Source organism: Citrobacter sp. Cpo015 (genome assembly GCF_030333035.1).
GTDB lineage: Bacteria > Pseudomonadota > Gammaproteobacteria > Enterobacterales > Enterobacteriaceae > Citrobacter > Citrobacter portucalensis.
This window is the reverse complement of sequence record NZ_JAOWGS010000037.1, coordinates 898,716-955,420: the sequence shown is the minus strand read 5'-3', so window position 1 is coordinate 955,420 and position 56,705 is coordinate 898,716. Positions and strand designations below refer to the sequence as shown.

Annotated in this window: 58 protein-coding genes and 1 tRNA gene (2 of these 59 cut by a window edge); 28 read left to right on the top strand and 31 right to left on the bottom strand. The window is 50.7% G+C overall.

What is annotated here, in order from left to right:
• On the bottom strand, window positions 1–18 hold the start of the coding sequence (locus OGY67_RS20300) for a con-10 family general stress protein (protein WP_003036022.1). 156 nt of this gene lie to the left of the window's left edge; the window shows 18 of its 174 coding nt (coding positions 1–18); its start codon is at window positions 16–18; the stop codon falls past the left edge of the window.
• A gap of 386 nt (window positions 19–404) precedes the next feature.
• On the opposite strand from OGY67_RS20300, the gene wrbA reads away from it, so the two are divergent.
• Window positions 405–1,001: an NAD(P)H:quinone oxidoreductase gene (gene wrbA, locus OGY67_RS20295; protein ID WP_003832057.1), complete on the top strand. Its 597-nt coding sequence runs from the start codon at window positions 405–407 to the stop codon at window positions 999–1,001.
• Between the two features lie 20 nt (window positions 1,002–1,021).
• On the top strand, window positions 1,022–1,249 hold the full coding sequence (locus OGY67_RS20290; RefSeq protein ID WP_003036015.1) for a YccJ family protein: 228 nt from the start codon (window positions 1,022–1,024) through the stop codon (window positions 1,247–1,249).
• Window positions 1,250–1,286: 37 nt separating this feature from the next.
• Here OGY67_RS20290 and agp read toward each other — a convergent pair whose 3' ends face one another.
• The 8 genes from agp to OGY67_RS20250 all read right to left on the bottom strand — a co-directional run bounded on the left by agp (window position 1,287) and on the right by OGY67_RS20250 (window position 8,165).
• On the bottom strand, window positions 1,287–2,528 hold the full coding sequence (agp, locus tag OGY67_RS20285) for a bifunctional glucose-1-phosphatase/inositol phosphatase (protein WP_125363223.1): 1,242 nt from the start codon (window positions 2,526–2,528) through the stop codon (window positions 1,287–1,289).
• An 87-nt stretch (window positions 2,529–2,615) separates the two neighbouring features.
• A complete protein-coding gene (locus OGY67_RS20280; protein WP_071444950.1) occupies window positions 2,616–3,323 on the bottom strand; it encodes an ArsR/SmtB family transcription factor in 708 nt (235 codons plus the stop codon).
• Between the two features lie 69 nt (window positions 3,324–3,392).
• The gene (locus tag OGY67_RS20275; protein WP_191238641.1) at window positions 3,393–4,148 is read right to left on the bottom strand and encodes a sulfite exporter TauE/SafE family protein; all 756 of its coding nucleotides are present in this window, start codon (window positions 4,146–4,148) and stop codon (window positions 3,393–3,395) included.
• 134 nt (window positions 4,149–4,282) lie between these two features.
• Window positions 4,283–4,789, bottom strand: a complete 507-nt coding sequence (locus tag OGY67_RS20270; RefSeq protein ID WP_048214488.1) for a protein disulfide oxidoreductase — start codon at window positions 4,787–4,789, stop codon at window positions 4,283–4,285.
• Window positions 4,779–5,402, bottom strand: a complete 624-nt coding sequence (locus OGY67_RS20265; RefSeq protein WP_008784317.1) for a DsbA family protein — start codon at window positions 5,400–5,402, stop codon at window positions 4,779–4,781. The genes OGY67_RS20270 and OGY67_RS20265 overlap by 11 nt, the downstream gene beginning before the upstream one ends.
• Window positions 5,399–7,279 carry a cytochrome c biogenesis protein CcdA gene (locus OGY67_RS20260; RefSeq protein WP_284105716.1) on the bottom strand — a complete coding sequence of 627 codons (1,881 nt, stop codon included), beginning with the start codon at window positions 7,277–7,279 and terminating at the stop codon, window positions 5,399–5,401. Before OGY67_RS20260 ends, OGY67_RS20265 begins: the two co-directional genes overlap by 4 nt.
• 48 nt (window positions 7,280–7,327) lie before the next feature.
• Window positions 7,328–7,690, bottom strand: a complete 363-nt coding sequence (locus OGY67_RS20255; protein WP_008784315.1) for a hypothetical protein — start codon at window positions 7,688–7,690, stop codon at window positions 7,328–7,330.
• Window positions 7,691–7,760: 70 nt separating this feature from the next.
• A complete protein-coding gene (locus OGY67_RS20250; RefSeq protein ID WP_079934909.1) occupies window positions 7,761–8,165 on the bottom strand; it encodes a VOC family protein in 405 nt (134 codons plus the stop codon).
• 396 nt (window positions 8,166–8,561) lie between these two features.
• Here OGY67_RS20250 and dsbA point away from each other — a divergent pair, with 396 nt between their 5' ends.
• The 4 genes from dsbA (at window position 8,562) to OGY67_RS20230 (ending at window position 11,412) form a co-directional block, all read left to right on the top strand.
• On the top strand, window positions 8,562–9,185 hold the full coding sequence (gene dsbA / locus OGY67_RS20245; protein WP_048216334.1) for a thiol:disulfide interchange protein DsbA: 624 nt from the start codon (window positions 8,562–8,564) through the stop codon (window positions 9,183–9,185).
• A 205-nt stretch (window positions 9,186–9,390) separates the two neighbouring features.
• The gene (gene cbpA, locus OGY67_RS20240) at window positions 9,391–10,311 is read left to right on the top strand and encodes a curved DNA-binding protein (protein ID WP_286574437.1); all 921 of its coding nucleotides are present in this window, start codon (window positions 9,391–9,393) and stop codon (window positions 10,309–10,311) included.
• Window positions 10,311–10,604 carry a chaperone modulator CbpM gene (gene cbpM / locus OGY67_RS20235; RefSeq protein ID WP_003832033.1) on the top strand — a complete coding sequence of 98 codons (294 nt, stop codon included), beginning with the start codon at window positions 10,311–10,313 and terminating at the stop codon, window positions 10,602–10,604. Before cbpA ends, cbpM begins: the two co-directional genes overlap by 1 nt.
• Before the next feature lie 121 nt (window positions 10,605–10,725).
• On the top strand, window positions 10,726–11,412 hold the full coding sequence (locus tag OGY67_RS20230) for a Crp/Fnr family transcriptional regulator (RefSeq protein WP_003832031.1): 687 nt from the start codon (window positions 10,726–10,728) through the stop codon (window positions 11,410–11,412).
• A 47-nt stretch (window positions 11,413–11,459) separates the two neighbouring features.
• On the opposite strand, the gene OGY67_RS20225 is transcribed toward OGY67_RS20230, so the two are convergent.
• The 4 genes from OGY67_RS20225 to OGY67_RS20210 form a co-directional block, all read right to left on the bottom strand.
• A complete protein-coding gene (locus OGY67_RS20225) occupies window positions 11,460–12,296 on the bottom strand; it encodes a nucleoside-specific channel-forming Tsx family protein (RefSeq protein ID WP_286574436.1) in 837 nt (278 codons plus the stop codon).
• Window positions 12,297–12,392: 96 nt separating this feature from the next.
• Window positions 12,393–13,547: an MFS transporter TsgA gene (gene tsgA / locus OGY67_RS20220; protein ID WP_032942923.1), complete on the bottom strand. Its 1,155-nt coding sequence runs from the start codon at window positions 13,545–13,547 to the stop codon at window positions 12,393–12,395.
• A gap of 38 nt (window positions 13,548–13,585) precedes the next feature.
• Entirely contained in the window at window positions 13,586–14,293 is a 708-nt protein-coding gene (gene deoD, locus OGY67_RS20215) for a purine-nucleoside phosphorylase (protein WP_071444954.1), read from the bottom strand.
• A 163-nt stretch (window positions 14,294–14,456) separates the two neighbouring features.
• Window positions 14,457–14,816 carry a YcgJ family protein gene (locus OGY67_RS20210; protein WP_153687011.1) on the bottom strand — a complete coding sequence of 120 codons (360 nt, stop codon included), beginning with the start codon at window positions 14,814–14,816 and terminating at the stop codon, window positions 14,457–14,459.
• A gap of 212 nt (window positions 14,817–15,028) precedes the next feature.
• Here OGY67_RS20210 and OGY67_RS20205 point away from each other — a divergent pair, with 212 nt between their 5' ends.
• The 3 genes from OGY67_RS20205 to OGY67_RS20195 are packed head-to-tail and all read left to right on the top strand — an operon-like array spanning window position 15,029 to window position 17,755.
• Window positions 15,029–15,391 (top strand): GtrA family protein, encoded by a 363-nt coding sequence (locus OGY67_RS20205; RefSeq protein WP_048214495.1) that lies wholly within the window; start codon window positions 15,029–15,031, stop codon window positions 15,389–15,391.
• Complete coding sequence (locus OGY67_RS20200; RefSeq protein ID WP_234692931.1) at window positions 15,388–16,311, top strand: glycosyltransferase family 2 protein; 924 nt, start codon at window positions 15,388–15,390, stop codon at window positions 16,309–16,311. Before OGY67_RS20205 ends, OGY67_RS20200 begins: the two co-directional genes overlap by 4 nt.
• 1 nt (window position 16,312) lies before the next feature.
• The gene (locus OGY67_RS20195; RefSeq protein ID WP_234692930.1) at window positions 16,313–17,755 is read left to right on the top strand and encodes a glucosyltransferase domain-containing protein; all 1,443 of its coding nucleotides are present in this window, start codon (window positions 16,313–16,315) and stop codon (window positions 17,753–17,755) included.
• Window positions 17,756–18,016: 261 nt separating this feature from the next.
• Here OGY67_RS20195 and OGY67_RS20190 read toward each other — a convergent pair.
• Window positions 18,017–18,104, bottom strand: a tRNA-Ser gene (locus OGY67_RS20190).
• Window positions 18,105–18,246: 142 nt separating this feature from the next.
• Window positions 18,247–19,875, bottom strand: coding sequence for an ABC transporter substrate-binding protein (locus OGY67_RS20185; protein WP_032942916.1), 1,629 nt, complete (start codon window positions 19,873–19,875; stop codon window positions 18,247–18,249).
• 270 nt (window positions 19,876–20,145) lie between these two features.
• Here OGY67_RS20185 and yccA point away from each other — a divergent pair, with 270 nt between their 5' ends.
• Window positions 20,146–20,805 carry an FtsH protease modulator YccA gene (gene yccA, locus OGY67_RS20180; protein WP_008784297.1) on the top strand — a complete coding sequence of 220 codons (660 nt, stop codon included), beginning with the start codon at window positions 20,146–20,148 and terminating at the stop codon, window positions 20,803–20,805.
• A gap of 88 nt (window positions 20,806–20,893) precedes the next feature.
• Window positions 20,894–21,223: a sulfurtransferase TusE gene (gene tusE / locus OGY67_RS20175; RefSeq protein ID WP_008784296.1), complete on the top strand. Its 330-nt coding sequence runs from the start codon at window positions 20,894–20,896 to the stop codon at window positions 21,221–21,223.
• On the opposite strand, the gene yccX is transcribed toward tusE, so the two are convergent.
• Genes yccX through OGY67_RS20160 form a run of 3 tightly spaced genes read right to left on the bottom strand, consistent with a single transcriptional unit; the run spans window position 21,220 to window position 22,901 of the window.
• Window positions 21,220–21,501, bottom strand: a complete 282-nt coding sequence (gene yccX, locus OGY67_RS20170) for an acylphosphatase (RefSeq protein ID WP_020996508.1) — start codon at window positions 21,499–21,501, stop codon at window positions 21,220–21,222. The two genes, tusE and yccX, sit on opposite strands and share 4 nt — an antisense overlap.
• Before the next feature lie 46 nt (window positions 21,502–21,547).
• Window positions 21,548–22,336, bottom strand: coding sequence for a helix-turn-helix transcriptional regulator (locus OGY67_RS20165; RefSeq protein ID WP_103284992.1), 789 nt, complete (start codon window positions 22,334–22,336; stop codon window positions 21,548–21,550).
• Window positions 22,337–22,349: 13 nt separating this feature from the next.
• Window positions 22,350–22,901 (bottom strand): YbhB/YbcL family Raf kinase inhibitor-like protein, encoded by a 552-nt coding sequence (locus tag OGY67_RS20160; protein WP_048227014.1) that lies wholly within the window; start codon window positions 22,899–22,901, stop codon window positions 22,350–22,352.
• Window positions 22,902–23,115: 214 nt separating this feature from the next.
• Here OGY67_RS20160 and rlmI point away from each other — a divergent pair, with 214 nt between their 5' ends.
• Entirely contained in the window at window positions 23,116–24,327 is a 1,212-nt protein-coding gene (gene rlmI, locus OGY67_RS20155) for a 23S rRNA (cytosine(1962)-C(5))-methyltransferase RlmI (protein ID WP_048227015.1), read from the top strand.
• A gap of 57 nt (window positions 24,328–24,384) precedes the next feature.
• Window positions 24,385–24,702, top strand: coding sequence for a heat shock protein HspQ (gene hspQ, locus OGY67_RS20150; RefSeq protein ID WP_003035905.1), 318 nt, complete (start codon window positions 24,385–24,387; stop codon window positions 24,700–24,702).
• Between the two features lie 67 nt (window positions 24,703–24,769).
• On the opposite strand, the gene OGY67_RS20145 is transcribed toward hspQ, so the two are convergent.
• A complete protein-coding gene (locus OGY67_RS20145) occupies window positions 24,770–25,183 on the bottom strand; it encodes a CoA-binding protein (RefSeq protein ID WP_153753380.1) in 414 nt (137 codons plus the stop codon).
• 172 nt (window positions 25,184–25,355) lie between these two features.
• Between OGY67_RS20145 and csgI the strand changes: the two genes are divergently transcribed.
• Both csgI and mgsA read left to right on the top strand, forming a co-directional pair.
• Entirely contained in the window at window positions 25,356–26,018 is a 663-nt protein-coding gene (csgI, locus tag OGY67_RS20140; RefSeq protein WP_016149882.1) for a curli synthesis inhibitor, read from the top strand.
• A gap of 93 nt (window positions 26,019–26,111) precedes the next feature.
• On the top strand, window positions 26,112–26,570 hold the full coding sequence (gene mgsA, locus OGY67_RS20135) for a methylglyoxal synthase (protein WP_003035897.1): 459 nt from the start codon (window positions 26,112–26,114) through the stop codon (window positions 26,568–26,570).
• Window positions 26,571–26,602: 32 nt separating this feature from the next.
• Here the strand turns inward: mgsA and helD are convergent, their stop codons facing one another.
• A complete protein-coding gene (gene helD / locus OGY67_RS20130) occupies window positions 26,603–28,657 on the bottom strand; it encodes a DNA helicase IV (protein ID WP_286574435.1) in 2,055 nt (684 codons plus the stop codon).
• Between the two features lie 125 nt (window positions 28,658–28,782).
• Between helD and OGY67_RS20125 the strand changes: the two genes are divergently transcribed.
• Together OGY67_RS20125 and yccS are read left to right on the top strand one after the other, a co-directional pair.
• A complete protein-coding gene (locus OGY67_RS20125; protein WP_003831998.1) occupies window positions 28,783–29,229 on the top strand; it encodes a YccF domain-containing protein in 447 nt (148 codons plus the stop codon).
• 18 nt (window positions 29,230–29,247) lie between these two features.
• A complete protein-coding gene (gene yccS, locus OGY67_RS20120; protein WP_032944368.1) occupies window positions 29,248–31,401 on the top strand; it encodes a YccS family putative transporter in 2,154 nt (717 codons plus the stop codon).
• Here the strand turns inward: yccS and OGY67_RS20115 are convergent.
• On the bottom strand, window positions 31,379–31,993 hold the full coding sequence (locus OGY67_RS20115) for a TfoX/Sxy family DNA transformation protein (RefSeq protein WP_003831996.1): 615 nt from the start codon (window positions 31,991–31,993) through the stop codon (window positions 31,379–31,381). The two genes, yccS and OGY67_RS20115, sit on opposite strands and share 23 nt — an antisense overlap.
• A gap of 217 nt (window positions 31,994–32,210) precedes the next feature.
• Between OGY67_RS20115 and sulA the strand changes: the two genes are divergently transcribed.
• Both sulA and ompA read left to right on the top strand, forming a co-directional pair.
• On the top strand, window positions 32,211–32,720 hold the full coding sequence (gene sulA, locus OGY67_RS20110; RefSeq protein WP_008784287.1) for an SOS-induced cell division inhibitor SulA: 510 nt from the start codon (window positions 32,211–32,213) through the stop codon (window positions 32,718–32,720).
• Between the two features lie 357 nt (window positions 32,721–33,077).
• Window positions 33,078–34,136 carry a porin OmpA gene (ompA, locus tag OGY67_RS20105; RefSeq protein ID WP_137377301.1) on the top strand — a complete coding sequence of 353 codons (1,059 nt, stop codon included), beginning with the start codon at window positions 33,078–33,080 and terminating at the stop codon, window positions 34,134–34,136.
• Window positions 34,137–34,224: 88 nt separating this feature from the next.
• On the opposite strand, the gene matP is transcribed toward ompA, so the two are convergent.
• Window positions 34,225–34,677, bottom strand: coding sequence for a macrodomain Ter protein MatP (gene matP, locus OGY67_RS20100; protein WP_032942905.1), 453 nt, complete (start codon window positions 34,675–34,677; stop codon window positions 34,225–34,227).
• 185 nt (window positions 34,678–34,862) lie between these two features.
• Here matP and OGY67_RS20095 point away from each other — a divergent pair, with 185 nt between their 5' ends.
• Both OGY67_RS20095 and fabA read left to right on the top strand, forming a co-directional pair.
• Entirely contained in the window at window positions 34,863–36,623 is a 1,761-nt protein-coding gene (locus OGY67_RS20095) for an AAA family ATPase (protein WP_137377300.1), read from the top strand.
• Between the two features lie 68 nt (window positions 36,624–36,691).
• Window positions 36,692–37,210: a bifunctional 3-hydroxydecanoyl-ACP dehydratase/trans-2-decenoyl-ACP isomerase gene (gene fabA, locus OGY67_RS20090; RefSeq protein ID WP_003035875.1), complete on the top strand. Its 519-nt coding sequence runs from the start codon at window positions 36,692–36,694 to the stop codon at window positions 37,208–37,210.
• Window positions 37,211–37,318: 108 nt separating this feature from the next.
• Here fabA and rmf read toward each other — a convergent pair whose 3' ends face one another.
• The 6 genes from rmf to rlmKL form a co-directional block, all read right to left on the bottom strand.
• Window positions 37,319–37,486 carry a ribosome modulation factor gene (gene rmf, locus OGY67_RS20085; protein WP_003035871.1) on the bottom strand — a complete coding sequence of 56 codons (168 nt, stop codon included), beginning with the start codon at window positions 37,484–37,486 and terminating at the stop codon, window positions 37,319–37,321.
• A 256-nt stretch (window positions 37,487–37,742) separates the two neighbouring features.
• The gene (gene pqiC, locus OGY67_RS20080) at window positions 37,743–38,306 is read right to left on the bottom strand and encodes a membrane integrity-associated transporter subunit PqiC (RefSeq protein ID WP_003035868.1); all 564 of its coding nucleotides are present in this window, start codon (window positions 38,304–38,306) and stop codon (window positions 37,743–37,745) included.
• Window positions 38,303–39,943 carry an intermembrane transport protein PqiB gene (gene pqiB / locus OGY67_RS20075; protein ID WP_048235695.1) on the bottom strand — a complete coding sequence of 547 codons (1,641 nt, stop codon included), beginning with the start codon at window positions 39,941–39,943 and terminating at the stop codon, window positions 38,303–38,305. Before pqiB ends, pqiC begins: the two co-directional genes overlap by 4 nt.
• 4 nt (window positions 39,944–39,947) lie before the next feature.
• Complete coding sequence (pqiA, locus tag OGY67_RS20070; RefSeq protein WP_234692927.1) at window positions 39,948–41,201, bottom strand: membrane integrity-associated transporter subunit PqiA; 1,254 nt, start codon at window positions 41,199–41,201, stop codon at window positions 39,948–39,950.
• A 15-nt stretch (window positions 41,202–41,216) separates the two neighbouring features.
• Window positions 41,217–43,124: an ABC transporter ATP-binding protein gene (locus OGY67_RS20065; protein WP_008784281.1), complete on the bottom strand. Its 1,908-nt coding sequence runs from the start codon at window positions 43,122–43,124 to the stop codon at window positions 41,217–41,219.
• Window positions 43,125–43,136: 12 nt separating this feature from the next.
• A complete protein-coding gene (rlmKL, locus tag OGY67_RS20060) occupies window positions 43,137–45,245 on the bottom strand; it encodes a bifunctional 23S rRNA (guanine(2069)-N(7))-methyltransferase RlmK/23S rRNA (guanine(2445)-N(2))-methyltransferase RlmL (protein WP_003831977.1) in 2,109 nt (702 codons plus the stop codon).
• Between the two features lie 98 nt (window positions 45,246–45,343).
• Between rlmKL and OGY67_RS20055 the strand changes: the two genes are divergently transcribed.
• Complete coding sequence (locus OGY67_RS20055) at window positions 45,344–46,450, top strand: YcbX family protein (RefSeq protein WP_239606314.1); 1,107 nt, start codon at window positions 45,344–45,346, stop codon at window positions 46,448–46,450.
• On the opposite strand, the gene zapC is transcribed toward OGY67_RS20055, so the two are convergent.
• Window positions 46,447–46,989 (bottom strand): cell division protein ZapC, encoded by a 543-nt coding sequence (gene zapC, locus OGY67_RS20050; protein WP_286574434.1) that lies wholly within the window; start codon window positions 46,987–46,989, stop codon window positions 46,447–46,449. The two genes, OGY67_RS20055 and zapC, sit on opposite strands and share 4 nt — an antisense overlap.
• Window positions 46,990–47,154: 165 nt before the next feature.
• Complete coding sequence (gene pyrD, locus OGY67_RS20045; protein ID WP_003831973.1) at window positions 47,155–48,165, bottom strand: quinone-dependent dihydroorotate dehydrogenase; 1,011 nt, start codon at window positions 48,163–48,165, stop codon at window positions 47,155–47,157.
• A 243-nt stretch (window positions 48,166–48,408) separates the two neighbouring features.
• Here pyrD and ssuE point away from each other — a divergent pair, with 243 nt between their 5' ends.
• Genes ssuE through ssuB form a run of 5 tightly spaced genes read left to right on the top strand, consistent with a single transcriptional unit; the run spans window position 48,409 to window position 52,659 of the window.
• A complete protein-coding gene (ssuE, locus tag OGY67_RS20040) occupies window positions 48,409–48,984 on the top strand; it encodes an NADPH-dependent FMN reductase (protein ID WP_221922572.1) in 576 nt (191 codons plus the stop codon).
• On the top strand, window positions 48,977–49,951 hold the full coding sequence (locus tag OGY67_RS20035; protein ID WP_234692923.1) for a sulfonate ABC transporter substrate-binding protein: 975 nt from the start codon (window positions 48,977–48,979) through the stop codon (window positions 49,949–49,951). Before ssuE ends, OGY67_RS20035 begins: the two co-directional genes overlap by 8 nt.
• The gene (gene ssuD / locus OGY67_RS20030) at window positions 49,948–51,093 is read left to right on the top strand and encodes an FMNH2-dependent alkanesulfonate monooxygenase (RefSeq protein ID WP_048214511.1); all 1,146 of its coding nucleotides are present in this window, start codon (window positions 49,948–49,950) and stop codon (window positions 51,091–51,093) included. Before OGY67_RS20035 ends, ssuD begins: the two co-directional genes overlap by 4 nt.
• A 10-nt stretch (window positions 51,094–51,103) precedes the next feature.
• Window positions 51,104–51,895, top strand: a complete 792-nt coding sequence (gene ssuC / locus OGY67_RS20025; protein ID WP_234692922.1) for an aliphatic sulfonate ABC transporter permease SsuC — start codon at window positions 51,104–51,106, stop codon at window positions 51,893–51,895.
• A complete protein-coding gene (gene ssuB / locus OGY67_RS20020; protein WP_234692921.1) occupies window positions 51,892–52,659 on the top strand; it encodes an aliphatic sulfonates ABC transporter ATP-binding protein in 768 nt (255 codons plus the stop codon). Before ssuC ends, ssuB begins: the two co-directional genes overlap by 4 nt.
• 96 nt (window positions 52,660–52,755) lie before the next feature.
• Here the strand turns inward: ssuB and pepN are convergent, their stop codons facing one another.
• On the bottom strand, window positions 52,756–55,368 hold the full coding sequence (gene pepN / locus OGY67_RS20015; RefSeq protein WP_286574433.1) for an aminopeptidase N: 2,613 nt from the start codon (window positions 55,366–55,368) through the stop codon (window positions 52,756–52,758).
• Window positions 55,369–55,634: 266 nt separating this feature from the next.
• On the opposite strand from pepN, the gene pncB reads away from it, so the two are divergent.
• Window positions 55,635–56,705 carry the 5' portion of a nicotinate phosphoribosyltransferase gene (gene pncB / locus OGY67_RS20010; RefSeq protein ID WP_020996513.1) on the top strand. 132 nt of this gene lie beyond the right edge of the window, so 1,071 of the gene's 1,203 nt are visible here — the first part of the coding sequence; the start codon lies at window positions 55,635–55,637; the stop codon falls past the right edge of the window.

The following is a 56,705-nucleotide window of genomic DNA, read 5'->3' as shown; positions in this document are numbered from 1 at the left end:
GCCCCGATGGTTTGCCATTACTGACCTCCGTCATTGATTAGACATCATATTGCATAGGTACTGAGGAGTGATACCTCACGCAGCGTTACGGGCGAGGCCCTGAAAATAACTGCGTGGGAATAAGCATAGTGAAGTGTGGCCAGGGCAGACGCTAACTGTAATATCCTGCAACAGGATCAGGAGTGACAAATAAATAATCACCATAAGAAATCAATAAGTCTTTCTTATGACTACCGAATTCTATCCGGTTAAATATGTATCATTTTGCTACAAAGAAGGTTGTTATAAAAATTGTTATAAATCAAAGAAGTGATTGTGAAATTTGCACTCCTGACAGTACGTCATATCTTTAAAGGTAGGTAGCGAATCGCTACGGACACGGTTAACTCGAGGAGTAGTGTAAAATGGCAAAAGTTCTGGTGCTTTATTATTCCATGTACGGACACATTGAAACTATGGCCCACGCAGTCGCAGAAGGCGCAAATAAGGTAGATGGCGCGGAAGTGATTATTAAGCGTGTACCAGAGACCATGCAGCCCGAGATTTTCCTTAAGGCTGGCGGCAAAACACAAAATGCACCAGTCGCAACCCCACAAGAACTGGCTGATTACGACGCCATCATTTTTGGTACTCCCACGCGCTTTGGCAATATGTCCGGTCAGATGCGTACCTTCCTCGACCAGACTGGCGGGCTGTGGGCCTCTGGCGGCCTGTACGGCAAACTCGCCAGCGTATTCAGCTCAACGGGAACCGGCGGCGGTCAGGAACAAACCATTACATCAACCTGGACTACGCTTGCCCACCATGGGATGGTGATTGTACCTATCGGTTACGCGGCGCAAGAGCTGTTTGATGTCTCTCAAGTTCGCGGCGGTACCCCTTACGGTGCAACCACCATTGCCGGAGGCGACGGCTCCCGCCAGCCAAGTCAGGAAGAGTTATCTATCGCCCGCTATCAGGGTGAATATGTCGCAGGTCTGGCAGTAAAACTCAACGGCTAATCTTCAACAGGAGGATTCGAATGCCAACTCAAGAAGCGAAAGCCCATCGCGTCGGCGAATGGGCAAGTCTGCGCAATACATCGCCGGAAATAGCCGAAGCCATTTTTGAAGTCGCACATTATGACGAGAAACTGGCGGAAAAAATTTGGGAAGAAGGTAGCGATGAGGTACTCATCAAAGCCTTTGAAAAAACAGACAAAGATTCGCTCTTTTGGGGTGAACAGACTATCGAACGCAAAAACGTCTAGCGCGCTGACTCCCCCGCGAACACGGGGGAGTTTTCTTTTACTTAGCCGCCTCATTCAGCACGCTATCGAACTTATCTATCGGGCAAAAACCATCCGCATCTATCGGACATCCTTTCAGCTCCAGCGTTACGCGCTGCGCCGGGGATTTCAGCGTCAGAACGTCTGCATTACGCAACTGCTGCGAGCTCTGATACACATACTCGATTTTCATCAGATCACGATTTGCATTGCTGTCATGCCAGCGCTGGAAGACAATCTTCCCGCCAATCGGCGTACGCTCGTTCTGATCGTGAAGCTGGTACGGTTTAAAATCCAGCGCGGTGAGCAGCGAAGCGATATTTGAATCATGCCCCACCAGCACGGTTATTTTCGGTGCTTTCGCACGTTCAGTAACCAGCGCATTATCAATATATTTCACCAGTGGTTTGGCGACGTTCTGCGCCACTTCCGGGGAGGTGAACAGGCTATCCTGATAGCCGTTTTTCAGCTTCGACAGAACCTTCCACTGCTGATCGGATTTAATCTCGCCCCAGGCAACTTTTTCCATCGGGAAGCCTTCGTAATATTGCAGCGTGAAGGCATCAACCAGCGAATTCCCCACCTTCAGCGGCCCCGAAACGCCTGGCTCCTGCCGGTACTTCGCGCTAAACGTATCTTTGGCATCGGTCAGGGAACACTGCTGTTTTTCTTTGCAGGACGGAGAGTCTTTGTAGTCGGTCATTTGCTCAAGCAACTGATAGCTATCGTTGAGCTGCATTTTGCTGCGCTCTTTCTCCATGGCCTGAACGGCCTGCTGGCTGAAGGCGGCGGAATCATCGGTGATCACCGGGTTAAAGGTGGGATCCATGGTGCCCATTTTTTCCTGATGATGGACCGGAACATCGCAACCAGGGAAAGCACCGGTAACAAAGAACTGCGCCGTGGCGACCGTACGCTGCAGGCTGTTAGCATAGGTATAGACCGTGTTCGGTGCCGGGCATTCGCCCGATTTCACCATCCCCTGCTCTGCCAGCCACTCTCGCATGTAGTGGCCCATATAGATTTCCAGCACACCGCCTTTAGTAGTGAGTTGTCCGCCGGGGACATCCCATTCTGGCCATTGTTTGGGGGTGGACTGCTCAAGAACGCTGCCATTATTGGCTAAAGGTGCGCGTAAGTTATGCCGACTCATCATCAATACTTGCTGAAGCTGATAGCCTTCCGGCGCGGTCTGCGCCTGCGCGGCGGTTGACAATAAGACAGCCCCTGCCACGGCTGTGGCGATTAACGATTTATTCATCCCTACGACCTCTTGTTGTTATCAATCACAACAGAGTGTGACAGAAATATGACATATTTCCGGGAACGCTTTCGCAAAACAGACCATCTAGCGTGTCGTTTTAACACCAAACTCGGTTTCGAGTTTACGAATGCCAAGAGGTGTGAAGATGACATGACGGCTGCCCTGTTCGGTTTTTATCCATCGCTGTTCACTGAACCAGCGCAGCAGCGTTGCGCCAAGCACACCACCAGGATGATAACGTCGTTCGCTCCAGTCCAGACAACCACAGGTTAACTTCCGCCGGGATGAGCCAGCCGCCAGGACAATCCCCATCTGCGCCAGCTTTTCCTGGCCAAGAGGAGTCAGCGTTTCACCATCCGGCGTTAACCACTGACGGGAAACCAGCGTATCGAACAACCTCACTGCGACCTCTCCGGCGAGATGGTCGTAGCAGGTGCGGGCATGCCGCAAACCTGGCGGTGTAGTGATTCTGCGGGGCGTTGATGTCGCCCACGCAACGCCCATCAGGCGTTCCAGCAGTTCAGCGATATCGGAACCTGCAAGGCGAAAATAACGATGTCTGCCCTGCGCCAACGCGACAACAAAACGTTGTTCGCACAGACGCGCCAGATGCGCGCTGGCGGTCGACGCGGATATATCCGCCACCGCGCTGAGCTCAGTTGCAGTCCAGGCGCAGCCATCCATTAGGGCGCACAACATACGTGAGCGCGATTTATCGGCCATCACTGCCGCAGTGAGTGCCATTTTCGACTCCAGATCGCCCTCTTCTTCATGTAACATCACGGATGCCATAACGACCTCATTGGCCCTGAATCTCTGAATTAACGATGCCATGAAAGTCGCGCAAAGTCACCGCACCGGTCACACAGCACGCAGCATCATCTCTGTACCCAACCCGACCAGACAAAACAGAAAACAGCGTTTAAACACGAGCGGAGAAATAACCCTTCGCACACGGGTACCTATCCATTGGCCAATCAGCGCAGGAACAATGGCCAAAGCCGACAAACTTAACGATTGTATGGGCAGCGCGTTGTGCCACCACAGACCCAGCGCCAATGCCAGGGTCGAAAAGGTAAAAGAGATCCCGAGCGCCTGCACCAGTTCATCTTTCTCAAAGCCGAGGGACTGGATCCAGGGCACGGCGGGCATCACAAACACCCCGGTTCCGCCGGTCAATAAGCCGGTCACAAATCCAATAACGAGGGAGTACGGTTTTTCACGCTGCGGGGCCACCGCGATTTTCTTTCCCGCCAGCGTCCAGATAGCGTAGGCCACCAGCGCTACGCCGAGTGCAAACTGAGTTCGGGTGGTGTCACCACCGGTAATCCAGGCGCTGGCAAGCAGTGTCGCCACCACTACTGCCAGCAGCATTGGCCACAGCCGTTTGAGTAATTGGCGTGTATTTCCACCACCGCCAAACTGGAACAAATTGCTTATCAGCGAAGGCAATAACAGCATGGCCGCCGCGGCAACTGGCGAAATAAGCGATCCGAGGATCCCCATAGCCACGGTAGGTAACCCCATACCCGTAACGCCTTTCACCATCCCGGCGAGGACAAATGTGGCGGCAATCATCACCACCAGGGCGGGTCCAAACGCTAAAGAACTCGTCATGTTGCACTTTCCTGGAAAAGAGAAGATGACTGATTCTGGACGTTAATCACTGTGTTTGCTTCGTCAGGCAACGAAATATGCCTTCCTGGGGAGGGCGACGCCATAAAAAATGCCGGGTTTCCCCGGCACATTTATCAGAACGTTTTCGCCCACCACAACCGAAGTTTCATGCCCCAGTAGCTGGTCCAGCCGCTGGTGGTTGATACTACCCGACCTTGTGACATCACCACCAGCGTGGGCGTGACGCTGATTGCCCAACTGCGGGAAATGGCCCCGTTCGCATCATTGATGACCGGAAAGTCCACGCCTTTACGCGACAGCCAGCGAGATACCTCAGCTTCATTTCCGGAACGTAACGCAATGGTCATCACATTTTCCCCTTCCGAACGCAGCCTGGCGACTTCCGGCGTCGTGAAGCGGCATACGCCGCACCAGCTCGCCCAGAAATAAAGCAACACCGGCTCGTCTTTGCTGAGCGCCGCCAGCGTGACGGTTTCACCATCCAGTGTTTGTAAAGGCGTGCTGTCAAAGGAGGCAGGGAGCTGCGGCGCGCGCCAGGCATCCATCAGCAGCATTGCCCCCGCCAACAGCGCCAGTAAGATCAGCCCTTCGCGCAACCAGCGGCGCAGTTTACTGAGCATTGGCCGCCGCCAGTTTTTCTTTTACCACTTCCTCAAGGGTTTCCCACGGTACCGCGCCGGGAATAAGTTCATCACCAATAATCGTTGCGGGGGTTCCCTGCACCCCCACCAGTCGCGCCAGTTGCAGGTTAGTGCTCAGCGTTTCAGCACTTTGGGCGTCCAGCGTCACCGGACTGGCCCCCGCTTTTTCCTGCGCCTGTTTGATACTGACGTCGGTATGATAGCCCTTCTTCTGCATCAATTTTTCATGTAATGCCAGGGACTGTTGCGGATGCTCATGCCATGTCGTCAGCACGGTCCGCGCCGCCAGTTCCGAACTTTCACCTTTAAACGGCAGCGGTTTAATCACCACCGCCACGTCAGGATATTTCTGCACAATTTTTTCCAGCATTGGATCCAACTGCTTGCAGTATGGGCAGTTGTAATCGGTGAAGTTTATCAGGGTCAGTTTCGCCTGCTTCGCGCCAATCCGCGGGCTGTTAGGATCGTTAAACAAGGCTTCCTGAATTAATGCTTCAATTTGCTTTTCCTGTTCCGGGGTAAACGGCGCAGGCTCTTTCGCGATACTGACGGCAGAAAACAGGGTTAACAGCAGAACAATCATCATTTTCATGGGGTTACTCCTTTGGCATCATTCAACGTTTGCAATACCGCATCGCGGGTTAACAACGTGGGTAACGCCTGGCCATCCGGCAGACCGGGGCCATAAATTTGGTTATACGGCACAGCAACCTGGCCGCGTTTTTTTAGAAATTCGGTAATAGCTTCAGAAGGGAGTGTCCAGTCGCCGCGCAGCGCCACCACATCCGGCTGTTGCAATGCGGCCTGTACGTCTTCTTTATGCAACACGTTGTATTTGTTTACCTTACAGGTGATGCACCAGTCGGCTGTGACGTCAATGAACACGCGCTTATGTTGCGCCAGCGCATCCTCAATCGCCTGCTCGCTTAGCGGTTGCCAGTTCACGCTTTCTTTAGCGCTACTTTGTCCGCTAAACCCTAAGTGTGGGAGCAGCAACGTCGCAAGCCAGATAGCCGAACCCAGCATCATCACGCCAAGCAGACGTCGCAAAATATTCATCCACCGCCCTGGCCGCGGCAAACGCAGCGCCAGACCGGGACGCAGGGCCACCAGCAGCCACGGTAAGCTCATCCCCAGCCCAAGTGCGATAAACAATCCCCACAACGTCGGCAGCGAAGCGGTCAATGCTACCGCCACCGCCGTTCCCAGAAACGGGGCACTGCACGGCGTGGCAAGCAGTGTCGCAAATGCACCTTGCCAGAAATGTCCCGACAGTCCGTTGCCGCCGTGAGTCGCCAGCGTGGTGGTCATCGCAGAAGGGAGTCGGAATTCAAACCACCCGAACAGGCTGGCGCTGAACGTCAGCATCACTAGCACCATGACACCAATGAACCACGGATTCTGAAACTGGATCCCCCAGCCAAGGGCCTGATTGGTTAAACGCAGCACCGTCATCAATAGCGCCAGAGCCATAAACGAGACCAGTATTCCGGCTACCGATGCGAGGAACTGACGACGGATCTGGCGACGACTTTTTTCCTCGACCAGCAAAATAGAGCCCAGCTTCATGCCCAGAACCGGTAACACACAAGGCATCAGATTGAGGATCAAACCACCCAGCAGTGCCATGAGCACCACTTGCCACAGTGGGAGTGAGGCGTTCTCAACAACCGGGGCTTCGCCAATCGCAAGACGACTCTCCTGGGCAACACCGTTATCGGCCAGCACCAGCGTGACTGACTTACCACGCAGATCCGGCGCGCCTTCTCCCCAACCGTCATGTACAGGTACCGTAGCGCGTAACGTCTCCCCCGCAACATGAATTTGCGGCATGCCAAAATCCGCATCATCAACAGCATCCAGATACAGCCCTGGTTCAGTCCAGCCTCCCGCACGGCGAGCCTCGACGACTAACTCTCCCGCCCGTGCGCCAGCGCTCAGAGCATCGGTCAGGCCGCTGGCAAGTGGGATCTGTCCCATCGCCTGAGCATAGTCATGTGCAAAAGTCGGGTCCTGGGCTGTGGGCGTCACGGAAAAAGGAAAATCCGTCAACAGGCAAACGTTGCTACAGGTGGATAGCGTCAAAACGCCGCTAAGCGTGGCGGGCGCTCTACCGCGCACCACCATCGGGAACGTCACCTTATCGTGATACCCTTGGGTAGTGATATTGGCGACCTCAAAACGAGCAGGGGTCGGCCAGAACCAGTCGACCGCGGGCATTTCCCCTTTCCAGGCGATAGCAGGCGCAACGCCCCCCTCGCCTGGAGAACGCCAGTAGGTTTTCCAGCCGTCCTCCAGTTTGACATCCAGCAGCAGACGGGTTTCACCGCCAGCGGACGTATCAGCGCGTAACCGCACGCTGGCGTGATCGTTATCGGGTGAACGCAGCCAGCCGGGTTCAGCCGCCCAGGATACGGGCAGCCATAGCAATAACAGACAGAGCAGTGCCTGCCTGAAAACAGTCATCATAGTTTTTCTCCGTGAATAATTATCTAACAGTCAGCAACGGCTGTTCTGTCATTCACGGAAGACGCAAAATCGGAGATGCACCCGGAGAGTGGGCGGCGAGATGGCTCGCGGTGGGAAAAAAGGTAGACGAAACGCCCGCACTGGCGCCAGCAACGACAGCAGCAGGCACAGCACCAGAATAGCACCTTCAAACAGTACTGGTGGCGCAGCCAGTAATGATTTCGCACTCAGTTCACAAGGGGTAACGGGTGAGGCCTCATCGGTCTGCACTTGTGCGCTGGCGACAACGCTTGTAACGGCGGTGTCCATCTGCAACGCGTGCAGGCCCGCCATGCGTTGTGCGGTGCAAACCATCACCACAACACATGCCAGACAGAGGAACCACCATCCCATCCGTTGACGTTTCGCCATTATACCCTCACTCATTGATGCGAGTTATCTTAACCACTCGCCAGGTTTTGGCAACCTTTACGCTGTAAAGTTATGTCCTGCCATCTGCTGGATATACCGCGATTTCAATCAGATTGAGATCGGGATCCCTGACATACACCGAGCGAATAGGTCCTGTCGCTCCGGTACGTGCAACGGGCCCTTCAATAATCTCGACCCCGTGGGTTTGAAACGTCTCCATCACCTCTTCCAGCGTACGCGTGGTGATAAAACATAAATCCAGCGCCCCCGGCGTTGGCGCGTAGGCTTTGGGTTCAAACTCTTTTCCCCGAATGTGGAGATTGATTTTCTGATTGCCAAAGACGAAGGCTTTCCGACCTTGCGCGAAGGTTTCCAGCCTCATGCCTAAAAGCTCGACATAGAAACGAACGCAAGCCTCTTCATGATTGGTGGTTAGTACCAGGTGATCCAGGTGGTCAATCATAGCGATATCCATTTGGGTTGCTCATCTCTGACACTTACCCTATACATTCACGCGCGACAAGAAAAAGAAAATCTACGGAGTTATTTGCAGAACTTAACGCAACAACCTGTAATTTACGCTTTAAAAACGAAATGATAATTAATCATATTCCCGTCTTTATTTATTACACTATAACATTGCTAAAAACACCCATGAAAATATCACCCAAGTTATCATTCACTATTTACGAAGAATGCCGAAAGATATTTCCATGTCAGCACACAGATAATGCCCACCACGTACTGATGCGTAAATGAAAGTAAGGGTCAGCGCATTTCCAGAGAATTTCCTTATTATATTCAGACGCAATGAATAACGTATTCATTAGCAGATAATTTGTTTATTAAATGTTATTTAGAGTATATGGAAATGAAAAAATATTTATTACCCCTAATTGGGTTACTTTTTACAGTTAGCGCTCAGGCAGCATCATTTACCGACGGCAAAGAGTATATCTCACTGGAAAAACCTGTCGCTTCCGCTCCAGCCGCACTGAAGTTTTTCTCATTCTATTGCCCTTCCTGTTATCAGTACGATGAAGTTTTTGAAATCACTGATAACGTGAAAAAAGTATTGCCTGCAGATGTCAAACTCACCGAATACCACGTCGACTTTTTAGGTCCGCTGGGGCAAGACATGACCCACGCCTGGTCCGTAGCCATGCTGTTGAACGTACAAGATAAAGTTAAGCCGTTGCTTTTTGATGCCGTTCAGAAAAAACAAACCGTTAAAACAGCGGAGGATATTCGTAACGTATTTATCAGCGCGGGCGTCAGCGCCAGTGATTATGATGCGGCATGGAATAGCTTTGCCGTGAAATCACTGACCGCTAAGCAGCAAGAAATGGCGAAGGCAGTTGATTTAACCGGTGTGCCCGCCATTTTTATCAACGGAAAATATATGATCAATCCAAAAGGACTGAAGTCAGATGACCTTAATGCCTTCGTGCAAAACTATGCTGATACGGTCCGCTTCCTGATAAGCAAATCCTGATGTTTAGCTAATCTCATTTTTCGCACCACACAACAGATGACGTAACCTCAACTGCGCTGTTGGTGGTGCAATGCCTGCATCGTTTATCGCAATATCCTCCCTTCCCGGTTGGCATACGCCGTTATCAGGATTACCCTAAATGTAGCGGTGATACCTGTTGTAAGGGTTCACCTTCTGCAAGTGTTGATTTACACGAGAGAACGCTATGGAATTAAAGGATTATTACGCCATTATGGGCGTGAAACCGACAGACGATCTCAAGACAATCAAGACCGCCTATCGTCGACTCGCCCGTAAATATCATCCAGATGTCAGCAAAGAGACTGACGCGGAGGCCCGGTTTAAAGAGGTTGCAGAAGCCTGGGAAGTATTGAGTGATGAGCAGCGACGCGCCGAGTACGACCAGCTGTGGCAGCACCGCAACGACCCACAGTTCAGCCGTCAATTCCAGCAAGGAGAGAATCAAAGCTACAGCGCCGAAGATTTCGACGATATCTTCTCCTCCATTTTTGGCCAGCGTGCGCACCAGTCGCGCCAGCGTCCTGCCAGCCGCGGGCACGATATCGAAATTGAAGTTGCCGTATTCCTCGAAGAAACGCTTACTGAACATAGCCGCACTTTCAGTTACAACCTGCCAGTCTATAATGCGTTTGGCATGGTAGAACGAGAAATTCCTAAAACGCTGAATGTGAAAATTCCGGCTGGCGTCGGTAACGGTCAGCGTATCCGTCTGAAAGGCCAGGGCACCCCCGGCGAAAACGGTGGGCCGAACGGTGATTTGTGGCTGGTGATTCATATTGCACCGCATCCGCTGTTCGATATCGTTAATCAGGATCTGGAAGTTGTCGTTCCCCTCGCGCCGTGGGAAGCTGCGCTGGGTGCGAAAGTAACCGTTCCGACGCTGAAAGATAGCATCCTGCTGACCATTCCTGCGGGCAGCCAGGCCGGCCAGCGACTCCGCATTAAAGGCAAGGGTCTGGTAAGTAAAAAACATACCGGCGATTTGTATGCGGTGATCAAAATAGTCATGCCACCGAAACCTGACGACGCAAGTGCCGCCCTGTGGCAACAGCTGGCGGATGCACAAAAGACCTTTGATCCGCGCAAAGAGTGGGGGAAAGCATAATGGCTAACGTTACCGTCACTTTTACCATTACCGAATTTTGTCTGTACACCGGTGTGTCAGAAGAAGAACTGCATGAGATTGTCGGCTTAGGGGTGATAGAACCCCATGAAGACGAGACGTTTGACGATCATGCGCTGACAGTCATGCGTCGCGCGGTGCGCCTGCGTCAGGAGCTGGAACTTGACTGGCCAGGGATTGCCGTTGCGCTGACGTTGCTGGAGGAGAACGCTCAGTTACGCCAGGAAAACCGCCTGCTGCGCCAGCGCCTGTCTCGCTTTATCAGCCATCCGTAGTGTGTCAGGACCAGCATGGTGCTGGTCCTTTTATTATCCGCCCCGCGCTCTTAATGACATTGCCCAGCAGATGGCATACAGTCCGAGATAAGAATTATCTTAAACAATAAGACGTTGAGTCATGCAGCTTAAACCCCTCACGAAAGGTCGTTTTCACAACATCTGGCAGCAGGATGATGCCTTGATTGAGAAGATATTTCAGGAACTGCTCTCTGAAACGCAGATTATCCAGGAAGATGAGTATCTATACCGCCAGGGACAGGTTGTCGATCGACTGATCATGGTGCAATCCGGAAGAATTTCGCTGCGTTACAGCGCGGAGAATGGTCGCCGATTCCAGTTGGGCGCCATGGAATGCGACGAGCAGCTGTTTGGTGAAATGGAGTTTTTTACCGGGTATCGCTGCCAGCTTGATATCGTCGCGGAAGAACCACTGACCGTAGCGGTGTGCAGCTGTGACCGTCTGGAAGAAGCGCTAAATCAGCACCCCAGACTGGCGATATTTTTTGCCAGTGCAATGGCGATTGATTATCAGGATATGCTGGAAATCTTCCTGCACCGGATGCTCTACCCTATCGTACATAACGTGGCGTATGACCTGTATCGCCAGCATCAGAACAAGCAGCCGATGGATGGTTTCCATAAAAAATACCAGGAAGCTGAGCGATTCGGTACTACCGACCGGGTCTATCGGCGGGCGGTTAAAGCGCTGACGGATGCCGGGCTGGTAACGCGAACGAAGCAAGGACTGGAAATTAAGGATCTGGATGGGCTGCGTAAATTTCTCGGCAATGACATCATTGACTGACACACCAACGCTCGTTAACAGAACATTGGTGTGTCATTTCGGCGCAATCAGAACTTATAGGTGAGGCTGAAATAGTGACCGAGCCCGGTGGTACGCCCTGCTCCGCCGTGGTTTTCCATCAATGCCATGTTACGGAAATACTTCAGGCCATAACCGACTGCATAATGCTCTGAATGCCAGTAGATACCGTTATACCATTCAATCGCGTTATTGCTGTATAACGGTTGATTAGCAATCTTATTCGCGGCGAACTGGTAGTCAAAGTACCCCTGATAGTTCAGATAACTGCCGTTGGCAAAGGTATAGAATGGCGTCGACCAGTTAGTCGAGAACATATAGCCATCCCACTTTCCTTCGTTATCCGCACCGTAGTTTTCACGAACATAGTGCGCATAGATGTTCATTCCCACCAGACCAAACCACGGGACCTTCACATCTGTACCCAGGCCAACGTAATGTTCAAATAATTCCCGGTCGCCAATGTTATTTACCGTTGCAATATAGAATTCGTTAAACGGCCCAACGGATAAATCTTTATTAAAAATGGCGTCCAGGGAAAAACGCGGAGATATCTTGGCAAAGAAGTTATCACCACCATGACGATCGTCCTGCTTGCGATCCAAAATATCAAAGAAATCCACATAGCCGTACAGATCGATAATGCCAGAGCGTGCACCAAACTCCAGTTCCAGATAGGTGTCATTGCGAATACCATATGGCACTTTCGCGTCCACACTTTGCATTAAGTTCATCTGCATCCAGTTAAAATCATTTTTACGGATGTTGCCATCAGTATAGTCAGCCGCGAATGCTTGCATACAGCTCATTGCCACTACTGCACCCAGGATTGTTTTTTTAATCATTAACTTATTGTTCTTCAGCATTTTTCAATTCCTTTGAGTAAGGTTGAGTATCGCCCCACCATATAAATGGTGTGGCGACTGGCTATTTAATTAAAGAGGTAAGTGTTATCAGTGCTTTTAATTACGTTTGAGTTTTAATGTCACCATCAACATGACAAAGATAATTAAATACAACACCGGTATCGCGTACATAATTTTCTGCAATCCCATTGTTTTTTCCATGAGCGCGCTGATCGCCGGACTAAACATGGCCCCGGCACTGCCGCTAATTAAAATATAAGAAACGTTCTGACTGCTCGCACGCTTCACAAAAGAAACACCGTAGGCAATAAATGAGTTATACAGCGCAGCACAGACAAACCCGTAACTGTATGCCAGATAATCAAGCCCGGAGATATTATCCTTCGTGACGATAATTGTGGTAATAATGCTAGCCAGCAGAATAATACTTAGCAGGAAATAATGTATCTTCACCCGAGAAACAATGACGGTTGATACTAACGCCCCGACCAGCGCAGCGCCCCAGTATTGCGTAATAATATTTCCTGCTTCTTCAAAGGGAATGCCAAATTTGTTCTTCACAAATAATGGTGCCCAGGTCAGGAAGGTGTACAGCGCCAGCATTCCTAAGAACAGGCCAATGCCTCCGCTGATGATCCCTGGGTTCCACTCCGATTTTACCTTGTCTGTCCGATCTGCCGTGGGCGCCGTCTCGCAGGCAGTAAAGCGGGTGAGCGCCACAACGCCCAGCGTGAGTAAGGCCACCATACCTACGCTCAGATAGCTGTAACTCCACGACATATTGTGCGTCAGGGCGAAGGTCGTGATCAGCGGAAAAACCACGCCCGCAACGTTGAAAGTGGCGTCCTGCACCACCAGCATCGTACTTTGAATACGATCCTGCCAGACCGATACCACAATCGTTCCCGCCACGCACAGACCGATCCCACCGCAAAAACCCACCAGGGTCATGGCGACCATCACTGGCCATAAGCCAGGGCTTAAATGCATTACCAGAGCGCAAAGGAACACTATCGAATAGATAATGAGCGTCATACGCTTCACACCGATTTTCTCAATCAGGAAAAAGGCGGCGATAGTGCCGGCTAATGCTCCACCATTGAGCAACGAAAATATTGAAGCAACGGTATTCACATCGGCGCCGTAGCGTACTGCAATCGGTTCGATTAGCATACCGAACTGACTGGCAAACCCTGCCATAATAAAATTTGCCAGAAAACTAATCAGCGTAAGTGCTATTTTATTCTTCATATAATGCCATCTCTGATTGGTTCAATTAAAAGCCGGAACTAAGCGGTAACAGCAGTATTTAGCGCCAGCTCAATCATGTTATTAAAGGTCAATTGTCGTTCTTCTGCAGTTGTTTCTTCACCTGTCAGGCAATGATCGGAGACAGTTAAAATAGCCAGCGCTTCAATATTAAACTGATGCGCTAAAGCGTATAATCCTGCTACTTCCATATCCACACCGAGCACACCGAATTTTTCCAGTGCCGGTATTAAATTATCGTCAGGATCGTAATAAAGATCGCCGCTAAAAACATTGCCGACTTTAATATCGATACCGGCCTTCTGTGCCAGCGTCCACGCCTGCTGCAATAATGGGAAATAGGCGGATGTTGCCATCGCATAGCCTGCGCTACGTTTTAAATTTGTGACTGAATCCGTTCCGGCGGCGACGGCCAGGATAATATCGCGCATTTTGACATGATGTTGTGTTGCCCCTAAACTGCCGACGCGTATAATTCTTTGCACACCAAAATCATGTACCAATTCATGGGCATAAAGCGTCATTGAAGGAATGCCCATTCCATGTCCCATCACCGAAACAGGTTGCCCAAAATATAAACCGGTATAACCCAGCATATTACGTACATTGGTGACTTCGCGGTAATCCATTAGATAATTTTCGGCAATAAATTTAGCGCGGAGCGGATCGCCCGGCATAATAACGGTTGGCGCGAAATCACCTGGCTTGGCATTAATATGTGCAGTCATAACAATTCCTGAATTATGGGTATTGAAGATATGCAGGGATTGTAACCAGACGTTTGTGAGGTGATTGAGGACAAAAGTCCTGCTCAGAGGATCGGCCTCTCATTTTTGAGAGTTAGTGTTGTAGTGCCCCCCGCAATACAGGCTGGGGACACGTCAGAGATTGTCAGGGCTTGTCGACCTTTCCGAACAGTAACGCGGTGTAATGGGTGTTTATTTTACCGCTGCGCTTACCGTCGGTGCCGAAATAGCGGTCATCCCGACACAAACGTTCGTTGGTGTCACAAAACAGGCCACCGCGGAATGTAAAAGCCGAGGTATCGAACTGTCCGGCAGCTGCCAGTTTTTCGCCCTGCTGCTTGCCAAGATATTTCGTGGTCAACTCCACCGACAAACCGTGTTCATCGGCACAGATGGTTTTATCGCACAATACGCCCGGCGCTGGACTGTTTAGCCCAGTCGTTGCTGCGTACGCCGACAATGACAGAATGCTTAGCGCCAGCAAGGTGCCAACTTTTATCATCATAATCTCCTTATATCAGCTGACTTGCGCCAAAAGTATAAAGCAAAAAGCGGGGGCTTTCGGCAACCTATTCTTACAGATAACGTGGCTGTAGCATTTACAGCCCCTTAATCATCCCCAAATGACTCTGCTTACTGCGCTGACTGGCGTCAACATGTCGATCTGGTTTTACATCAATGTTAAACTCCCTTTCTTCCTGTTCAGCATTTTTAATCATGATAAAACTACTTTCTCGCTACATTTCTGTCGGAATCGTAAACACGGCATTGCATTGGGCCGTGTTCGGCATCATGGTGTACATCATGAAAAATGACCAAGCTGTGAGCAATGTAGTGGCATTCTTATGCGCAGTAACATTTTCATTTTTTGCTAACGCAAAATTCACCTTCAATGCAAAAGCCACCAGCAGAGGATACATACTGTTTGTTGGTTTTATGGGGTTGTTGAGTTTCATCTCCGGTCAGATTTCCGATCGCTTTAACATTTCCCCACTCATAACGCTGATTGAGTTCTCCTCAATCAGCTTAGTATGTGGGTTTGTATACTCTAAATTTGTTGTTTTTAGGGATCCGAAATGAAAATTTCTCTGATAGTGCCAGTCTTCAATGAAGAAGATACAATACCTATTTTCTACAAGACGGTGCGAGGATACGAAGAACTAAAAAAGTACGATGTTGAAATTGTGTTTATCAACGACGGTAGCAAAGATGCTACAGAATCAATTATTAATGCCCTTGCCTTATCTGATTCGCTCGTTGTTCCCGTTTCATTCACACGTAATTTTGGAAAAGAAGCCGCCATATTTGCAGGACTGGAATGTTCCACTGGCGAAGCCGTTATCCCAATCGATGTCGACCTACAGGATCCAATTGAAACAATTCCATTGATGATAAATAAATGGTTATCGGGTGCAGATATTGTACTGGCAAAGCGTGCGGACCGTTCTACAGATGGAAAACTTAAGCGAAAAACCGCTGAATGGTTCTATAAATTGCACAATAAAATAAGCGCCCCGAAGATCGAAGAGAACGTTGGTGACTTCAGACTCATGTCCCGCGATGTCGTAGAAAATATCAAACTCATGCCGGAACGTAATCTCTTTATGAAGGGTGTTCTTAGCTGGGTTGGAGGTCGTACTGACGTAGTGGAGTACACTCGAGCAGGCCGTATAGCTGGTAAATCAAAGTTTAATGGCTGGAAATTGTGGAATCTCGCACTCGAAGGTATTACCAGTTTTTCAACGTTCCCACTCCGAATTTGGACTTACATTGGTTTTTTTGTCGCCACTTTATCCTTCTTATTCGGCGCATGGATGATTATAGACAAAATATTTTGGGGCAATCCGGTAGCGGGATATCCATCTATTATTGTTTCAATTCTTTTCCTGGGCGGTATTCAGTTAATTGGAATCGGTGTACTCGGGGAGTACATAGGTAGAATATATATTGAAACCAAACAAAGACCGCGCTACATAGTTAAAAAACAAGATGGGATTTAACATGTTTTATAAATTCGATAAAAAATTATTTTTTATTTATTCAGGACTGGCTCTCCTATTTATTTACCCTTTAATTCAAGCTGGAATATATTATAGAGATGATTTAGACAGATCGATCACTGGAAACTACGGCTGGCGAGGTTTAGGTCGACCTTTTGCGGATGTTATAGCAAGAATTTTTTCTGCAAGTGGCCACTACAATCTTGATTTATTTCCTTATACCATGATCGCGTCCTGCATTCTCTTAGGAGCATCTTCACTTGCACTTAGTAAACATTTGATTAAATCAGATGTACCTAACGCTAAAATGGTTGCCGCACTTTTAATATTCAACCCATTTATCCTGCAAAATATCGCTTATAGATACGATAGTCTGGGAATGTCTATTTCATTTTTCGTGGCTGTAGTGGCATATACATACCAAAATAAAAACTTGACACTAGAGATAGCAATAAAGTTGATAGCGGGTGTATTATCCTTAACATTGTATCAACCGTGTGCAAATATTTTCATCGGTTTGCTGGCTGTTGACGTAATAATTATCGCAATAAAAAAACAGGCACATATCAAAGAATCGGTAATATTTTTATTTAAAAAAACAATTTTATTTATCTCATTTTATCTTATCTACATGATTTTCTTCTCTCCAAAACACAACTCGCGCTCAGAGTTAATATCTTTGGATAAGGGAGGATTTGAGCACCTAATCGGAACATTAACCTCTTTAAAAGCAATAACCCTTTCATATTTTTACCACCCTGTTTACATTTACTTTGCTATTCCGATACTAATTAGCCTGGTGTTTATGCTCATTTCTTATCGCACAAATATAGGGAGTATAGTATCCTTTATTTTGTATAGTGGATTGTCTTTTTTAATATTCATTATATCTCTTATGGGGCCAACTATATTACTTCAGGATGCACCGGTACTCCCCCGTACCTTAGTATCATTTTCAGTCATATTGGTTATAATTGCTATACCCATTATGCATTTTACTCCACGCTTTAAATATGCAGCATTGATACCGGTTATTGCTTCACTTGCTTTTAGTGCTCAACTAAGCAACACAATGAAATCACAACAAGAATACGAAGATTTTGTTTTTAACATGATTGCGCAAGATATTGCCAATCATAAAAACATCGTATCTATTGGTACTGTAGGTCAATTAAATATAAATGAAAGAGCAAAGCTAATAGTAGAGAGCAAACCGCTCATAGGTTACTTCGTTTCCCCAGCCACTGAATTCTTAGCGTCCTTTCAATTGATTAATAAAGGATTAACACAAACACGACATGGTTATACTGATGTGAATGACAGCAAAAATCAATTTGCTGATATGATTAACAAAGGAATTAAACCTGTATCATCTAATGAATATTATTCATTATTCATCTCAGATAACACCGCTATAGTCTACTTAGGTAAATTTAACAATTAACGATTACAAGCCCTCACACCTAAATGTGGAGGGCTTTGTTTTTTAAGAAGAGTCTACACCAGTCATTTCAAGTGATATCAGGGATTACCATAGCTCACTCAGGCTGGGCTGGAGAATATGATGCCTGCTTACGTTATTCAGTTTACTTGCCAAATATAGAGCATGTAATGCGCAACAGTAACACTGACATTCACGACACCATGTTTTAAATCTTTCTCAAAAGCAAAAAGGGGTTACCTTTCGGTAACCCCTTTTCATGTTTGGCGGAAGCGTAGAGATTCGAACTCTAGAACCCTTTCGGGTCGCCGGTTTTCAAGACCGGTGCCTTCAACCGCTCGGCCACGCTTCCAATGAGGCGCACTATAAACATCCCGAACGGACCTGTAAAGCACCAATGTGTTCATTTGCCTGAAAAACAGCCAAAATGTTGTTAATCGACTGAAATAACAACAAATTGACCATTTATTCAGCACGAATACCGGCTATAGCGCTTAATGTTTTTTGATGTACATATCTTTGGTGTAGTAATTTCCCCGGTTATCCGGCGCAAATCCCCCCACCCACGGCTTCACCAGATGCGTGCGGACATAGTGGTAAACCGGAATCGCGGGCACATCCTCACCTAAAAGGTCTTCAGCCTGCTGATAGTATTTGCCGCGTTCTTCCAGTGAACTTGCTTTTGCCGCATTACGCATCGCTTCATCAAAGGCGGGGTTACTGTACTTGGTGGTGTTCTCGCTATCACCGGTCCGGAAGATATTGAGGAAACTTGAGGCATCATCATAGTCGGCTATCCACGCATAGCGCACGACGTCAAAATTACCGGTGTGCATAGTGTCCAGCATGGTTTTCCATTCCTGGTTTTGCAGCTTCGCCTCGACGCCAAGGTTTTTCTTCCACATCGACGATGCGGCAATCGCAATACGCTGGTGCGTTTCGAAGGTGTTGTAGAGCAGATTCAAGCTAAGCGGATGCTCAGGACCAAAACCGGCTTCAGCCAGCAGTTTTTTGGCTTCAGCAATACGTTTTTCGAGCGGCCATGACGCATACTCCGGCGCATGCAGTTTCACCCCACCTATTTCCGGCTGGCTGATAACCCACGCTGCTCGCTGCCCCTGCCCCATCACCTTTTGCGCAATGATGTCTTTATCCAACGCCATATTCAACGCCCGGCGCACGCGCGGATCATTAAACGGCGCGCGGGTTGTATTGAACTGATAGTAATACGTTGAAAGCTGAGGCGAGACATGCAGTTCATCCCCCATTGTTTTTTTCAGTTGCGCGAACTGGTTAACCGGTACGCTATACACAATGTCGATTTCACCGGCCTTATAGCGATTTACGTCAGCCGACTCTGAGCTAATAGGCAAATAAGTAACTTTATTAATAACCGTATGCCGATCGTCCCAATAATGTGGGTTACGCTCGGCAACGATGCGCTCATTAACCACCCACTGCGATAATTTGTACGGCCCGCTGCTGACAAAATGCTCTGGCCTGGTCCACTTATCGCCAAAACGACCTATCAACACTTTATCCAGCGGGACCAGAGATGGATGCGCCAGCATCGCCAGAAACGCCGCCGTCGGTTGCGTCAGGGTAATTTCCAGGGTGGTATCATCCAGGGCTTTGACTCCCAGCGTGGCGGGATCTTTTTTCCCTTGGGCAATATCAACCGCGTTCGCAACGTGCATGTTGCCCAGATACGAAGCATAAGGTGAAGCCGTTTGCGGCGAAACCAGACGCTGCCAGCTCCAGACGACATCCTGTGCGGTAATAGCAGATCCATCTGACCAGGTTATGCCCGGGCGTAAATGGAAGGTCCAGACAGTGTTGCCTTTATTCTCCCAGGACGAGGCTAGACGGGGTTCGATAGACCCATCCTGCTTGACAGCAACCAGACCGTCGAACATATCGCTGATTAAATTAAACTCAACGTTGCTTTCAACTTTATGCGGATCCAGAGATGCCGGCTCACTGCCGTTGTTTCTGACCAGTTCCTGTTTTTCTGCCAGTAGTGTTCCTGCAGGAACATTTGCCGCCCTCGCCGCGCCGTTTATAGACATCAAACAGACAGCCAACAGCGTAAACGTCAATATCTTCGATTTATGTTGAATCATTCCCTTTACCTTATTGCTCTGTTTTATGTAGACACCGATGTCACTGTCAGAGAGATTCAGGAATAACGCAATATTTTTCAGTTACCTGGTAGACAGCGATCTGACATTTTTGCACATACAGTGCTAACATCTAATTCGGGAACTTTTGTTGAAATAATATGCTTAAGTCTGGCGGGCTAAAATGCGTAAAGATGGGTAAAACCGCTGTGTCATTCCCCTTGATTTCATTATCCTCCATCATTAATTACATCTGTCATAAGAGAGTGACTCATGGATCGTATTATTAGTTCTTCGCGCGAGCGTACATCGCTACTCAGCACGCATAAGGTGCTGCGCAATACCTATTTCCTGCTCAGCCTGACGCTGGCGTTTTCAGCGATCACCGCAACCGCCAGTACCGTACTGATGTTACCTTCTCCGGGACTTATCCTGACGCTGGTGGGTATGTATGGTCTGATGTTCCTGACCTATAAAACGGCAGATAAACCGGTTGGTATTTTGTCAGCGTTCGCCTTCACTGGCTTCCTGGGCTACATCTTGGGACCGATGCTGAATACATACCTGTCCGCAGGCATGGGTGATGTTATCGCCATGGCGCTGGGCGGTACGGCGCTGGTCTTCTTCAGCTGCTCAGCCTATGTGCTGACCACGCGTAAAGATATGTCCTTCCTCGGCGGTATGCTGATGGCGGGTGTTGTAGTGGTGTTGATTGGTATGGTTGCCAATATCTTCCTGCAACTGCCAGCATTACATCTGGCAATCAGCGCGGTGTTCATTCTGATTTCTTCAGGCGCAATCCTGTTTGAAACCAGCAATATCATCCGCGGCGGTGAAACCAACTATATTCGTGCCACCGTTAGCCTGTATGTTTCGCTGTACAACATCTTCGTCAGCCTGCTGAGTATTCTGGGCTTCGCCAGCCGCGATTAAGATGTCCACACGCATTATCCAGCCCCGCTTATGCGGGGCTTTCTTTTTTGGTAAACTGCCGCCAGTTTGACTAACGCAGTGACGAATTATGTTGATCTTTGAAGGTAAAGAAATCAGTACCGATAGCGAAGGCTATCTGAAAGATACCACGCTGTGGAGCGAGGCGCTGGCGGAGAGAATCGCCGAAAACGAAGGCATTACGCTCTCCGCGGAACACTGGGAAGTGGTGCGTTTTGTCCGCGAGTTTTATCTGGAGTTTAATACCTCCCCCGCTATCCGCATGCTGGTAAAAGCAATGGCCAACAAGTTTGGCGAAGAGAAAGGCAACAGCCGTTATCTCTACCGCCTGTTCCCGAAAGGTCCGGCCAAGCAGGCGACTAAAATTGCCGGCCTGCCGAAACCGGTGAAATGTATTTAATAGCGGATACTAAATCCCTTTAGCTCGTCGCCAGGACGATGTGGTTCACTAAGAACCCGGTCAACCCTGGCGCTGCTCGGCCCCCCGGCTTTCAACCACTTCATCAGTTGTTCTACCCGGTCGCTTTCACCACAGGCGACAACCTCTACGCTGCCGTCATCCATATTCTTCGCGTAGCCGGTCAACCCCAGCCGTTGTGCTTCATGCTGGGTGGTGTAGCGAAATCCTACCCCCTGAACCCGGCCATAGACCCAGGCGATTATGCAGACTTTCGACATTGCGGTTCTCCTTATTAACGTATATGAAGGAACAGGTACCGAGGCCTCATCGCACCTGTTTCGGCAGACATCCGTAATGCTGGCGAAATCTTGCAGTAAATCGTGAACCTGACAGATAGCCACAGCGTAACGCTATTTCGCCAATCGGCAGCGTGGTCGACTGTAGTTGAGAGAGCGCACAGGACATTCGCACCTCCTCGACTATCTGCCGGTAACTCTGCGATTCCATCTGTAATCGTCTGCGTAACGTCGAGGTACTGATAGACAGGTGACCAGCAATCTCCTGAGCTGTCCATAGCTTAGCAGGGGATAACATAATTAGTTGTCGCACCTGTTCAGTAAGATTAAACCGTCGCTCGATAAGCAGAGGCCCCGCCACACCATCATGCAGTAGCGCCAGCAATAATCCCATCGCCTGATGCTCCTGCAATATTGCAGGTAAGTCCTGGCGTACTGCATCCAGCAAGCTTTCCCACATAAAAGCCAGTCCGTTGCTCATTGGCGTACATAGCGACGTCAATTTTGCCGGAGGGAAATCCTCGACCCAGTTATTTTTAAACGCGGTAATGATGCTCGTCGATAGCAACAACAAATCCGAGCGAAATGCTCCCTGTTCCGGCTGATTAATAATCTCCAGAGGCGTATTCGCCGGGATGATAATCAGCTCACCCGGTCCTGCAACCAGACGATTTTCATCCTGAATAATGACCTTACTTCCCTGCGTAATATGGCAAATAGCAGCAGAAAACAGTTTAACCCGATGCAAGTGGTGCAGATGGCCGGAACGCACCTCAGCGGTGGTAAGGTTGTTATGGCGAAAATGTACATCCTGCACCAGAGTATCCTCTTTATTTTCTTGCGTAAGTGGCGGTTAATTCAGCTTTAGCAATCACGTGGCTGTTCAGCATAAAACCGACTAGGGCACCGCTGGCGTTACTGTCAATTGGCAACTCGTCTGTATTTAACGCCCACACGGTAAACTGATAGCGATGAGGTTTATCGCCCGGCGGTGGACAGGCGCCACCGAATCCAGCATAACCGAAATCATTGCGTCCCTGAACTGCTCCAGCGGGTAACTTATCCATGCTGGCCCCGCCAGGAAGAGTGTGGATCTGAGCAGGAATATTTACGACGGTCCAGTGCCACCAGCCGCTTCCCGTTGGCGCATCAGGATCAAACAGCGTAATGGCAAAACTTTTGGCATCAACTGGCGGATTTTGCCAGCTCAGTTGTGGGGAGATATTGTCGCCACTGCAGCCAAATCCCTTAAACACCTGTTTTTGCGTTAACTTCAGGTTAGCGGGTATGTCGGTGCTGTTGAGGCGAAACGTCGAGGCGGCAGAGGTATTAAAACTCAACGCAACAATGGCGGCGGTAGCCAGAAAGTAGACAGCTTTCATTGCATTTCCTTTTTCTGATTAAGAAATAGCAATGTAAACGGTGGGCATAAAAGAAACTGTGCCTCTGTGATAGAGTTTTGTGCCGAAACGCTCAACGCCATACCCTGATGATTGACCTCACCATCTGTGCTACTCTACGCGCCATTTTATTTTAATGGTTTCAGGTTGGTAGTTTACTCCAGCCCGCGTCACTGTTTGTGAGAGGTTGCTCCGCATGACTGAATCTACAATTCCACATTATCCTCGTTTAGTGTTAGCCAAAGGGCGCGAAAAATCATTACTGCGCCGCCATCCGTGGGTATTTTCCGGTGCTGTCGCACGTATGGAAGGTAAAGCCAACCTCGGTGAAACCATCGATATTGTTGACCATCAGGGTAAATGGTTAGCACGCGGCGCGTACTCACCCGCGTCGCAGATCCGTGCACGCGTCTGGACATTCGACAAGTCTGAGTCCATCGATATTGATTTCTTCACCCGTCGTCTGCAGCAGGCGCAGACATGGCGTGACTGGCTGGCGAAAAAAGACGGTCTGGACAGTTACCGTCTGATCGCCGGAGAATCCGATGGCCTGCCGGGCATCACCATTGACCGCTTCGGCAACTTCCTGGTGTTGCAGTTGCTCAGCGCGGGGGCTGAATACCAACGCGCCGCGCTGATTAGCGCTCTGCAAATTGTTTTCCCGGACTGCGCCATTTATGACCGTAGCGATGTGGCCGTACGTAAAAAAGAAGGTATGGAGCTGACTCAAGGGCCAGTAACGGGTGAGCTTCCGCCAGCCCTGCTGCCAATTGAAGAGCACGGAATGAAGCTGCTGGTTGATATTCAGCATGGTCACAAAACCGGCTATTACCTCGATCAACGCGACAGCCGCCTGGCCACGCGTCGTTATGTGGAAAATCAGCGTGTGCTGAACTGTTTCTCTTATACCGGCGGCTTTGCGGTCTCAGCATTAATGGGCGGATGCCGTCAGGTCGTCAGCGTTGACACCTCTCAGGAAGCGCTCGATATTGCCCGCCAGAACGTGGAACTGAACAAGCTGGATCTGAGCAAAGCTGAGTTCGTGCGTGATGATGTGTTCAAACTTCTGCGTGCTTATCGCGATCGTGGTGAGAAATTCGACGTCATCGTGATGGATCCGCCGAAATTTGTCGAAAACAAAAGCCAGTTGATGGGTGCCTGCCGCGGCTATAAGGACATCAATATGCTGGCTATTCAGTTGCTCAATCCGGGCGGTGTGCTGCTGACTTTCTCCTGCTCTGGGCTAATGACCACCGATTTATTTCAGAAAATCATCGCTGATGCCGCAATAGATGCTGGTCGTGATGTACAATTTATAGAGCAGTTCCGTCAGGCCGCCGATCACCCGGTGATCGCTACCTACCCGGAAGGGCTGTATCTGAAAGGGTTTGCCTGTCGCATCATGTAACTTGAAAAGTGGAATATTACCCTTACATAAAGGGTATCTATTTCCCGGGAGGTGACTATGATTGCCAGCAAATTCGGTATCGGCCAGCAGGTCCGCCATTCCCTGTTAGGTTACCTCGGAGTGGTCGTGGATATCGACCCGGAATATTCGCTTGATCAACCGTCAGCCGATGAGTTGGCGGTTAACGACGAACTTCGCGCCGCTCCCTGGTATCACGTGGTGATGGAAGACGATAATGGTCTGCCAGTGCATACGTATCTGGCCGAAGCACAGCTGAGTAGTGAGCTACAGGAAGAACATCCGGAACAACCGTCGATGGATGAACTGGCGCGAACAATTCGAAAACAGCTTCAGGCCCCGCGCCTGCGCAATTGATGCTAACACAGGCCCGATGGCGATTCGCTAATCGGGCCTGTGCGTTTTGTTCGGCTACAGATCAGCCTTACTTCGCCAGTCCCAACCGCGGGATCTCAATCGCCGGGCAGCGATCCATCACCACCATCATCCCTGCATCGCGAGCCAGCACGGCTGCCTGCTCGTTAATCACGCCGAGCTGCATCCATAGCGTCTTCGCGCCGATGGCAATTGCCTCCTGAGCAACACCCCACGCCGCTTCAGAATTACGGAAGACATCTACCATATCCACTTTCTCTGGTACATCTGCCAGCGTCGCATAGCCCTGCTGCCCCAGCAGCGTTTTTCCGGCAACCTTCGGTGAAACAGGAATAACGTGATAGCCCTGATCGAGTAAATATTTCATCACCCGATAGCTTGGACGATCGGGTTTATCGCTTGCCCCCACCAGCGCAATCGTATGGGTCGTTGTCAAAATGCCAGCAATATCGGTCTCTTTCATCGTTTTCCTCCAGGCTGTTTAGCAAAGTGTACGACAAACCTGCCCCCGCAACCATTCATCCCATACTGGCGCATGAGAGCTAAACTCAAAAATATGTCTATATGTTAGTAAACATGATTATCGAAAAATTTAGATACATCTTATACAGATATTTTCTGGACAGGAGAAACCTATGAAAGCCGGCATTGTGACAGCCTTGATTGCCCTATGTTTGCCGGTAACCGTTTTTGCTACCTCTTTACGTCTGTCTAATGATATTGACCTTCTGGTACTGGACGGAAAAAAAGTCTCCAGCTCATTACTGCGTGGTGCCGACAGTATTGAGCTGGAAAATGGTCGGCACCAGCTCGTGTTTCGCGTAGAAAAAACCATTCGCCTGTCCAGCCACGAAGAACGTCTGTATATTTCGCCTCCGTTGGTCATCAGCTTTGATACCCAACTCGTCAGTCAGGTTAATTTCCACCTCCCACGCCTGAGCAACGAGCGGGATGCAACGCATTTTGATGATGCCCCGCGCGTAGAACTGCTGGATGGGGACTCCATGCCTATACCGGTTAAGCTGGATATTCTGTCAATCACGTCCACCGCAAAAATCGTAGATTATGAAATGGAAACAGAGCGCTATAACAAAGCGGCTAAGCATGCGTCTTTACCACAATTTGCCACGATGATGGCCGATGACAGTTCGCTGCTTTCCGGGGTGTCTGAACTGGATCGCGTGCCGCCTCAGTCGCAAACACTGACCGAGCAGCGCTTAAAATATTGGTTTCAACAGGCTGACGCACAAACGCGAAGTAACTTCTTACAATGGGCGGAGAAACAACCCCCATCGTGACATTTATGTTCGTATACGCATTTTTTTTGTCTTTCTCTTGCAGCGTCAAGTGCTTCCAGTACTCTGTAACAAGGTTAACTTGGGAGCTGTACTATGGAATTAACGACTCGCACATTGCCAGCGCAGAAACATATTGCGTTGGTCGCACACGATCACTGCAAAAAGATGTTGATGAGCTGGGTTGAACGCCACCAGCCATTACTGGAAAAACACGTTCTGTATGCAACAGGAACAACAGGAAACTTAATTCAACGCGCGACAGGAATGGACGTCAACGCCATGCTGAGCGGCCCGATGGGGGGTGACCAGCAGGTGGGTGCGCTGATTTCAGAAGGGAAAATTGATGTGCTGATTTTCTTCTGGGATCCGCTCAACGCCGTTCCCCACGATCCTGATGTTAAAGCCCTGCTACGTCTGGCCACAGTCTGGAACATTCCAGTCGCCACCAACGTGTCAACGGCTGATTTTATTATCCAGTCGCCAAACTTCAACGACGCAACGGATATCTTGATCCCGGATTACGCCCGTTATCTGGCAGAACGCCTCAAATAAACGCTAAGCAGGCGGTAATTGCCGCCTGCTTTTCAGGGTTTCCGGGTCACCGGAACGTCTAATTGCTTAAGCTCATCAACAAAGCATGATGGCGCGTCTTTGCTAAACAGTAGCCATACCCGATGCCGCGCACGCGTTAGCGCCACATACAGCAACCGTCTCTCTTCTGCATCAGGAAAATCTTCAACAGCCGGGAGTAACGCCTCTTCCATAATCGACTCACGAGCCGGAGCCGGGAAACCGTCATTCCCTTCGTGAAGCCCCATCACAATGACGTAATCCGCCTGCTGCCCTTTGCTGGCATGAATAGTCATAAAATCCAACTGCAGCTTAGGCCAGCGGGTGGCCGCTTTGTCCAGGCTGGCAGGTTTGAGATGATGGTATCGCGCCAGCACCAGAATTCTCTCTTCGGCTTTCACAAAACCCGACAGCTTATCCAGCAACAGATCTAACTGGCTTTCGTCGAGCAACGTGACGGCTTTTTTATCACCGGTCGCCAGACTGTTCAGCGGTTTTGTGAGCTGGTGTGGGTTTTGCTGGATAAACTGGTTTGCGACTTCGCCGATACGGCTATTAAAACGGTAAGTCGTATCCAGATTACAGCTATCGCCCTCGCCGAAGTTTTGCTGGAATGCGGTTGTCAGAGAAAGCTGTGCTCCGCTGAACCGGTAAATTGCCTGCCAGTCATCTCCCACGGCAAACAGCGTGGTCTGCGAGTTTTGCTTACGCAAGGCGGCTAACAGGGCGGCGCGCTGAGGGGAAATATCCTGAAATTCATCGACCAGAATATGTTTCCACGGACTGATAAACCGCCCCTTCTCCAGAATGACAATAGCCTGATGGATCAACCCGGAGAAATCGACGGCATTCTCATCCTTCAGGGCACTCTTCCAGGCCTTGAGCAGCGGCGCCATTAGCTTTATGCGTTTACTGAACAGATCACGGATCTCCTCCGGAGCATTAGCAATCATCTCCGCCTGTGCTCCGCCATGCATACGCATCAAACTAACCCAGCGATCCAACCGGGAAGCCAGACGGCGCTGTAATTTTTCGTCATCCCAGAAGTTACCTTCGGGTACAGACCACTGCATTTCTTCTTCTAACCATTGTCGCCAACCTTTAGCCTGAGCCTTTTTCTCACTGCACTGCTGACGCCAGGTTGTTATAAGGAGTTTGTTGCGCGCGATGGCATCATTTTCCAGCTTGCTCACCGTTGGAACTTTTTTGCTACCTTGCGAAATAATGTGCAACGCGAGTGAATGGAACGTCCGTGCGGTGACCTCATCCGTATGCAGACGCTCACGGATGCGGTCATCCATCTCCTGGGCGGCTTTGCGTCCAAACGCCAGCAACAGGATCTGTTCTGGTGCAGCTTCTCCTCGTGCAAGCAACCAACCAGCCCGGGCAACCAACACAGATGTTTTACCGCTTCCAGCACCTGCAAGTACCAACAATGATTGCTCACCATTCACCACCGCGCGCGCCTGAGCAGGGTTCAACGGCGAAGATTCAATATGCTGGAAAAACTCGGCATACTCTTCCAGCATTGCATCGGTGTACGCCTGATTGTGCTGTAAGCGACAGGCTTCAATGTCTTTCAACCATGCCTGGCATTGACGTAACGCCTCCCGGCAATTTTCAAATTCCTCCAGCCGATTAACCGGGAGCGGTAACGCGGCAAAGGCACGGCGAATCTGCTGCTGCAGCCCTGACGTTTGTTCGCGCGTCAGCCATTTACTTTCACTAGTACGCGCCTCTATCGCATCCAACTGCTGCTGTAAAACCCCCGCAGCAACGTCACTCATTTCCTGGCTCCACTGTTGCCAGAGCGCATTCAAATGATGATGGAAGCGCTGGGTTTCCGCCCACTCTGTACCGTGAAGACGAACCACCTTCTCATCCGGGAGTACAAACTCCAGCTCGCCCCATACCAGGCCGCGTTTGCAATGAATAGCCAGTAACTGATTGAAGGGAATAAGATACTCGTGACGATCGCCGGAAACTTTAATCCCGGCATTGAGAATAACGGCCCGATCGTAAGGGTGTTGTGCCAGACGTTTTCCAAGAGAAGTTGCTTTCAGTTCCATAAGACTCAAGCGGATCCACACGAAGAGGTTTGCTTATCAGTGTAACCGCCAGAGAAAACGTGCTCCAGCCCAAAAAAACGTTACAATTGCCGAATTCACAGAAAACCAGAGTTAACCGAGGGTTTATGCGTACTGTTCTGAATATTTTAAATTTTGTGCTTGGGGGGTTCGCCACCACCCTGGCCTGGTTACTGGCAACGCTGGTCAGTGTCGTGCTTATTTTTACTTTACCCTTGACCCGTTCATGCTGGGAGATAACCCGACTTTCGCTGTTTCCCTATGGCAACGAAGCGATTCATGTCGATGAACTGAATCCGGCCGGTAAAAGCGTCCTGTTAAATACCGGCGGCACCGTGCTCAATATTTTCTGGCTGATTTTCTTCGGCTGGTGGTTGTGCCTGATGCACATTATCTCTGGTATTGCTCAGTGCATTACGATTATTGGTATTCCGGTTGGCATTGCAAACTTTAAAATCGCTGCCATTGCGCTCTGGCCGGTGGGTCGCCGGGTGGTTTCAGTAGAAGTTGCCCGTGCAGCGCGTGAAGCCAATGCACGTCGTCGTTTTGAATAATCAGGACCGATGGCCTTTATGTTAAGTCCTCTGCTCAAACGCTATACCTGGAACAGCACATGGCTGTACTACGTGCGGATTTTTATCGCGCTATGCGGCACAACGGCGCTACCCTGGTGGCTGGATGACGTCAAGCTGACTATCCCACTCACGCTGGGTATGGTCGCTGCCGCACTTACCGATCTGGACGATCGTCTCGCAGGCCGATTGCGCAATTTAATCATCACACTGGTGTGCTTTTTTATTGCCTCAGCCTCCGTTGAACTGCTCTTCCCATGGCCATGGCTGTTTGCTATTGGGTTAACGCTTTCCACCAGCGGCTTTATTCTGCTGGGGGGATTAGGCCAGCGCTATGCAACTATTGCTTTTGGTGCATTGCTGATCGCCATTTACACGATGCTGGGCACCTCGCTTTACGATCAGTGGTATCAACAACCCATCCTGCTGCTCGCTGGCGCTATCTGGTATAACCTGCTGACGCTCACCGGTCATCTTCTGTTCCCCATCCGCCCCTTACAGGACAATCTTGCACGCAGCTACGAACAGTTAGCGCACTACCTGGAACTGAAATCGCGTCTTTTTGACCCCGACATAGAAGATGAAAGCCAGGCACCGTTGTATGATTTAGCTCTCGCGAATGGCCAACTGATGGCAACGCTGAATCAGACTAAAGTGTCGCTGTTGACGCGCCTGCGCGGTGACCGTGGACAACGAGGAACACGTCGCACGCTACATTACTATTTTGTGGCGCAGGATATTCATGAACGCGCAAGCTCTTCACACATTCAGTATCAAACGCTACGCGATCATTTCCGTCACAGCGATGTGATGTTCCGTTTCCAGCGGTTGATGTCGATGCAAGGGCAAGCCTGTTCACAATTATCTCGCTGTATTTTATTGCGCACGCCTTACCAGCACGATCCGCACTTTGAGCGCGCCTTCACCCATATAGATGCCGCACTTGAGCGCATGCGTGCCAGTGGTGAACCTGCCGACCTGCTCAATACGCTGGGTTTTTTACTGTCAAACCTACGGGCAATCGACGCGCAGCTTGCTACCATAGAGTCTGAACAGGCTCAGGTACTCTCGCGCAATGAGTCTGAAAATCAGCTTGCCGATGACAGTCCCCATGGATTCAGTGATATCTGGTTACGTCTGAGCCGTAATTTCACCCCTGAGTCTGCTCTGTTTCGCCATGCCGTTCGCATGTCGTTAGTGCTCTGTGTTGGTTACGCCATTATCCAGATAACCGGCATGAATCACGGATACTGGATCTTGCTGACCAGCCTGTTTGTCTGTCAGCCAAACTACAACGCCACCCGACATCGCCTGGCGCTCAGGATTATCGGCACGTTGGTTGGGATTGCCATTGGTTTACCGATCCTGTGGTTTGTGCCCTCTCTCGAAGGGCAACTGATACTCCTGGTGATCACTGGTGTACTGTTTTTTGCCTTTCGCAACGTCCAGTATGCTCACGCCACCATGTTTATCACGCTGCTGGTGTTACTGTGCTTTAACCTGCTCGGCGAAGGCTTTGAGGTTGCGCTGCCGCGTGTCATCGATACGCTAATTGGCTGTGCTATCGCCTGGGCTGCTGTCAGTTTCATCTGGCCAGACTGGCGTTTTCGTAACCTACCACGGGTAATTGAACGGGCGACTGACGCTAACTGCCGCTACCTTGATGCTATTCTCGAGCAATATCATCAGGGCCGTGATAATCGTCTGGCCTACCGTATCGCTCGCCGTGATGCGCATAATCGTGATGCTGAACTCGCCTCCGTGGTATCAAACATGTCAAGCGAGCCGGATGTCACGGCCCAAACCCGCGAAACGGCGTTCCGTTTACTGTGTCTCAACCATACGTTTACCAGCTATATTTCTGCGCTGGGCGCACATCGCGAACAACTGACCAATCCAGACGTTTTGGCATTGCTGGATGACGCTGTTTGCTATGTTGATGATGCCCTTCACCATCAACCCGCTGACGAGCAGCGTGTATATCAGGCGTTAGAAGGGCTGAAGCAGCGAATTCAGCACCTGGAACCACGCCCGGACAGTAAAGAGCCGCTGGTCGTTCAGCAAGTTGGGCTATTGATCGCCCTGCTCCCAGAGATCCGGCGATTACAGCAGCAAATTGACGTGCTGCCGTCTAATACCCCGGCTCCGGCGTAAGAGAACTTACCCACTCAACCAGCTCCTGGCGACGCGTCGCCGGGAGCGCGGCTTCATGTATCCCCCCTACCGCGCCTTCAAGGGCATAGAGTACTTTTACCGTCAGAGCCGGGTTATTTTGCCGAAGTTTCAGCCAGCACATTTGTGCCCCCAACGATCGCATGGTCCCCTCATCTTTAATTCCAGCTTCATTCAACAGAGTCTCCAGATGAAACGTCATATTCGGCAATTCCCGCAGACGATGCTGGGCAAAGCGACTCTGTTTTTCCTTAACCGCTGCATCCAACGAATATCGCGATAGCGACACCAGCTGCTGCTGGTTTTGCCACAGGGCATCGTTCACCTGGTAATAATTAAGTACAAGAGGACGTCCGCGCTTAATAAATGTCAGCCAGACAGGAGAATTTTGTACACAATACTGGGCGCTCTGCTCACAGGCGCGAAGATACAGCTCACCATTAGCGACCATGGCAAAGACCGTATCGCCAACCGTCAGACTGTAGCCACCAAACAGTGAGCGATAGTGAATTGTCCCCAGAGAAGCCAGATATTCCTGCGATTTATAGATCCTTGCATAAGAAAGCTCTTTCATAAAAATCCTTTTTAAATCATAACGTAAGCAAATGATTTTCAGTAGCGGATCCGTTAATGACGAAAATAGGCAACTTATGCGTATGGGGCAAGATGAATTTTATTTTTCCCGTGACGACGACTAAAAAATGCGAACCTGTTTCCGAAAATAAGGTTGATCTTTGTTGATGGCAGGGTTACTGTATATCCATACAGTAACTCACAGGGCTGGATTGATTATGTACACTTCAGGCTATGCAAATCGTTCATCGTCGTTCTCTTCCACATCAAGCAACATTGCGCGCGTTTCATCAGAGAACGCAACCGCTGGGCTTATCAGTGAAGTTGTCTATCGCGAGGACCAGCCCATGATGACACAACTGCTGCTGCTTCCCCTGCTGCAACAGTTAGGGCAACAATCACGCTGGCAGCTGTGGCTGACGCCTCAGCAAAAATTAAGCCGGGAGTGGGTGCAGTCAGCTGGACTTCCATTGACGAAAGTCATGCAAATTAGTCAGCTCTCCCCCTGCAATACGCTGGAATCGATGATTCGTGCGCTGCGCACGGGTAATTACAGCGTCGTTATTGGCTGGCTGGCGGAAGAATTAACGGAAGATGAACATGCCGAACTGGTCAAAGCGGCTGATGAAGGTAATGCGATGGGTTTTATCATGCGTCCGGTTCGCGCCCAGACACTTGCGGGGAGACAGCATTCCGGGCTAAAAATTCACTCGAATTTGTATCATTGAGTAAAATTAGGATTTATCCTGGAATTTTTTTTCATCTCTCAATTTGTCTTTGAGCTGTAATGTGTTTTTCGTCTGAACGCTTGTCTGAAGCGGTTTTCAGGATATCCTCAGTACATTTATTCAGCCATAAATGTTAAATATTGTGTATACAAGCCTTTTTTTTTCATATGCCTGACGGACTTCACACTTGTAAGTTTTCAACTACGTTGTAGACTTTACATCGCCAGGGGTGCTCGGCGTAAGCCGCAGATATCGGTAGAGTAACTATTGAACTGGTCCCCGGGTGAAGGATTTAACCGTGTTATCTCTCTTCGGAGATATTCATGGCGAATTTTGGATGATAACGAGGCGCAAAAAATGAAAAAGACAGCTATCGCAATTGCAGTGGCACTGGCTGGTTTCGCTACCGTGGCGCAGGCCGCTCCGAAAGATAACACCTGGTACGCTGGTGCTAAAATGGGCTGGTCTCAGTACCATGATATTGGCAACAACCAGATCAATAACACCGGGCCTACCCACGAAAGCCAACTGGGTGCCGGTGCGTTCGGTGGTTATCAGGTTAACCCGTACGTTGGTTTCGAAATGGGTTATGACTGGTTAGGTCGTATGCCGTACAAAGGCACTGCCGACACTACCAATCAAAATGGCGCTTTCAAAGCTCAGGGCGTTCAGTTGACCGCTAAACTGGGTTACCCAATCACTGACGATCTGGACGTTTATACTCGTCTGGGTGGTATGGTTTGGCGTGCAGACGCTAAAAGCAGCAGCGGCTTCAAAGACCACGACACTGGTGTATCCCCAGTATTCGCTGGTGGCGTAGAGTATGCAATTACTCCTGAAATCGCCACCCGTCTGGAATACCAGTGGACCAACAACATCGGTGACGCGAACACCGTTGGTGGTCGTCCGGATAACGGCCTGTTGAGCGTTGGTGTTTCTTACCGTTTCGGTCAGCAGGAAGAAGCAGCTCCAGTAGTTGTTGCTCCGGCTCCGGCTCCAGAAGTACAGACCAAGCACTTCACTCTGAAGTCTGACGTTCTGTTCAACTTCAACAAAGCAACTCTGAAACCAGAAGGCCAGCAGGCTCTGGATCAGATGTACAGCCAGCTGAGCAACCTGGATCCGAAAGACGGTTCCGTAGTAGTTCTGGGCTTCACTGACCGTATCGGTTCTGACGCTTACAACCAGGCTCTGTCCGAGAAACGTGCTCAGTCCGTTGTTGATTACCTGATCTCTAAAGGTATTCCTTCTGACAAAATCTCTGCACGTGGCATGGGTGAATCCAACCCAGTTACTGGCAACACCTGTGACAACGTGAAAGCTCGCGCTGCACTGATCGACTGCCTGGCTCCGGATCGTCGTGTTGAGATCGAAGTTAAAGGCATCAAAGACGTTGTAACTCAGCCTCAGGCTTAAGTTATCGTCTTATAAAAAACCCCGCTATGCGGGGTTTTTTTTCATCTGTTTTCATCCAAAGTAAGCCACGCATTAAACCAGCCGACCGCTACTCTTTCCCCAGCAACGCCTGTAAATCCTGTTTCAATGTCGACATTTTGTTCGCGTACTTCTCTTTATGCTCTGCGTCTTCAATTAGCTGCACAATAGTTTCAGAAAGCGTTTTTCCGCGCCGCTGCGCAAGACCTGCCAGACGTTGCCAGACCATAAATTCCAGATCGATGGATTTCTTCCGGGTATGCTGATGCTCAGCATTAAAGTGCCGCTTGCGCCTGGCACGTATGGTTTGTTTCATACGATTAAGCAGCGCAGGATTCATGTGTTCTTCAATCCAGCTATTGACCCGAACCGGTTCATTTTCGAGGGTTAGCAATAAATCAACGGCTTCTTTGGCAGCGCTGGCCTCGACGTAACGGGTGATTAATTCCCCCTCACGATGCTTCTTCACCAGATACTTCCATTTCCAGCCGCTTTCAAGGTTTTCAAGTTGTTGATATTTCATTGCGATCTCAATGTTACCGTGTAACTCTTATCAGAATATCAGCTTTTTCGGCATCTGAAGAAAAGAATATCCAGCCTGTGAACTGTCGCGTGTCATCACAACCGTTTCACGGTGCTTTCCAGGTGTTTAGTGGTGAGGGTTACGGTATAATCTCGTTTTTTACAACAGACTAAAAAACATCAACTTTGACCATTACGAAACTTGCATGGCGTGATCTGGTTCCTGATACCGACAGTTATCAGGAAGTATTTGCACAGCCGCACGTCACTGACGACACCGACACCTTACTTAGTGATACTCAGCCACGTTTACAATTCGCGCTAGAGCAGCTTCTTCAGCACTGGACAACATCCTCGTTCATGTTGGTAAAAGCACCGGAAGAGCTTGAGTATCTCAACCTTATTGCAAAGGCTGCACGTCCCTTGCACACGGATGCAGGAAGCCTGACTGGCGGTCATTACGACATCTCCGGTCACACTATTCGTTATCGTACAGCTGAGAAAGCGGAAGACAATTTTGCGACGTTGACGCAGGTGGTCAGCGCTGACTGGGCCGAAGCCGAACAACTGTTTGGCTGTCTGCGTCAGTTCAATGGCGAAATTACGCTGCAGCCAGGTCTGGTACATCAGGCCAATGGAGGTGTGCTGGTTATCTCATTGCGCACGCTGTTGGCCCAACCGCTGTTATGGATGCGCCTGAAAGCCATTGTCAGCCACGAGCGTTTTGATTGGGTGGCTTTTGATGAGTCTCGCCCGCTGCCTGTCTCCGTTCCGCCTATGCCGCTTAAACTGAAAGTGATTTTGGTGGGTGAGCGTGAATCGCTGGCGGATTTCCAGGACATGGAACCAGAGCTGGCTGAGCAGGCCATTTACAGCGAGTTTGAAGATAATCTGCAGATAGTGGATGCCGAAACCATGACACAGTGGTGTCAATGGGTCACGCATACTGCTATGCGCAATAATTTGCCTTACCCCGCTCCTGATGCCTGGCAGGTTCTGATCCGTGAAGCCGTTCGCTATACCGGTGAACAGGATACATTGCCGCTTAACCCGCTGTGGATCACCCGACAGTTCAAAGAGGTGGCTCCGTTATGCGAGGGCGAAACCTGCAACGCTGAACAGTTCAGCCTGATGCTGGCTCAGCGCGAATGGCGTGAGGGATTCCTGGCTGAACGCATGCAGGATGAAATTCTGCAAGAGCAGATCCTTATCGAGACGGAAGGCGAGCGTATTGGCCAGATCAACGCCTTGTCGGTGATTGAGTTTCCGGGCCACCCACGCGCATTTGGCGAGCCTTCTCGTATTAGTTGCGTCGTGCATATTGGCGACGGCGAGTTTACGGATATTGAGCGCAAAGCCGAGCTTGGCGGAAATATTCATGCCAAGGGTATGATGATTATGCAGGCGTTCCTGATGTCGGAACTCCAACTGGAGCAACAAATCCCCTTCTCTGCCTCGCTGACCTTTGAGCAATCTTACAGTGAGGTGGACGGTGACAGCGCGTCTATGGCAGAACTGTGCGCATTGATTAGCGCTCTCGCCGACGTTCCTGTAAATCAAAGTATCGCCATTACCGGTTCTGTCGATCAGTTTGGTCGGGCACAACCTGTCGGTGGTCTGAATGAGAAAATTGAAGGTTTCTTCACCATCTGCCAGCAGCGTGAGCTGACGGGCACGCAGGGCGTTATCATTCCTTCGGCTAACGTCAGACACCTCAGCCTGCAGCCTGCGCTGCTACAGGCCATAGAAGAAGAAAAATTCACTATCTGGGCGGTGGACGACGTGACCGATGCGCTGCCACTGTTGTTAAATCTGGTGTGGGATGGCGAAGGCCAGACAACGCTGATGCAAACCATTCAGGAGCGTATTGCCACGGCAACGCAACAGGAAGGTCGTCACCGTTTTCCATGGCCGCTACGTTGGCTGAACTGGATTATTCCGAACTGATCGGACTTGTTCAGCGTACACGTGTTAGCTATCCTGCGTGCTTCAATAAAATAAGGCTTACAGAGAACATGGTAGATAAACGCGAATCCTATACGAAAGAAGACCTTCTTGCCTCTGGTCGCGGTGAGCTGTTTGGCGCTAAAGGGCCACAACTGCCAGCACCAAGCATGCTGATGATGGACCGTGTCATCAAGATGACCGAAACCGGTGGCAACTTTGACAAAGGTTATGTTGAAGCTGAACTGGATATCAACCCGGACCTGTGGTTCTTCGGTTGTCACTTTATCGGCGATCCGGTGATGCCGGGCTGCCTGGGTCTCGACGCCATGTGGCAACTGGTTGGATTCTATCTCGGCTGGCTGGGCGGCGAAGGTAAAGGCCGTGCGCTGGGCGTAGGCGAAGTTAAATTCACCGGCCAGGTTCTGCCGACCGCGAAGAAAGTCACTTACCGCATTCACTTCAAACGCATCGTTAACCGTCGCCTGATCATGGGCCTGGCAGATGGTGAAGTGCTGGTTGATGGTCGTCTGATCTACACAGCAAACGATCTGAAAGTGGGTCTGTTCCAGGACACTTCCGCGTTCTAATCCAGAATTGCGAAGCAGCCAGACATTAACGTTTCCCCGTTTTTTTCTGGTGTGCAAAAAGGCGAAACCTCCGCTCTGCGGAGGTTTCTTTTATCTAAAGAGACAGAATCAGGCCATTAAAACCCTATCCCCCATGGCTTCTCGCCAGCCTCCCAGCCAGTATGACCTCTGATTCAGCGTCTGATAGGGACACATTTCTTTTGAGCGTCCGGCAATGCCGGCCTGATATCCACGTTGATGTGCCCGTTCCAGGCGATCTCGTTTTTGTCTCTTCATGCCTCGTTTCCCTCATTTTTGGGTCTGGTGGAAAAGAAAACAGTGATTACTAAGTGTGCAATCACACTAAACGAATACCCCTAAACATCAGGTTCGTCAATGCGCAAAATTCACGCCAGTGTCATATTTGTGAGCTAGCCTCTAAATCATTTGTACAAAAATAGTCAGTCAGAACAGCTATCTTCACGGCTAAAAAAATAAAAAAAACCGCCCCGGGCAATGAACCAGGGGCGGCATAATTTACAATTATTTAAGCTTAAGGGATGCGTTTCAGCTCTTGAGCAATGGCCGTTGCTTCCTGACTCCAGGCGTTGGCAAGAACCTTCACCATCTCATCGTAGCCGTCTTTAGTCTGTACAGCTTCGATGTGGAACGGGCGTTTGATCAGTTGTCCCTGATGATTCAGCAACCATTCACCGCTCACAATAACCTTACCATCGTACCGACCGTGGAAGCCAGTTACGGTCACGTTCAGCGTATCCTGAGTGCTTCCCAGCGGTTGTGAAGCGACAACCCAGCCAGGCAACTGCATACTGAGGTTCGCAACCAGTGTATTGCGCAATTGCTGATCTAATGGGCTGGCCCAGAGATTATTATTGGCTATCACATATTGCACATCGCTGGTCTGGTAAACCACCCCATTACCGGCCAGATAATCAGGTACCGCAATCTGTTCAACCCACAGCAGACGGTTTCCCTGATTGGCAGAGCTCTGCACACCACCTTGTGCGATAGGGAGCTGGTAATAGCTTTTATTTTCTCCGCTGGAGCTGCATGACGTCAGCCAGACCGCCATCATCACCACTAGCCACTTTTTCATTGTTTCGCCCTCTTCGGCTCTGGATCTTTTTTGTCCTTCGCTTCAAATACCAGCGCATTACTCTTATCGTTCAACGTTTTCAGTACCGGTTGCAGTTCACGCAGTACCTGATCAAGACGCTGCATATCCGCCACCATCTTGTTGTAGGCCGCGGAACCAGGCTGGAAGCCCTGCATACTACGATTCAGTTCACGTAGCGTGTTCTGCATATCCGCCGGCAGATCCTGCATCGACTGGCTGGACGTGATCTTGTTCATATTATCCAGCGTGGTTTGCAGATGTTTCATTGTGCGCTGGCTTTCCGACAGCGTATTGGTTGCCTGCTCAATCATCGGGTTCAGCGGCAGATTGTTAATCTTATCCAACGCTTCCATCAGACGCTGTTGGATCTGCGCCAGACCACCGCTCACGGTCGGAATAATTTGATAACCATTGAATTCGCGTACACCGGTAATCGGCGGCTCTTTCGGGTAGAAGTCGAGATCGACATACAGCGCGCCGGTTACCAGGTTCCCGGTTTTGAGCGATCCTCGTAATCCGCGTTTAAGCAGTTGCTCCAAATGAGCGCCAACATCGGTATCTTCTCCCAGCTGTGCCTTCAGACGTTCAGGTTCAATACGCACCAGCACCGGAATGCGGTAATCATTGTTAAATACCTGACGCATATTCGGTGAGAAGAAAGGTACTTTACTCACCGTACCCAAGCGGATGCCACGGAATTCCAGCGGTGCACCAGGCTGTAGGCCACGAATCGAATCTTTAAAGAACATCAGGTAATCAATATGATCGGTATACAGGGAATCCTGAATACTTTTTTGATCGTCATAGAGGTTAAATGAGGCCTGCTGCTCAACCGGTTGACCTTGTTCCAGCCCTTCGGGCACATCAAAACTTACACCACCGCCAAACAGCGTGGAGAGCGATCCCATTTCTACGCGCATACCTGCTGAGGTAAGATCTACGGCGATCCCGCTGTCTTTCCAGAAACGTACATTGCTGGTCACCAGACGATCGTTAGGCGCATTGATGAAAAGCTGATAGCTGATCGTACGCTTTTGCGCATCAAACGTGCTGGTTTCAACCGAGCCCACACGATAGCCGCGGAAAAGCACCGGATCGCCTGGGCTCAACTGACCGGCTTTTTTGCTGTCCAGAATCACACGGATCCCTTTTGCATCTGGCGGGGCCAGCGGCGGTGAATCCAGCAGTTGGTAATTTTCCAGCTTACTGCCTTTATTGCCAGGCTGCAGTTCAATATAAGCCCCGGACAATAGCGTGCCGAGCCCACTGATACCTTCACGTCCAACCTGCGGCTTCACCACCCAAAAGACAGAATCTTTATGCAGCAGCTTTTCCATTCCGGAGTTAAGACGCGCTTTAATCTCCACATGGGTCAAATCATCAGTCAGGGTTGCGCTCTCGACGATACCGACATCCACGCTGCGGCTCTTAATCGTCGTTTTGCCCCCTTCAATACCTTCGGCATTGGTGGTAATCAGCGTGACTTCCGGCCCCTGATGACTGTAGTGATAAAACAGAACCCACGCGCCAATGAGTGCAGTGACGATAGGGAATATCCACACGGGCGACCAGTTTTTTACCTTTTGCACTTTGGCTTCCCCACTTTTAGATTCCATGCTGTCAGGACTCCTCATGGCCTGGTTCTGGTTCACGGTCCCACGACAGACGCGGATCAAATGTCATCGCAGAAAACATTGTCATAATGACGACTAAAGCAAACATCAAAGCACCCATTGCAGGATAAATGTTCATTAACCCTCCCATGCGCACCAGCGCAGAGAGTACCGCAATCACAAAGACGTCGATCATTGACCAGCGACCGACAAATTCCACAACTTCATAAATCAGGTGCATACGTTCGCTGTCACGTTTGCCGTGGCCTTTGGCATCCCAACATAACCAGGCAATGGCGATCATTTTCAACGTCGGCACCATAATACTGGCGATAAAAATAACCGCAGCCACCGGGTAAGAGCCTTCGCTCCAGATTAAAACCACCCCCTCAAGTATCGTTGATGGCAGCTTTGACCCGAGCAGATCGGTAATCATAATCGGCAAAATATTGGCAGGAAGATAAAGCATGATTGACGTAAACAGTAATGCCAACGTCCATTGCAGACTGTTTTTACGCCGCACATAGCCTTTCGTCTGGCAGCGCGGACACACCCGCTCATCAGCGGGAAGAATCGCGGTGCAGCAAGAGCAGGAACGCAGTCCCTGTCGAATGCCGGGCACGCCAGGTTTTAACTCCTGCTTAATCACTGGCATTGGCGCAATATCATCCCACAGCCAGCGACGGTCAACGCACTGGAATGCGCGCAGTTGCAAAACGCAAAAGAAGCACCACGGAATAAAGCTGCTGCCCACGCCGATATCGCCGTAAGCCATAAGCTTAACGAAGCTGACCAGCACGCCGGCAAGGAAGATTTCCGCCATCCCCCAGCTTTTTAACTGGAACAGGACGCGTGCAAGACCCGCCTTAAGTCTGGCGGGCATCTGCACCCGATTCACCAGCAGCAGGATAGTCAGCAGGCAAAACGCGGGGACCAACTGCACGAATAATAAAAAGAAGGTGCCGAGACTGGCGTAGTCTTCAGAAAAGAGAACGCTGGGGATCTCCATCAACGTCACTTCGCTGCTCACCCCTGCAACGTTCATATTCACAAAGGGGAAGAGATTTGACAGAAGCAGCATGAACAATGCTGCTAAAACATAGGCGGTAGGACGCTGCCGCGGCGCGTCCCACTCAACCGTTAACGTAGTGCCACATCGTGGACATGCCGCTTTCTGACCATGCTCAAGGCGAGGTAACGCCACCAGCATGTCACACTGCGAGCACAAAATATGCTTCGCGGCATGGTGATGTTCGCACATATGTGCTCCTTTAAATTATGCGCCGTTCTTCAAAGACTCAAGATACTCCCAGCGCTCAAAGGCTTGCTCAAGTTCTTGTTCCGCTTCGTTCAGATTAGCTAATACCTGCTGTGTTTGCTCATGTGGCTGACTGAAAAAAGCGGCGTCAGCAACCTGAGCTTGTAGTCTTTCCAGTTTAGCTTCCAGTTCTTCAAGCTGAGCGGGGAGCTGCTCCAGTTCGCGCTGCAGTTTATAGCTTAGTTTGCTCGTGCCACGTTTGACAATTTCTGCTTTAGGAGCAACAGCTTCCTCTGTTTTTTTCGCGACCGGTTGTTTAAACGCCACATACTGAGATTGCTGGCTGCGCGCGTCATGATAACCGCCGACATAACGACCAATTTTACCACCGCCCTCGAAGATCCAGCATTCAGTTACAGTATTATCCACAAACTGACGGTCGTGGCTTACCAACAGTACAGTCCCCTGATAGCTATCAATTAGTTCTTCAAGCAGTTCCAGCGTTTCGACGTCAAGATCGTTCGTTGGTTCATCGAGAATCAAAAGATTGCTGGGTTTCAGAAAAAGACGCGCCAACAGCAGGCGATTTCGTTCCCCACCAGAGAGCGCTCGCACTGGCGTCATCGCGCGTTTCGGATGGAACAGGAAGTCCTGCAGATAACCCAGCACATGGCGAGGTTTACCGTTAACCATCACCTCTTGCTTACCTTCAGCCAGGTTGTCCATCACGGTTTTATCGGGATCCAGTTCGGCGCGGTGCTGATCGAAATAGGCCACTTCCAGCTTGGTGCCGACGTGAATGCGTCCACTGTCAGCCTGAAGCTGGCCTAACATCAGCTTCAGCAGCGTTGTTTTTCCGCAGCCGTTCGGTCCGATTAGCGCAATTTTGTCGCTGCGCTGTACCTGTGCTGAGAAATCTTTTACCAGTTGCTTTCCATCAACCTGGTAATCCACGTTCTCCATTTCGAAAACAATCTTGCCTGAACGGCTCGCCTCTTCGACCTGCATCTTCGCCGTGCCCATCACTTCGCGGCGTTCGCCACGCTCGCGACGCATGGCTTTCAGCGCGCGCACGCGGCCTTCATTACGGGTACGGCGCGCTTTGATCCCCTGACGGATCCAGACCTCTTCCTGCGCCAGCTTGCGGTCAAACTCTGCATTTTGTAACTCTTCTACGCGCAGCGCTTCTTCTTTTTCCAGCAGATACTGATCGTAATTCCCCGGATAAGTCACCAGCTTGCCACGATCGAGGTCAACGATACGCGTCGCCATATTTCGTATAAATGAACGGTCATGGGAAATGAAGATGATTGTCCCATTGAAGGATTTCAGGAACCCTTCCAGCCAGTCGATGGTTTCAATATCCAGGTGGTTTGTTGGTTCATCCAGCAGCAGTACACGCGGATTGCTCACTAACGCGCGGCCCAGCGCCGCTTTACGCAGCCAACCGCCTGAAAGCGAAGAAAGTGCGGCGTTTGGATCCAGCCCCAACTGCTCCAGCACTTCATTAATACGGCTTTCGAGCTGCCACAGATTGTGATGATCGAGCATTTCCTGAACCCGCGCCATCTCATTCAGATTTCTGTCGCTCGGATCAGTCATCACCAGACGCGAAATATCGTGATAACGTTTGAGATACTCGGCCTGCTCTTCGATACCCTCGGCAACGAAATCATACACGCTGCCTTCAACATTACGCGGCGGATCCTGTTGCAGACGCGCCACAACCAGATCCTGCTCATAAATGATACGCCCGTCGTCAAGCCCCTGCTCACGGTTCAGGATCTTCATCAGCGTCGATTTACCTGCGCCGTTACGGCCAACCAGACAGACGCGTTCGTTATCTTCGATATGCAGTTCTGCATTATCAAGAAGCGGCGCATCGCTGAACGACAGCCATGCACCATGCATACTGATCAATGACATTTATTTATCCTTTCAGGCTGCGGTAATCAGCCAGCAATTGTGGATCTGACGGTTACGGGCAAAATCCTGGGAAAGCGTTTTTTGGGTAATTTCTTGTGCTTTCAATCCCAGTTCAGCCAAACCGTCGAGATCCATACGGAACCCACGTTTGTTGTTGGAGAACATGATCGTGCCGTCTTTACGCAGCAGACGTTTCAGATCTTTCATCAGCGCCAGATGATCGCGCTGCACATCAAACGAATCTTCCATACGTTTTGAGTTAGAGAACGTCGGCGGATCGATGAAAATCAGATCAAACTGTTCATTCGCATCACGCAGCCAGCCCAGGCAATCGGCCTGAATTAAACGGTGAGCGCGACCGCTCAATCCGTTCAGGCGCAGGTTACGTTCCGCCCATTCCAGATAGGTACGCGACATATCGACCGTCGTGGTGCTACGCGCACCGCCCAATCCTGCATGTACGCTGGCGCTACCGGTGTAGGAAAACAGGTTGAGGAAGTCCTTACCTTTACTCATCTGCCCCAACATGCGGCGCGCAATACGGTGATCAAGGAATAAACCCGTATCAAGGTAGTCAGTCAGGTTAACCCACAGGCGCGCGTTGTACTCGCTTACCTCAATGAATTCCCCCTTCTCATTCATCTTCTGATACTGATTCTTGCCTTTCTGACGCTCACGGGTTTTCAGCACCAGTTTGTTTGGCGCGATTTCCAATACTGACAGCGTGGCGGCAATGATGTCGAACAAGCGTTGACGTGCTTTTTGCGCATCGACCGTCTTCGGCGGTGCGTATTCCTGAACCACGACCCAATCACCGTAACGATCTACTGCAACGTTGTATTCCGGCAGGTCAGCGTCATACAGGCGATAGCATTCAATGCCTTCCTGACGCGCCCATTTTTCCAGCTTCTTAATATTCTTGCGCAGGCGGTTGGCATAATCTTCCGCTACCGTAGCCGGCTTGCTGTCCGCAGTGGTCTCTGCAACGTGATAATTCTTCTGCACACAATCCAGCGGGCCGTTTTTCGCTTTGAACTGCTTGTCGGCACGTAATTGCAGGCTGCTGAGCAGATCCGGCGAGGCGCTGAACAGCGACAAATTCCAGCCGCCAAACTGGTTTTTCATCGTACGGCCCAGCAGGCTGTGCAGGGCAATCAGCGCCGGTTCGCTATCCAGACGTTCGCCGTAAGGCGGGTTACTGATAACTGTCCCATACGGTCCTTTCGGCAGCGGATTGCTCAGTTTGGCGACATCTTTCACGTCAAACGTCATCAGATCGGCGATACCGGCGCGGCGAGCATTACTACGCGCTTTTTCAATCACGCGCGCATCGCTATCGGATCCATAAAAATGCGAGGTATAGTCAGCCAGTCCCTTACGCGCACGCACCTGCGCTTCGGCTTTAACTTCTTGCCAGACAGCTTCGTCGTGTTGCGCCCAACCGCTGAAGCCCCAGTATCCACGGTGCAGACCCGGCGCGCGATCGGTCGCCCACATTGCCGCTTCAATCAGCAGCGTGCCGGAACCACACATCGGATCGAGTAACGGGGTTCCCGGCTGCCAGCCAGAACGCATAACAATTGCCGCGGCCAGCGTCTCTTTAATCGGTGCCTGACCCGCGCGATCGCGATAGCCACGCTGATGCAAACCGTCACCGCTCAGATCGAGCGCAATGCTGGCAGTATCTTTGTTCAACCAGACGTTGATGCGCAGATCCGGAGATTCACGATCCACATTCGGACGCGGCATATTTTTGCGGGTAAAGGCATCGACAATCGCATCCTTGACCTTCAGTGCGCCGTACTGGCTGTTACGAATGGTCTCGTTCAGCCCGCTAAAATGGACGGCAAACGTAGCACCAGGGTTAAATATCTCTGTCCAGTCGATTGCCTGAACGCCGAGGTACAGATCAAGATCGCTGTAGACCTTGCACTCTCCCATCGGCAGGATAATGCGCGAGGCCAGGCGGCTCCACATCAGGCTCTGGTAAACAAGCCGCGTGTCGCCCTTAAAATGGACCCCACCCTGAACGACCTGACACTCCAGCGCGCCGAGGTTTTCCAGTTCAGTTTTTAACAGCTCTTCCAGCCCGCGGGCCGTACTGGCAAACAGAGAATTCATAATGTCACTTTTACTCCAAGAAAATTGCTGCGCATTATAGCTAATATGGGCTGTATGTCATAAAGTTGAAGGCTTATTTTCATTCGAGGGGCTGTACAGTGGTCACGTTAACCCGACTTTTTATTCATCCGGTTAAATCAATGCGCGGCATTGGGCTTACGCATGCCCTGGCAGATATTAGCGGTCTCGCCTTTGATCGCATATTTATGATCACTGAACCTGACGGAACGTTCATAACCGCCCGCCAGTTCCCACAAATGGTCCGTTTTACGCCTTCCCCATTCCACGATGGACTGCATCTTACAGCTCCAGATGGCAGCAGCGCGCTCGTGCGATTTGCCGACTTCGCTCCCCAGGATGCACCAACAGAAGTATGGGGAAACCATTTTACCGCGCGTATTGCGCCAGCGGCTATCAACCAGTGGCTTAGCGGCTTTTTCTCCCGTGAAGTACAGTTACGCTGGGTCGGCCCGCAGCTGACGCGCCGTGTAAAACGCCATGTTGATGTTCCTTTATCCTTCGCTGATGGTTATCCTTATCTGCTGGCCAACGAAGCATCCCTGCGCGATGTGCAACAGCGCTGTCCGGCAAGCGTCAAAATGGAACAGTTTCGCCCCAATATAGTGGTTTCAGGAGCTGGTGCCTGGGAAGAAGATACCTGGAAAGTGATTCGCATTGGCGAGGTTATTTTTGATGTAGCAAAACCCTGTAGCCGCTGTATTTTCACGACAGTTAGCCCGGAAAAAGGCCAGAAACATCCATCCGGTGAACCGCTTGTCACATTGCAAACCTTCCGCACTGCGGTAGATAACGGCGATGTCGATTTCGGTCAGAATCTTATCGCGCGTAACAGTGGCGTTATTCGCGTCGGCGATGAGGTAGAAATTTTGGCAACCGGCCCCGCCAGAGCGTACGGCGCGGCTGAATCAGACGAAACTACACCCGAACAACAACCTGATGCCACGGTGCTTATTGACTGGCAGGGACAGACCTTTCGCGGAAATAATCAGCAGGTATTGCTTGAGCAGTTGGAAAACCAGGGTATCCGGGTTCCCTATTCATGCCGGGCAGGCATTTGCGGATGCTGTCGAATTCGGCTGGTAGAAGGCGAAGTTAGCCCGTTGAAGAAATCAGCGATGGGGGACGACGGAACAATTCTTTGCTGCAGCTGTGTTCCCAAAACGGCAATCAGGCTGGAGAGCTAAACCGCCTGCTCAAGGCTGAAATTGTCAACAACGGCCTGCGGTTTCAGTCTGTCATTCATTATTTTAATCGCATCGCCAAGCTGCATCGTACGCCCGGCGATAACCACGCCAGGTTGCGCAAGCAGGCAAAGCGCGGCGTTTTCACCCGGCTCAACCACTAACAGGTTTACCTGTTCATCGGTATCGCTTAAATCAACACAGGCTGCGTCACCCACGACCGGCGACCAGTTAATACCGTGTGCGACAAAGTGCCAGCTTTTTGGCATTTGCGGTTTGAGATAACGAACCGCCACCAGCGCATTAAGCACCAGTTCCGCTTTTTGTTCTTTGGCTAAATCCAGGTAGCGACATTTTTCTTCAAAGGAAAAATAAAGCGCGGCGTCATCAACACAAAAACCTGACGGAGAAAATGCATCAGGAGTGAGCATTTTACGAGCAAAACGCGAACGGAATAACATGCCATTGGCTAAATCGAGCATCATTCGATCGTGCTCTTCATCATAATACCAGCGCCAGTTATCGTCGGGTTTAATTCGCATCAGTTTCTCTCCTTTCCTTAATCATCACCGTTACGACAGTATCCTTTTGCCGCTTCGTTTATTGCCCTAATAATAAAAGCTCAGAATGTTTAAATAAGCAACAGTAAAGGAATATAAAACAACCAGGGCTAGAAATAAAGCCCTGGTTTGTGATTAAGGTAGCATTCAGATATTGCTGACGATTTCTTTTATCAACGGCGGACCTTTAAAAATAAAGCCCGAATAAATCTGTACGAGGGTTGCACCAGCAGCTATTTTCTCACGTGCAGCAATCACCGAGTCGATACCACCAACGCCAATAATCGGCAGCTGACCTTTTAATTCCTGAGACAACTGGCGAATAATTTCTGTACTTTTTAATTGCAACGGTCGACCGCTCAGACCCCCCATTTGATCGCAATTTTTCATTCCCTGAACAAGAGAACGATCGAGGGTGGTGTTAGTCGCAATTACGCCATCAATATTATGACGAACTAAACTATCGGCGACCTGGATCAGTTCTTCCACAGAAAGATCCGGCGCGATCTTTACCGCCACCGGAACATATTTATGGTGGATCGCTTGGAGATCATTTTGCTTATTTTTAATTGCCGTCAGGAGATCGTCCAGCGCCTCGCCGTATTGCAGCGTACGTAATCCCGGCGTATTCGGCGAAGAGATATTAATCGCGATATAGCCAGCATAGGCATAGACTTTTTCCATACAAATCAGATAGTCATCTTTACCGTTCTCTACTGGGGTATCTTTGTTCTTACCAATATTAATACCCAGAATACCGTCGAAATGCGATTTTTTAACGTTCTCAACCAGGTTATCAACCCCGTGGTTATTAAACCCCATGCGGTTGATCAAACCTTCTGCATCGACCAGACGGAACAGACGCGGTTTATCGTTACCCGGCTGAGGGCGTGGCGTCACGGTACCAATCTCAATGGAACCAAATCCCATCGCGCCGAGCGCATCAATGCACTCCCCGTCTTTATCCAGTCCGGCAGCAAGCCCGAGCGGATTTTTAAACGTCAACCCCATACAGGTAACCGGTTTTGCCGGTACTTTCTGGCGCACAAGCGCTTCAAGCGGTGTGCCGGTAATGCGACGTAATTGCTGGAATGTCAATTCATGAGCGCGCTCTGGATCGAGCTGAAAAAGGGCTTTACGAACGAAGGGGTAGTACATGAACTCTCCTGGATTCCCGGTGTGCAAACCGGGGGCGTATTATGTGCGATCGCGAGCAAAAAGGGAATTGACCTGCGGCAATAAATAGCAATCGTTTTCCTCGCCCCTGCCTTTTTATTCAATTTCCAACTTTTCTATCCCGTATAAATCATTTCGATAAACAAAGCCTCTCTGCCAGACTGCACAAATTGTTATCAATGTTAATTAAAAGCAAACAATTGGTTATAAGTGGAGAATGAAATTATGCGCGTCATCACTCTGGCGGGGAGCCCTCGCTTTCCTTCTCGCTCCAGTGCGTTACTGGAATATGCCCGAGAAAAACTAAACGATCAGGATGTCGAAATCTTTCACTGGAATCTGCACAACTTTACCCCGGAAGACCTGATCTATGCCCGTTTCGACAGTCCGGCGCTGAAGACATTTATCGAACAACTGCAGGATGCTGACGGGCTGATTGTCGCAACCCCGGTCTATAAAGCCGCTTACTCTGGCGCACTGAAAACGCTGCTCGATTTGCTCCCCGAGCGGGCGCTGGAAGGAAAAGTGGTTTTGCCGCTGGCGACAGGCGGCAGCGTAGCGCATTTACTGGCCGTCGATTACGCCCTGAAACCGGTCCTGAGCGCGTTAAAAGCTCAGGAGATCCTGCACGGCGTGTTTGCCGATGATTCGCAGGTCATCGATTATCAACATAAACCGCAGTTTACGCCCAACCTGCAGCAGCGTCTGGACAGTGCGCTCGACACCTTCTGGCTGGCGTTGCATCGTCGCGATATCCAACTCCCTCACCTGAACACCCTGCGAGGTGCCGCCCATGCTTGATCTTCTCAAGCGTCACACGTTCTGGCTGGCGCTGACCGGGTTGTTGTCGCTGTCAACCCTGGGGCATGCCGCAGAATCGGCCCCCGATGCCCTGCGCATTGGTTATCAAAAAGGAAGCGTCAGTATGGTGCTGGCTAAAAGCCATCAGCTACTGGAGAAACGCTACCCGCAGACCAAAATCTCGTGGGTTGAATTCCCGGCTGGGCCGCAAATGCTGGAAGCACTCAATATCGGCAGTATCGATCTCGGCAGTACCGGTGACATTCCGCCGATTTTCGCCCAGGCAGCCGGGGCCGATCTGGTTTACGTGGGCGTCGAGCCGCCCAAACCGAAAGCCGAAGTGATTCTGGTGCCAAAAAATAGCCCGATCCAGAGCGTCGCGCAGCTTAAAGGACATAAAGTCGCCTTCCAGAAAGGCTCCAGCGCCCACAATTTACTGCTCCGGGCGCTGCAACAGGCCGGACTGAAATTTACCGATATTCAACCGACGTATCTGACTCCCGCCGATGCGCGAGCGGCCTTTCAGCAAGGAAACGTGGATGCGTGGGCTATCTGGGATCCCTATTATTCCGCCGCGTTACTGCAAGGTGATGTACGCGTACTGAAGGACGGCTCAGACCTCAAGCAAACCGGTTCGTTTTATCTCGCCGCCCGTCCTTATGCCGAGAAAAATGGCGCTTTTGTACTTGGCGTACTGGATACCTTTAGCCAGGCCGATGCGCTAACGCTCAACCAGCGCCAGCAAAGCATTACCCTGCTGGCCAAAACCATGGGGCTGCCCGAACCGGTGATTGCGTCTTATCTGGATCACCGTCCGCCAACCACCATTGTGCCAGTCAACGCCTCTGTTGCTGCCCTGCAACAACAAACCGCCGATCTGTTTTATGACAACCGTTTGGTGCCGAAAAAAATCGATATTCGCCAGCGTATCTGGCAACCCACTCAGCAGGCAGGAGAAAAATTATGAGTCTGAATATGTTCTGGTTTTTACCCACCCACGGTGACGGTCATTATCTTGGAACGGAAGAAGGTTCGCGCCCGGTCGATCACAGTTATCTGCAACAAATCGCGCAAACGGCCGATCGTCTTGGATTTACCGGCGTCCTGATCCCAACCGGTCGCTCTTGCGAAGATGCCTGGCTGGTCGCCGCTTCGATGATCCCAGTCACCCAGAGATTAAAGTTTCTGGTCGCGCTGCGCCCAAGCGTCACCTCGCCAACGGTTGCCGCACGTCAGGCTGCGACGCTCGACAGACTCTCAAATGGCCGGGCGTTATTTAACCTGGTGACCGGCAGCGATCCGCAGGAGCTGGCAGGTGACGGCGTGTTCCTCGATCACACAGAACGATATGAAGCCTCTGCTGAATTTACTCAGGTCTGGCGGCGCTTGCTGCAAGGTGAAACGGTGGATTTCAACGGCAAACATATTCATGTCCGCGGCGCGAAGCTGCTTTTCCCTCCCGTTCAACAACCCCGGCCACCACTTTATTTCGGCGGCTCGTCTGATGTCGCACAAGACCTTGCTGCCGAGCAGGTTGATCTTTATCTGACCTGGGGCGAGCCGCCGGAACAGGTGAAAGCGAAGATTGAACAGGTGCGGGCCAAAGCAGCGGCGCTCGGGCGCAAGATCCGCTTTGGTATTCGTCTGCATGTGATCGTACGGGAGACAACCCACGAGGCGTGGCAGGCAGCGGATCGTCTGATAGCCCACCTTGATGACGACACCATTGCCAAAGCCCAGGCCGCCTTCTCAAGAACGGATTCGGTTGGTCAGCAGCGAATGGCTGCACTGCACAATGGTAAACGCGACAAACTGGAAATTAGTCCGAACCTGTGGGCAGGCGTTGGACTGGTACGCGGTGGTGCGGGTACCGCGCTGGTCGGAGATGGTCCGACTGTCGCGGCGCGTATCAACGAGTATGCCGCGCTGGGAATCGACAGCTTTGTGTTGTCCGGATACCCACATCTGGAAGAGGCATACAAGGTTGGCGAGCTGCTGTTCCCGCATCTGGATGTTGCTATACCGGAAATTCCGCAGCCGCAATACCTGCAACAACAAGGTGAAGCGGTGGCAAACGAATTTATCCCGCGCAAAGTCGCGCAAAGTTAAGGAGCGGCTAATGGCAACGCCGAAAAACAGGTGGTTATTACGCCTCGCGCCCTGGTTTTTACCGGTAGGTTTGGTGGCGCTCTGGCAGCTCGCATCTTCAATGGGCTGGCTGTCCACTCGCATTCTGCCCTCTCCGGAAGGTGTTATCGAAGCTTTCTGGACGCTTTCCGCCAGTGGCGAGCTTTGGCAGCATCTGGCCATCAGTTCCTGGCGCGCGCTGATCGGATTCTCCATCGGTGGATCGATTGGCCTGACGCTGGGACTGATCAGCGGTCTTTCGCATTGGGGAGAACGCCTGCTGGATACCTCGGTGCAGATGCTGCGTAACGTACCGCATCTGGCGCTGATCCCGCTGGTGATTTTGTGGTTCGGCATTGATGAATCCGCCAAGATCTTTCTCGTGGCGTTGGGCACACTGTTCCCAATTTACATCAACACCTGGCATGGGATCCGTAATATCGATCGTGGGCTGGTAGAAATGGCGCGCAGCTATGGATTATCCGGCTTTTCACTGTTTGTTCATGTGATCCTCCCCGGCGCCCTGCCCTCGATTATGGTCGGCGTGCGTTTTGCTCTCGGGCTGATGTGGCTGACGCTGATTGTGGCGGAAACCATTTCTGCCAATGCCGGTATTGGTTACCTGGCGATGAACGCCCGCGAATTTCTGCAAACCGATGTGGTCGTGGTGGCCATTATTCTCTACGCCCTGCTCGGCAAACTTGCCGACGTCAGCGCCCAACTGCTGGAGCGAGTCTGGCTACGCTGGCATCCGGCTTACCATGTAAAGGAGGCTACCGTATGAATACCGCTCGCCTGAACCAGGGTACACCGCTGTTGCTGAGCGCCGTGACAAAACAATACGCCGCCAATACAGTGCTCAATCAATTAGATTTGCATATTCCGGCCGGACAGTTTGTTGCCGTGGTTGGCCGCAGCGGCGGTGGTAAAAGTACATTGCTGCGTCTGCTGGCAGGGCTGGAATCGCCCACCTCAGGCGCATTACTTGCCGGAACCACCCCACTGGCGGAAATTCAGGATGATACACGTATGATGTTCCAGGATGCGCGTCTGCTGCCATGGAAGACGGTTATCGATAATGTGGGCCTGGGTTTGAAAGGTCAGTGGCGCGATGCGGCCCGAGATGCGCTGGCCGCAGTTGGGCTGGAGAGTCGTGCTCACGAATGGCCGACTGCGCTGTCCGGTGGACAAAAACAGCGTGTAGCCCTGGCACGGGCATTAATTCATCGCCCTGGTTTGCTGCTGCTGGATGAACCCCTCGGCGCTCTGGATGCCCTAACCCGCCTTGAAATGCAGGATCTGATCGTCTCTTTATGGCAAGAGCACGGCTTTACCGTACTGCTGGTCACTCATGACGTCAGTGAAGCGGTGGCTATGGCCGATCGCGTGTTGCTGATTGAGGACGGAAAAATCGGACTGGATCTTACGGTGGATATTCAGCGCCCCCGCCGTTTGGGATCGGTACGGTTAGCCGATCTGGAAGCGGAAGTGTTGAACCGGGTTATGAAACGCGGCGAGACGGAACAACCAATCCTTCGACATGGATAACCGCTCAGAAAACCAGGCCCGGTAGCGCTTACCGGGCCTTTTGCCGGATGGCGGTGTTACCGCCTTATCCGGCCTACTAAACTACAGGTCAACGTTTCAGGCTAACGCTTTGTCAATCTTCTCGAACAGATCGCCGGAGAGATTCTCCAGACCTTTCAGCTGTTCCAGCGCCGCACGCATTTTCGCCTGACGTTTTGCATCATAACGTTTTAAGCGAATTAGCGGCTCAATCAGACGTGACGCCACCTGCGGGTTACGACTATTAAGCTCAGTCAACATGTCGACCAGGAACTGATATCCACTACCATCTTCCGCATGGAATGCCGCCGGGTTGCTACCCGCAAAGGCACCGATCAGCGAACGAATTCGGTTCGGGTTACTCATACTGAAAGAGCGATGCTTCAGCAGGCCGCGTACCGTTTCCAGCACGTTTTTCGCCGGGCTGGTGGATTGCAGGATAAACCATTTGTCCATCACCAGACCGTCATGGTGCCACTTATCGTCATACTCCTGCATTAGCGCGTCGCGACAAGGCAGCTGCGCCGCCACTGCCGCGGATAGCGCCGCCAGCGCATCGGTCATATTGTTCGCTTCACGATACTGCTTGCTTACCAACGTGTCAGCCAGATGGGTTTCGCCAAAGGCCAGGAAACGCAGGCAGGCGTTACGCAGCGTACGCTTGCCAATATCGGCATGCTCAACGCGGTACTCATCAAGATGATTAGCGTTATAGATGGCGAGGAATTCATCTGCCAGCTCGGCCGCCAGCGTGCGGGTTAACGCTTCGCGTACTTCGGTTATCGCCACCGGATCGATGATATCGAACAGTTCAGCTATTTCATTTACTGAAGGCAGCGTCAGGATCTCTGCCGCCAGCGCCGGATCGATTTTCTCATCCAGTAAAATTGCGCGGAATGCATCAGCCACGTGTACCGGCAGCGACAGCGGTTGTCCCTGCTGATGACGGGCAACGTTAAGCTTAATATAGGTCGCCAGCAGGCTTTGCGCCGCGTCCCAACGAGAGAAATCGTTACGCGCATGACGCATCAGGAAGGTCAGCTGCTGATCGCTCCATTTGTATTCCAGTTTTACCGGCGCGGAGAATTCGCACAGCAGCGCCGGAACCGGCTGGAAGTAGACGTTATCAAAGACAAAGGTCTGCTCTGCCTGGGTGACGTTGAGTACAGAATTCACCGGGTGCCCGCCTTTTTGTAGCGGGATCACTTTCCCTTCGTTGTCATACAACTCGAGGGCGAAAGGAATATGCAGCGGCTGTTTTTCGGCCTGATCCGGCGTGGCCGGCGTGCGCTGGCTGATCGTCAGCGTGTACTGCTCAGTTGACGGATTGTAGTCATCACGCACGGTCAGAATCGGCGTACCGGACTGACTGTACCAGCGGCGGAAATGGGAGAGATCAACGTTAGAAGCATCTTCCATCGCCTGCACGAAATCATCACAGGTTGCAGCACTGCCGTCATGACGCTCAAAGTACAGTTGCATCCCTTTCTGGAAGTTAGCCTCACCGAGCAGGGTGTGGATCATACGAATGACTTCAGCGCCCTTTTCGTACACGGTCAGGGTATAGAAGTTGTTCATTTCAATGACCATATCCGGACGGATAGGATGCGCCATCGGGCTGGCATCTTCAGCAAACTGCAGACCACGCATGGTGCGCACATTGCTGATGCGGTTTACCGCGCGTGAGCCGAGATCGGAACTGAACTCTTGATCGCGGAACACGGTTAAGCCTTCTTTCAGGCTCAACTGGAACCAGTCACGGCAGGTCACACGGTTGCCGGTCCAGTTGTGAAAATACTCATGACCGATAACGCGCTCAATATCGAGGTAGTCTTTGTCGGTGGCGGTATCGGTACGTGCCAGCACATATTTGGAGTTAAAGATGTTCAGACCTTTATTCTCCATCGCGCCCATGTTGAAGAAATCCACGGCGACAATCATATAGATGTCGAGGTCATACTCGAGGCCAAAGCGCTCTTCATCCCATTTCATGGAGTTTTTCAGCGAGGTCATCGCCCACGGCGCGCGGTCAAGGTTGCCGCGATCGACGTACAGTTCCAGCGCCACCTCACGCCCGGAACGGGTGGTAAAGGTATCGCGCAGAACGTCGAAATCACCGGCTACCAACGCAAACAGATAGCACGGTTTCGGGAACGGGTCCTGCCACTGTACCCAGTGACGACCATTTTCCAGTTCGCCCTGCGCCACACGGTTGCCGTTGGAGAGCAGGAACGGATATTGGGTTTTATCGGCGATAATTTTGGTGGTAAAACGCGCCAGAACATCGGGTCTGTCGAGATACCAGGTAATATGGCGGAACCCTTCTGCTTCACACTGGGTGCACAGCGCTTCGCCAGACTGGTACAGCCCTTCCAGCGCAGTATTGGCCGCCGGGCTAATTTCATTCACGATACGCAGCGTAAAACGCTCCGGCAACTGACTAATGACCAGAGCGCCCTCTTCTTCTTTATACTCTGTCCACGGCTCGTCGTTCACGTGGATCGACACCAGGGTCAGATCTTCGCCATTCAGGCGCAGGGGCACATCAGACGCGCCATGACGGACAGCCTGGCTCACTGCGGTGACCACGGTTTTTTCAGCATCCAGGTCAAAGGTCAAGTCAATATCAGTAATCTGGTAATCCGGCGCACGATAGTCGTGACGGTATTTGGCTTGTGGCTGTTGTGTCATAAAAAAACCTTTAGCATCTTTAATAGAGTCTCGGCTTCAGTCTATTCCTGTTGCGTAAATCGCGCTACGCAGAATGTTCATCTTTTCAGGCACAAACACCCTTTTTGCTACATTTTCATAACACGTGGCACGAATTGCCCTCGACCAGAAAGAGAGCTTATGGTGTGATCGGGGTTCAATAAATCGCTAAACAGGGTATACTCCAGCGGTTTTCTTAGTTGTTTATTGTACTAAACGCTCCCGTGAGAGGATGCTACTGCGCACCTATGACACAATTCGCTTCTCCTGTTCTGCACTCGCTGCTGGATACAGACGCTTATAAGTTGCATATGCAGCAAGCCGTTTTTCACCACTACTATGATGTACAAGTAGCGGCTGAATTTCGTTGCCGTGGCGATGACCTGCTCGGTATTTATGCCGATTCTATTCGTGAGCAGGTGAATGCTATGCAGCACCTGCGACTGCAGGAGGATGAGTACCAGTGGCTCTCCGGCCTGCCTTTCTTTAAAGCTGATTACCTCACCTGGTTACGTGATTTCCGCTATAACCCGGAACAGGTTCACGTCACCAATGATAACGGCAAGCTAAACATCCGCTTAACCGGTCCGTGGCGTGAAGTGATCATGTGGGAAGTCCCGCTGTTAGCTGTGATTAGCGAACTGGTACACCGTTACCGTTCACCTGAATCAGGCGTCCCGCAGGCACTCGATGAGCTGGAAAGCAAACTAGTAGAATTCTCTGCTTTAACGAAAGATGTCGATATGTCCCGCTTCCATTTGATGGATTTCGGTACGCGTCGTCGTTTTTCGCGCGAAGTACAGCAGGCTATCGTTAAACGCCTGCAGCAAGAGCCCTGGTTTGTCGGCACCAGTAACTACGATCTGGCCCGCCGCCTGTCATTAACCCCAATGGGTACGCAGGCGCATGAGTGGTTCCAGGCTCATCAGCAAATCAGTCCAGAACTTGCCACCAGCCAGCGCGTAGCCCTGGCAGCCTGGTTAAATGAATACCCTGATCAACTCGGCATTGCATTGACCGATTGCATCACCATGGACGCATTTTTACGCGACTTTGGCGTTGAGTTCGCTACCCGCTACCAAGGGTTACGCCATGACTCAGGCGATCCGGTGGAATGGGGTGAAAAAGCCATCGCTCATTATGAAAAACTGGGTATTGATCCGCTGAGCAAAACGCTGGTCTTCTCAGATAATCTCGATCTGAAAAAAGCGATTGAACTCTACCGCCACTTCTCTTCCCGCGTACAGTTGAGTTTTGGTATTGGGACACGGCTAACATGCGACATTCCGCAGGTTAAGCCACTCAATATTGTGATCAAG

Coding starts and splice junctions, on each gene's coding strand:
- OGY67_RS20260 (WP_284105716.1), bottom strand. CDS start 7,279: ATGATGACTGTTTTCAGGCAGGCACTGCTCTGTCTGTTATTGCTATGG.
- yccS (WP_032944368.1), top strand. CDS start 29,248: ATGTTAAGTCCTCTGCTCAAACGCTATACCTGGAACAGCACATGGCTG.
- OGY67_RS20200 (WP_234692931.1), top strand. CDS start 15,388: ATGAAAATTTCTCTGATAGTGCCAGTCTTCAATGAAGAAGATACAATA.
- tusE (WP_008784296.1), top strand. CDS start 20,894: ATGTTGATCTTTGAAGGTAAAGAAATCAGTACCGATAGCGAAGGCTAT.
- OGY67_RS20115 (WP_003831996.1), bottom strand. CDS start 31,993: ATGAAAGAGCTTTCTTATGCAAGGATCTATAAATCGCAGGAATATCTG.
- OGY67_RS20035 (WP_234692923.1), top strand. CDS start 48,977: ATGCTTGATCTTCTCAAGCGTCACACGTTCTGGCTGGCGCTGACCGGG.
- rlmKL (WP_003831977.1), bottom strand. CDS start 45,245: ATGAATTCTCTGTTTGCCAGTACGGCCCGCGGGCTGGAAGAGCTGTTA.
- yccA (WP_008784297.1), top strand. CDS start 20,146: ATGGATCGTATTATTAGTTCTTCGCGCGAGCGTACATCGCTACTCAGC.
- OGY67_RS20265 (WP_008784317.1), bottom strand. CDS start 5,402: ATGAAAATGATGATTGTTCTGCTGTTAACCCTGTTTTCTGCCGTCAGT.
- ssuD (WP_048214511.1), top strand. CDS start 49,948: ATGAGTCTGAATATGTTCTGGTTTTTACCCACCCACGGTGACGGTCAT.
- OGY67_RS20210 (WP_153687011.1), bottom strand. CDS start 14,816: ATGATGATAAAAGTTGGCACCTTGCTGGCGCTAAGCATTCTGTCATTG.
- dsbA (WP_048216334.1), top strand. CDS start 8,562: ATGAAAAAATATTTATTACCCCTAATTGGGTTACTTTTTACAGTTAGC.
- pqiC (WP_003035868.1), bottom strand. CDS start 38,306: ATGAAAAAGTGGCTAGTGGTGATGATGGCGGTCTGGCTGACGTCATGC.
- cbpA (WP_286574437.1), top strand. CDS start 9,391: ATGGAATTAAAGGATTATTACGCCATTATGGGCGTGAAACCGACAGAC.
- agp (WP_125363223.1), bottom strand. CDS start 2,528: ATGAATAAATCGTTAATCGCCACAGCCGTGGCAGGGGCTGTCTTATTG.
- hspQ (WP_003035905.1), top strand. CDS start 24,385: ATGATTGCCAGCAAATTCGGTATCGGCCAGCAGGTCCGCCATTCCCTG.
- pqiB (WP_048235695.1), bottom strand. CDS start 39,943: ATGGAATCTAAAAGTGGGGAAGCCAAAGTGCAAAAGGTAAAAAACTGG.
- mgsA (WP_003035897.1), top strand. CDS start 26,112: ATGGAATTAACGACTCGCACATTGCCAGCGCAGAAACATATTGCGTTG.
- sulA (WP_008784287.1), top strand. CDS start 32,211: ATGTACACTTCAGGCTATGCAAATCGTTCATCGTCGTTCTCTTCCACA.
- OGY67_RS20195 (WP_234692930.1), top strand. CDS start 16,313: ATGTTTTATAAATTCGATAAAAAATTATTTTTTATTTATTCAGGACTG.
- ompA (WP_137377301.1), top strand. CDS start 33,078: ATGAAAAAGACAGCTATCGCAATTGCAGTGGCACTGGCTGGTTTCGCT.
- OGY67_RS20270 (WP_048214488.1), bottom strand. CDS start 4,789: ATGCTCAGTAAACTGCGCCGCTGGTTGCGCGAAGGGCTGATCTTACTG.
- pepN (WP_286574433.1), bottom strand. CDS start 55,368: ATGACACAACAGCCACAAGCCAAATACCGTCACGACTATCGTGCGCCG.
- deoD (WP_071444954.1), bottom strand. CDS start 14,293: ATGACTGCACATATTAATGCCAAGCCAGGTGATTTCGCGCCAACCGTT.
- fabA (WP_003035875.1), top strand. CDS start 36,692: ATGGTAGATAAACGCGAATCCTATACGAAAGAAGACCTTCTTGCCTCT.
- matP (WP_032942905.1), bottom strand. CDS start 34,677: ATGAAATATCAACAACTTGAAAACCTTGAAAGCGGCTGGAAATGGAAG.
- OGY67_RS20160 (WP_048227014.1), bottom strand. CDS start 22,901: ATGAAAGCTGTCTACTTTCTGGCTACCGCCGCCATTGTTGCGTTGAGT.
- OGY67_RS20225 (WP_286574436.1), bottom strand. CDS start 12,296: ATGCTGAAGAACAATAAGTTAATGATTAAAAAAACAATCCTGGGTGCA.
- OGY67_RS20290 (WP_003036015.1), top strand. CDS start 1,022: ATGCCAACTCAAGAAGCGAAAGCCCATCGCGTCGGCGAATGGGCAAGT.
- OGY67_RS20275 (WP_191238641.1), bottom strand. CDS start 4,148: ATGACGAGTTCTTTAGCGTTTGGACCCGCCCTGGTGGTGATGATTGCC.
- OGY67_RS20125 (WP_003831998.1), top strand. CDS start 28,783: ATGCGTACTGTTCTGAATATTTTAAATTTTGTGCTTGGGGGGTTCGCC.
- csgI (WP_016149882.1), top strand. CDS start 25,356: ATGAAAGCCGGCATTGTGACAGCCTTGATTGCCCTATGTTTGCCGGTA.
- yccX (WP_020996508.1), bottom strand. CDS start 21,501: ATGTCGAAAGTCTGCATAATCGCCTGGGTCTATGGCCGGGTTCAGGGG.
- ssuE (WP_221922572.1), top strand. CDS start 48,409: ATGCGCGTCATCACTCTGGCGGGGAGCCCTCGCTTTCCTTCTCGCTCC.
- pqiA (WP_234692927.1), bottom strand. CDS start 41,201: ATGTGCGAACATCACCATGCCGCGAAGCATATTTTGTGCTCGCAGTGT.
- OGY67_RS20280 (WP_071444950.1), bottom strand. CDS start 3,323: ATGGCATCCGTGATGTTACATGAAGAAGAGGGCGATCTGGAGTCGAAA.
- OGY67_RS20065 (WP_008784281.1), bottom strand. CDS start 43,124: ATGTCATTGATCAGTATGCATGGTGCATGGCTGTCGTTCAGCGATGCG.
- OGY67_RS20205 (WP_048214495.1), top strand. CDS start 15,029: ATGATAAAACTACTTTCTCGCTACATTTCTGTCGGAATCGTAAACACG.
- helD (WP_286574435.1), bottom strand. CDS start 28,657: ATGGAACTGAAAGCAACTTCTCTTGGAAAACGTCTGGCACAACACCCT.
- OGY67_RS20255 (WP_008784315.1), bottom strand. CDS start 7,690: ATGGCGAAACGTCAACGGATGGGATGGTGGTTCCTCTGTCTGGCATGT.
- OGY67_RS20185 (WP_032942916.1), bottom strand. CDS start 19,875: ATGATTCAACATAAATCGAAGATATTGACGTTTACGCTGTTGGCTGTC.
- ssuB (WP_234692921.1), top strand. CDS start 51,892: ATGAATACCGCTCGCCTGAACCAGGGTACACCGCTGTTGCTGAGCGCC.
- wrbA (WP_003832057.1), top strand. CDS start 405: ATGGCAAAAGTTCTGGTGCTTTATTATTCCATGTACGGACACATTGAA.
- rlmI (WP_048227015.1), top strand. CDS start 23,116: ATGACTGAATCTACAATTCCACATTATCCTCGTTTAGTGTTAGCCAAA.
- pyrD (WP_003831973.1), bottom strand. CDS start 48,165: ATGTACTACCCCTTCGTTCGTAAAGCCCTTTTTCAGCTCGATCCAGAG.
- tsgA (WP_032942923.1), bottom strand. CDS start 13,547: ATGAAGAATAAAATAGCACTTACGCTGATTAGTTTTCTGGCAAATTTT.
- zapC (WP_286574434.1), bottom strand. CDS start 46,989: ATGCGAATTAAACCCGACGATAACTGGCGCTGGTATTATGATGAAGAG.
- OGY67_RS20230 (WP_003832031.1), top strand. CDS start 10,726: ATGCAGCTTAAACCCCTCACGAAAGGTCGTTTTCACAACATCTGGCAG.
- cbpM (WP_003832033.1), top strand. CDS start 10,311: ATGGCTAACGTTACCGTCACTTTTACCATTACCGAATTTTGTCTGTAC.
- rmf (WP_003035871.1), bottom strand. CDS start 37,486: ATGAAGAGACAAAAACGAGATCGCCTGGAACGGGCACATCAACGTGGA.
- ssuC (WP_234692922.1), top strand. CDS start 51,104: ATGGCAACGCCGAAAAACAGGTGGTTATTACGCCTCGCGCCCTGGTTT.
- OGY67_RS20250 (WP_079934909.1), bottom strand. CDS start 8,165: ATGGATATCGCTATGATTGACCACCTGGATCACCTGGTACTAACCACC.
- OGY67_RS20145 (WP_153753380.1), bottom strand. CDS start 25,183: ATGAAAGAGACCGATATTGCTGGCATTTTGACAACGACCCATACGATT.